The sequence below is a fragment of the Desulfobacterales bacterium genome (assembly GCA_034520365.1).
Classification (GTDB): Bacteria; Desulfobacterota; Desulfobacteria; order Desulfobacterales; family Desulfosalsimonadaceae; genus M55B175.
On sequence record JAXHNP010000002.1, the window covers coordinates 518,171 to 573,084 of the forward strand.

A 54,914-nucleotide genomic window follows, 5' to 3' on the forward strand; every position below is an offset into this window, starting at 1 on the left:
TTAAACCGGTCATCAAATACCAGGCGCTTGATCCAGACCTCTTTTAAGTAAATGTTATCATAACAGCCAAAAAGCACTTTTATGTCCGCCACATCCCCGTACTTGAGCACGGTTTCCACAAGAATCTCCGAATCGATATCGTCCGGAGAAATGTCTCTGGAATAACTCCAGAAAAAATTCTTTGCTTTCATTTTTTCGAAAAGGTCGATAATTCTTAAATCCATTGGATGCCATCCCACCGGTCAACATAACTGATCAGAAACATTTTCAATATTATTATAATAACACAGAAATCCATGATTATCCAGCCCTTACAACCGCCCTCCGCGGTAAATTTGTTATGTCTTTTTTTAGGCAGGCACGGTGGCCTGCCCTTCTACGGCGACATGCGTCGTAGAGTCGGCCACCGTGCCGACTCTATGTCCGTTAACAGGACCGCGGATGGAGGAACAATTGTAGGGCGGATAAGCGACAGCGCATCCGCCACTTGGTATTAATCAGAAACATGTTCAATATTATCATAATAACACAGAAATCCAAGCTTATCGAGCCCTTGCAACAGCCCTTGCAACCGCCCTTACAACCGCCCTCGGATTTTTTCATTGACCCGTGTGATTGCAATGCATATTATGCAAGCATATCTTATGTGCATATTTTTAATCAGGAGGACTAGGTTATGGCAAGTATAACCCTGCGCAATATCGATGAGTCCTTAAAGGTCAGCCTGCGCATCAGCGCTGCTGAAAACGGCAGATCCATGGAAGAAGAAGCCAGGCAGATTCTTAAACATTTTCTTCTCCGAAAAAAAAGTGATACCGGCATCGGCACGCTCATATCCAATCGATTTTCAATTGCCGGAGGCGTGGAGCTGCCGGAAATGCCGCGTCATACCCCCCGAAACCTGCCGGGCAGCAACCGCGATGACGTAAATGATACTGCTTGATACCAATGTCGTGTCAGAAGCCATGAGACCCGCGCCCGAGCCGCGTGTCATTGCCTGGCTCGATTCCCTGCCCGCCTCGGATGTATGGATAAGCGCGATAACAGTGGCTGAAATCCAGCTGGGACTTGCTCTTTTGCCCAACGGAAAACGAAGGCGACAGCTGTTTGAAATCGCGGAGCAGATGTTTCAGGAAGATTTTTCCGGCAGGTGCCTGCCGTTTGATTGTGAAGCTGCCAAAGACTATGCCCTGATCGTGGCCGAACGAAACCGCCTGGGCAGCCCGATAAGCGTGGAGGATGCGCAGATCGCCGCAATTGCCCGGACCGGCGGCTTGACACTTGCCACGCGCAACATCAAGGACTTTGCCGGCATCCCGGGGCTGGAGACTGTTAATCCCTGGTCCTTTTCAAAATGATCTGCTGTTTTGTACTGCGGCACCCCGTGGCAATGTTACAAACAAAAAAACCGGCACAAAAACCAAAAGCGAAAGAGATAAAAATAATTAATATCATAAATGTCCCCGGAATTCCCGCCTTGACATTTATACCAAATGATATATATTAATATAAACCTTGAAAACACTTAAATGCTGCCCGAACAAAAATATTAACCGCCACTAACAATTCCGGCAGGAGGCAATATGGATACCGCCAAAATTTTTGTAAATGGCCGGAGTCAGGCTGTCCGGCTGCCTAAAGCCTACAGGTTTGAAGGTACTGAGGTTTATATAAAAAAAGTGCCTGAAGGGGTTCTCCTAATTCCCCAAACAAAAGGCTCCATATGGGACAGATGGGAAAAAAACCTAATGAAATATGAAGAACCTTTCATGACCTGTCGCAATCAGCCGGAACAGGAACAAAGCCGGGAACAACTGGATGAATTATTTGATTGATACCAATATCTGTATTTACATAATGAATCAGCGTCCGCGCGAAATTATCGATAAATGCAAACAGTTTCACCCTGGTGATATTGCAGTTTCCGCGATTACGGCCTCCGAACTTCAGTATGGAGTGGCAAAAAGCAGCAGCCCCGCCAAAAATCAAGCCCGTTTGGATGAATTTTTGCTGCCGTTTGAAATCCTGCCTTATAATGGAGATGTTGCAAAAGCATACGGCACCATCCGTGCCTGCCCGGAAAAACAGGGAAAACCCATCGGTCCGCTTGATTTTCTTATCGCCGCCCACGCCCTCTCCCGGGACCTAACCCTTGTTACCAACAATGAAAAGGAATTTGCCAGAACTCAAAATCTAAGGGTAGAAAACTGGTTACGTCCGTAACTCTTCGTAAAACATCCCGCACTCACCGCACATAAAACCCTCATCCAGCCGTCCCCCGCACTCGCACACCCACCCGATCCGCCGGCATGGATTGCCCGCCACCAGTCAATATTTTCCCTTGCATATTTTCTCCAGCAAGTATACATTAAGTGTATTTGTTGGAGGAAATATGCAAAAACACCTGGTTGACATTCCAGATTCCCTGTGGCTTCAGAGCTATTTTTCAGAGTATGCCAATCCCAGGGCAAGGATAGCCCGCCTTGTTCGCCAGGGCGGACTTTACCGTCTTAAAAGGGGCTTATATATTCGCGCACAAAGCGCACGCGATGTTTTTGTTAAGGGCAAGGCGGCCAACCGCATTTACGGCCCTTCTTATGTATCTTTTGCTTATGCCCTCAGATGGTACGGTCTGATACCGGAGCACGCAACCCACCTCACTTCTGCCACCTTTAACAAGGGCCGCAAAAAAAGATATGATACGCCTGTGGGATCATTTTTTTACCAGGATGTTCCGGCCGCTGCATACCCTATCGGAATACGGCTTATGGGAGAACCACACAATCGTTTCCTCATGGCCGGCCCGGAAAAAGCGCTTTGCGATGAATTGTATCGAATATCGGCAATACGCTCCATACAGGGGATAAAGGACGTTCTTTTCGAAGATCTGCGCCTGGACCCGGATGAGTTCGCCAGGTTGGACAAAAATGTATTAAGCAATTTTTCCGCATGCTACCATGCGGTGACCTTATACACCTTTGCAAAATTTCTGGAAAGGAACCGTGATGCGTGAAGTCTGCGTCCAGTTGTTTGAAGTTCCAAACCCCGGATTCACGCCATCAGGGCGGGAGCACCTGAAGCCCTTGCTCAAAAAATTCATAAAAACGCTATTTGCAAGGTTAAGCTAGAAATTGATATTGATCCTCCGCCCGATGCAGAGTTTGAGGTCAGATATATTGACGACCCTGTGCCCTTTTCCCTGCGGGCATATTCCGGCCCTGCCCTGCTGGCCGGAAAGATAGACGCGATTTTGCACCGCGGATGGCAAAGCCGGGTCAAAGGCAGGGACTGGTATGACTTTGCCTTTCTCGTGCGCAGAAAAGTTCCGCTCCTGCTTCCCCACCTTGAGGCCAGGCTTCGGCAGCGCGGGGTTTATACTGATTCAGCCTCGCTTTCTTCTGAAGAATGTGCGGGCATGATCTTACGCCGCATTGAATCTGTAGATTTTGAAGCCGCCAGAGCCGATGTTGCCGCCTTTATACCCGATCCCCGGGATCTGGATGTCTGGTCCAGGGATTATTTCCACCATGTACTGAGCAAACTGGAGTTTCAGCATGGAGCAAACAAAAAATAAAGATCAATATTCATAAAGCCAAAACCCAGCTCTCCCGCCTGATTGCAGAGGGAAAAGAAGTCGTTATTGCGCGCTATGGCCGACCCGTTGCAAAACTGATTCCCATAAACCACATGGACCAGGATCGCCAACCAGGCACCGGAAAGGGCAAAATCAGGATGCATGAGACATTTTTTGATCCGCTGCCGGACGATCAAGGCAGCACCCCGAAGGCTTGAGCTTGAAGATCCCCTGGAAATTTTACTGCCTGCGGAACTTGAAAAAAATCAAAAATTCCCCCTGAACTTTTTCTTTGCCTGCTTTGACCAAAGGCTCAATCAAGCCGCCAGGCTGGAAGGACTTGAATCGTTTTGAAGAAAAAGTAAAAAAATGGGACGATTTTTCAGACCAGATTCGGAACCACGCCGGCAAATCTTCATAAGCGCATTATTGCCCCAGACCCGGTCTTTTACTCTGCAAAATTCCTTTTTATTCATTGACACCTTTCATAAAATACATTAAATTAACAAAAAAATTAATTTACTGTATTTTATGAAACTGAAAGAACTTTGCAATATCCAAAAACTATATTTCGGCTACGAGGAACTGGCCGGGGCGCTGGGTATTTCGTCTGCTTCTGCCAGGGTGGCCGCAAGCCGGTATGTCAGGCAGGGGCTTTTGATCCGGATAAAAAGAAACCTCTATGTCCTTCGGGAAACCTGGGAAAAAGCCGGAAGCAAGGAAAGGTTTTTAATCGCTAACATGGGGCAGGTCCCGTCATATATATCTTTACTGACAGCACTGGATTACTATGAAATAACCACCCAGGTGCAGAGAGACTTTGTTGAATCCATAGCCGTGACCCGAACAAAGGAAATCAGAATTGATCAGATGATCTTTACCTATACCCGGATAAATGAAGAATTGTATTTCGGGTTTGACAGAGAAAACGGCTTTTTCATCGCCTCTCCGGAAAAGGCGGTTCTGGACGCTTTCTACCTGATGTCTTACGGCCGCTATTCCCTGGACCTTTCCGCTGTCAACCCTGACAGGCTTGACCCCGATCAAATCGCCGCCATGAGCAAACGGTTTCCATCAAAAACCAGAAGGTTGCTAAAAAAGCATGGATATCCTGCAGCAGCATGAAATTTTTGAAATCGAGGTTTTAGACAAACTCCGCCGCCGCCGGCTCCTTGAGCCGCTGGTTTTTGGCGGCGGCACCATGCTCAGGCTCTGCCATGAACTCGGGCGCTACTCAGTAGACCTGGATTTCTGGTTCATTAAACCCGTTTCTGAAGACCGCTTTTTTTCCGAAGTACGAAAAGCGCTTGAAGAAAATTATGAAATAACCGATTCACAGGTAAAGCATTATACCCTGATATTTGAACTCAGAACCCCTTCTTATCCCCGGCGCCTGAAAATCGAAATCCGGAGGGGAGAAAGAACCTTTGATGTTCAGGAAAAAATCGCCTTCTCCAGGTTCAGCACCCGCCAGGTTGCGGTAAGGGCGCATACCCTTGAGCAAAGCATGAAAAACAAGGTCGAGGCCTTTTTGGACCGCGGAGAAATCCGGGACTGCTTTGACATTGAATTTATTCTGCGCCGCGGTGTCAATTTACCCTCCCTGGACGCCGCTTCATTGCGCAGGTTCAGGTCCCGGCTGAACCGATTCAGGGACAAGGACTTTAAAGTCACTCTCGGCTCCATCCTGGAGCCCGACATGCGTAACTATTATATTTCCCAAAGGTTTTCCTATTTAAAAGAAAAACTCAATTCCGAAAATCAAGACTCTTTGATATGAAACCTGGCAGCCGCACCGCAGATGTCACCATCATCGGCGGCGGCTACACCGGCCTGTCCACCGCCTATCACTTAAAGACGCTGCGCCCGGAACTTAATGTCTGCCTGCTGGAATCCGACAACAGATGCCCAGATGCAAAGCATCGGCTGGCAGTGTCGGGCTGGCATTGAAGATGCCCGGGAGCTGATCCACTGCTACCGGACTGCCTATCCCCTCTTCTAAAACCCCGCCGGTCACACAAGCTTAAGCAGTTTTTGCACATGGTCGGTTGACTTAAGAATTTACATGCTTTAATCTAAATATAATCTGAACTTATAACTCAAGAACGACTCATGACAAAAAATACCATTAAACACACCCCAATAGATGCCTTAATCACAGTAACAAAGCGACTTATGCGCTATGAAGACCGGTATAATATGACTTCTGAGGAGTTTTATAATCAGTATTGCAAGGGGCGGACTGATGATTCCGAGGATGTTATTGAATGGGCCAATGCTTACCAGCATTTTATCGCCTTGAGACGCGACCTGGAAGCGAAAGTAAACAAAGTTGCATGATCGTCTTTCGATTTATCTTGAAGAAATCGAAAAAGCCCTCCGGAATTTAAAAGGTGTATATATTGAGCGGTATGAGGAGGAAATCCTTACTTCGATCCGCATCAATCTTAGGATCCGGATTCGGTTTCAAAACAATGAGCTGTTGGAGTTTAACGAAGCAGTTGTTGCCGATAATGAAAACAGAGTTACACATTTGGGCTATCGCTATCACTTCCAGGATGAAAACAATCAAATGATTTTTCGGTATGATAATACACCCCATCATCCAGGCATTGAAAGTTTCCCGCATCATAAACATACACCGGATAATGTCGCGACTGTTAACCAAAAACCAACCATTCCAGAGGCAATCAAAGAGGCTTTGCAACTGGTCAATGGTTTTTAATAATCCCCCGCATTCACACACCCACCCCATCCGCCGGCATGGATTGCCCGCCACCAGCTCATGATCCGCCACATCCAGGTTGACCACGGCACCCGCCCTCACCATGGCAAACCGGCCGATGGTAACCCCGCAGACAACGATGCAGTTGGCCCACAAAGTGGCCCCTTTGCACACCCGGGTCGGCCGCACCTGGCCCGTCCGGCTGACATGCTGCTTTTTTTTGCCCGATGGTGCAGCCCTGCCCTCTTCCTACAGCCCGTTGGCTGCTATCTTCTTGACTTAACAATTATTATATTCTAATTTTAAAGAAAAATATTAAGTAAACCACACCAGGATTGAAGAGAGCTTTACGGCGCAGGAAAGCTTTTTCGACTTTCCATCTGATGCTGGTTACATAAATGATCAAGTAGGAGTATGTCATGAATAACTGGATTATTTCAGATTCCAAAATAATGATGGGCAAACCTGTTGTCAGAGGAACTCGCATTACTGTTGAATTAATTTTGGAAAAAATCGCTGCAGGAGAATCAATTGATCAGATTCTGAAGGAACATCCCAGGTTAACAAAAGAAGCGATTCAGGCAGCCTGCGCTTTTGCAGCTGATGCTTTAAGGGCCGATGTGATATATCCTGTTGAAGAGGCTACTGCGTGAATCTTTTTCTGGATGAGAATATTGACAGGCAGATTGTTGATCGCCTGAGGGGTGACGGACATACTGTGTGGTATGTGGCTGAAACGTCTCCCTCCATATCGGATGATGAGGTACTAAGTTCTGCTAACAGCAAAAAAGCTGCTTTAATCACTTCAGATAAAGATTTTGGAGAATTAATTTTTCGTCAGCGACTGGTTTCACACGGGGTTATTCTAATCAGATTATCCGGCTTGAGTTTGGAATCCAAAGCCAATATCGTTTCCCATGCTGTTGCTATGTATGCGGCCGAAATGCTTGGGTGTTTTACGGTAATTTCGAAAAGGCAAATTCGGATCAGGAAAATTTTTCCCAGTGGATTAGATTCTGATGAAGTTGTCTTTGCGGACTGATGATTCCGAGGATGTTATTGAATGGGTCAATGCTTGCCAGCATTTTATCTCCTTGGCACTTAATCTGAAAGGGCTTTTCTGCCAGGCGGATAAAAAATTAAGTTGATAAATTGATAAGCAGCCATTTTTTAAAAGGAGCGTATAATTTTAAACCCCAAGGAGAAATTCCAATGCAAATAAATGACTCTGATTCCGGGAAAATCGGTTTTCCGTATGATGCTGAGTATATAACAGACCAGAAAGGTCATATAAAGAGCGTTATTCTCGATTATACCACTTATAAAAAAATTGAAGAAGTTTTGCTCGACTATGGCCTGGCAAAAGAAATGGATGAAGCCGCAATTGATCAGGTTGCTCGACAGCATCGTCACACGGCTTAAAATAAAAAGACGAAGCAGACCGCTCCGGGATTGGCGAGAACTTTACGGTGCAGGAAAGGGGTTGTGGGAAATGGACGCCTAGGATTATGTCAATTCGCTGCGCAAGGATCGATAGTGGATTATAATAGCATCATAACCCGCAGTGGAAAATGTATTTATCGATACGGCTCCTATAATATACTTTATTGAGGCCCATGAAACATACGGCCCCCTCGTAAAACAGCTAATGGAAATAATCTCAAAAGGCACAGCTTCTGCCTACACTTCTGTAATCACTTTAGCAGAAGTTTTACCTGTCCCGTTACGTCCAGCCCTTGCAACAGCCCTCCACGGCAAATTTGTTCTGTCTTTTTTTAGGCAGGCACGGTGGCCTGCCCTACGGCCACATGCGTCGTAGAGTCGGCCACCGTGCCGACTCTATGTCCGTTAACAGGGCCGCGGGTGGAGGAACAGTTGTAGAAGGGTGGATAAGCGCCAGACCCATTCCTTGCCGTAGGGCTTATCGTAGGGCGGATAAGCGAGAGCGCATCCGCCACTTGTTACCAACAATTGCAAAATCAAACTGCAAAATCGAGCTTGAATAAGATATAAATGCCTGATAAAAAATTGACATAATACAAATACAAATTTAACATCCACCGGATAAAAATGACCTCAAAAACCAAAAATGCAGCCAACGAAACAGACAACAGCTTGGTAGAAGCCGTCGAGCGCTGCCTAAACCACTATATATCCAATTCCGATAATGCGCAGAACTGCATTTTGGCGGTATATCTCTTTGGCTCGGCATTACAGCCGGAAAAGTTCAAGCCCAATTCCGATATCGACCTGGCCTTTTTTCTGGAACATTCACTTTACAAACAAGATCCCGTTATAAACTCCGCACCGGCTTATATGGCGGCAGCAGATTTAGGCACCCTGATGGGTCGACAAACCGATGTTATAATTCTGAATTCCGCTTCCATAGAAACCGCCTACCAAGCTGTATCAACAGGTATTCTCCTCTATGAAGGAGATCCTGAAAGCCGGCTTGAATATGAAGCCGCCTTAAGGGGATTATATTTTGATTTCCGGCCGTTTTTGGAAGAATTACGCGCAAAAACTATGTCCTGCACCGCGCAATAGAGAATCTACGACATGAAAACCATTGAAAAAAAGATAGACACCGCTGAACAGCGAATCTCAAAACTCAAAGACCTGTCACGAAAGATTAGCTCTTTTGAAGAATATGCAACATCCCGGGATTATAAGGATATTGCGGAAAGAAATATCCAGGTAGCCATTGAGGCCTGTATGGATATCGGAAAAATCATTATAGCAAATCAGGGCCTTTCAGAACCTTCCGACAACAAGAGTATTTTTTCTGTGGTTGCAGAAGCCGGCATTATTACCAAAGAGAGTCTAAGCTTTTTGATGCCCATGGCAGGTACTAGAAACATCCTTGTTCACGGGTATGATCGAATAGACGATGCACTTATTTATGGCATAATAAAAAAACACCTTAACAATTTCGAAGACTTTTTAAATCAAATCAGGGCGTACGCCCGCAACTCTACATAAATCTTTCCGCGCTCCCGCATTTAAAGAGGTTTTGGTTATGGCAAGCCTGACCCTGCGCAATATCGATGAGTCCTTAAAAGCCAGCCTGCTGTCATCAGCGCTGCTGAAAACGGCAGATCCATGGAAGAAGAAGCCAGGCAGATTCTCAAACATTTTCTCCTCCGAAAAAAAAGTGATGCCGGAACCTGGAAATCGGCCAGCCAGATCAACCTACAGGGTAACCGCATTTGGAAATTAGCCTTCGAGAATCTTCATCAGATTTTAATACATTTTCACCCCGCCGCTGGCAGCTTTTGCCCGGCGCCAGTCGGGATGGTTGGTGGGATGGTTGAAGGCTTCCGGGTGGGGCATCAGGCCGAAGACCCGGCCGGTGGGATCGCAAAAAACTCTCGAAGCCATAGGGAGGGGGTCGCTGATTAACGAATGGGTTTTATCCGGAAGCGATCATTTTGAAACAAGAAACTTGAGTTTTATAGCATTCATGCGGATCCTCGGACGGGAAAAACCTGCTCCTCTTCCACCAGACCCGTTACATAAACAAAAACCGCCTGAATATCCGCTTTTTCAAGTTCCGGATACTCTTCAAGCAATTCCTGTTCGGAAATGCCCTGGGAAAGCGCTCTCAACAACTGTTCAACGGTGATTCTCATCCCTCGAATTGTTGGTTTTCCAAGCATTATTTCCGAATGAATCGTTATTCGGTCAAGCAGTTTTTCTTTTTTCGTCGTAGAAAACCTCCGCGCTTTCATCATTTTTGCTTTTTTAAATGTATCAGGGCAGGTGAAGAGATGCAAATAAAAGAATAAAAGAATCCGGTTATCCGGAAGACTCCAGTTATTGTTCATTTAAAACAAGAAAACGTTCCGGGAGGCCGATACATATTCAAAAAAAGACATCACCCCGTCTGTCATGCCTGCGGAGGCAGGCATCCAGAGGGTCTTTCTATCTGGAGAACATGATGATAATGATACTTGAACATCTCCGCCACCACCATATTTTCAAAAAGGGGCAAAATCCCGATTCTCCCGGCCAGGGACTGGTTTAATGCATCTCTGACATTGAATTGCTGGCTGCCGGTGATGATGTTTTTTCCCTGTATCGGATTTTTTGCAAGTTGCAACAAAAACTTTCAATTTGCAAAAAATCAAATTCTGGAAAATTCCGCTGAACAGTCCGGGCTTTCCATCTGCTTTGTGCATGCCTTTCATGCCCTGTTTTGGCGTTTATTGACAAAAAAGAACGCCTAGCATACAATAATTACTAAACAAATAAAAAGTCGATAAACGAGGTGCAAACGTTGGAGCCGACTCCTGCTTGCACACCTTGAGGCCAGGCTTCGGCCGCGGGGCGCTTGTACCTGCTATTGAATATTTTTGACAGATATAGCTTGGGAGATATATAATCATCCAAATGATATCGTTTTGTAATCGCTGAAAATATAAAATCCCGGAGTGGCGAAACTATACGGTGCGGGCAATGAATACATTCACAAACGATGAAATAATGGCTTATTTAAAAACAAACAAAAAATCGCTCTATGAACAGTTCGGCGTGATACGGATCGGCCTCTTTGGCAGTTATGCCCATGGCCGCCCTGTTTCTTCAAGCGATATTGATATGGTTGTTGAGCTTGAAGGTACAAGCAAAAATATCCATAATTTTTTCAGGCTGAAACGGTTCCTTGAAAATGAATTCGGGAAAAAAGTCGATCTCGGTTTTGAACAATCTTTAAAACCGCTGGTGAGAGAAAGCATCAGGGAGCAAATCATCTATGCCTGAAAGGGACTATCGCCTCTATTTTTCAGATATCTCAGAATCCTGCCAAGCCATTTTCGAATATATTGAAGAGATGTCCTTTGAAGCGTTCTGCCGGGACCGAAAAACCTATTCCGCGGTGATCAGAGAATTTGAAATTATAGGCGAAGCCGTGGGCAAGTTGCCGGATTCCATGAAAAGCGAATATAAAAACATTGATTGGCAAGACATAAAAGACTTCAGAAACCTTTTAATCCATGAATACTTTGGTGTTGATCTGGAAATTGTATGGAAAATCATCCAGGATGACCTCCCGAATTTATCAGAAGCGGTAAATGAATTGTTGAAAAAATGAGGGATTCTGACCGCAGTTTTATAAGCATTTTCATTACCTTTCATGTACCAAATCAGGACATCTGTATCGATGAGCACTTAAAACCGCCCCTTCCTTAATTCCCTGATATAAGCCTCAACATCGTCTACCTGCTGATTATCTTTCCATATGCCGTACAAAACATTTTTTTTCCGGTTTTTCCCTTCATTTTCCGGATAAGGAATCAATTTTGCGCAAGGCTTTCCCCGGTAAGTAATAACAACCTCTTCGCCTCTTCTAACCGTATTTATAAGCTCCTTAGAGTAAAACCTGAGCTCTTTTGCCGTTGCTTTCATTCAATGCCGCCTCCTGTTTTATAAGTTTATATTTTAAAATATAAACTTTTGTACACTAAGTCAAGATATCTCCTTATTTCAAAAAGACATAAATGATACTCAAATTTGGAGCTTAACCAATGAAAGAAACCGTTGATATAAAAAAAATTGAAAAAGAAATCGATCTATTGGACGATGAAGAATTGATCAGGTTGCTCGACAGCATCGTCACACGGCTTAAAATAAAAAGACGAAGCAGACCGCTCCTGGATTGGCGAGAACTTTACGGTACAGGAAAGGGCTTGTGGGAAATGGACGCCCAGGATTATGTCAATTCGCTGCGCAAGGATCGATAGTGGATTATAATAGCATCATAATCCGCAGCAGATACTCGGGATCCACGCTTAAAAACCATCTAACCCTGACGAGGACGCGTGTCCAAATTTTATAGTCAGAGAGGGTTTAACAGACCCTCGAAATAAGCAATGGTTTTTTCCAGTCCCTGCTCGAGATCTACTGCTGGTTTCCAGCCAAACTTTTCGCCTGCCAGGGTTATATCAGGCCTTCGCCTTCTTGGATCGTCCGAAGGGAGAAGGCTGAATTCAATCTTTGATTTTGAAGACGTAAGCTCTATTATTTTCTGAGCGAGTTCCAATATTGGAATTTCAACAGGATTGCCAAGGTTTAGCGGGCCGGTAAAGTCGTCTTCCGTGCTCATCATTGCGATCAGGCCGTCGACGAGGTCATCCACATAACAAAAGGAACGGGTCTGCGAGCCATCGCCAAAGAGGGAAATCGGTTCTCCGCGCAAGGCTTGAAGAATAAAATTGGAAACCACACGCCCGTCATCAACATGCATTCGGGGGCCATATGTATTAAAAATGCGAACCACTTTTACCGGCAGTTGGTGCTGGCGGTAATAATCAAAAAACAGCGTTTCCGCACAGCGCTTGCCTTCGTCATAGCAGGAACGCCGGCCCACGGGATTGACATTTCCCCAATAACTTTCCGGCTGGGGATGGATTTCCGGATCGCCGTATACCTCTGAAGTGGAAGCCTGAAGAATTCGCGCTTTGACGCGTTTTGCAAGCCCGAGCATATTTATGGCACCGTGCACGGATGTTTTGGTGGTTTGGACCGGATCGAATTGGTAGTGAATCGGCGATGCCGGGCAGGCCAGATTATAAATCTCATCGACTTCCACATACAGCGGAAAGGTGATGTCATGGCGCATGAATTCAAACTTCGGGTTTTCCATCAAGTGATAAATGTTGCCCTTGTTTCCGGTATAACAGTTATCCACACAAAGAACTTCATGCCCTTTATCAAGCAACCGTTCGCACAAATGGGAACCGATAAATCCCGCGCCGCCGGTCACCAGAACCTGCTTGCTCACCAAATTATTCATTTATCTTTCCTGTTTTGAATACATCAAAGACGGCACAGTTATCTCCCAAACAGATTGTACCGTAATATACACCAAAGCGCCCACAACCCGTCGCGCCAATTAATTTTTTTCCCCTCTTCGTATGTCCGCCCGTAGTAAGAAATCGGCACTTCGTAAATTCTAAGTTTCTTTTTGGCTATTTTTGCCGTAATTTCGGGCTCAAAGCCAAACCGCTTCTCGTTTATCCGGATGCCGTCGAGAGCCTGCCGGGTAAAGGCTTTATAGCAGGTTTCCATATCTGTTAAATTCAAATCCGTTAACATGTTCGAAAGAAGCGTCAAAAACCGATTTCCCGCATAATGCCAAAAATACAGCACCCGATGTTCGCCATGCCCGCCAAACCGCGATCCGTAAACCACATCCGCATTACCTGATATGATCGGATTGAGCAGTACCGGATATTCCTCCGGATCGTATTCCAGATCCGCATCCTGGATCACAATAATGTCGCCGTTCGCTTTATCCAATCCGGTTTGAAGCGCCCTGCCCTTTCCCTGATTCCGTTCGTGTGAAATCAGTTTGACCGAAGGGTTGTCGTATTTCGATAAAACCTCCAGCGTCTTATCTGTTGAACCATCATCCACAACGATAATTTCTTTTCGAAAAGGAGCGTAGAAAACACGATTCAACAACTCAATAATTGTATTCTCTTCATTGTACACAGGCACAATCACGCTTAACAAAAAATCATTTAACTTTGAATCTTTCCTTTCCATATAAATGTTCTCTTTTCCTGCGCTTAACTGGTGGCGCCGTTGTTTTTAAAAATAAATGCCGGGATTGCGAAAGGGCTTTATGAATCTGTTTGGTCAGCCCTTTTGTATGTGATCAGCGAGTGTTCCGTATTTCTGACTTTATGTTCAAAATTATAATCGCAACCCAGCTCAGGCTGATATTCCGGATGATCCGGCGGCGGCTTGAATACAATTACGTCTATATCTGATTTTTCGGCTTTCCTGCAGATATCCGTTAGATCCGTATCATTTGAAACTAAATGAAATGGATGCCAATTGAATTTTAGCAGATAAAACTGCAACCCCCGATAGGGATATCCGTTATTGGCAAATAATACCCGGTTTTTGCCTGGGTTATAATTTTTTTTCAGCCACCGGATCATTTTTCTATAAGGGTAATAATGTTCGGATGTATCAAATATAGGATTGCCCCAGAAAGATTTTTTTGTTCCATCAAAATTTAACGGCGTCATATAGATGTTAACGGCTATGCAGCTAGATACAATGATAAGCACCGCCCTCTTATTTTTTTCAGCTATATAAGAAAACGTTATATTCGCAGCGGCAAGAAACACGGGAACCAGAAGCAGCATGAATCTGCTGTAACCCGTGTATTGAGCCTTAAGCGCCATATGAAATAATGGGATCAGAATAATATTTAACGATAAAAAAATCAGCATGCCATGCTTTTTACCCCTCCACAGGACTATGGCGGCAGGTATGAACAGGATGGCCACCACGCCGATCTGTCTTAAAAAAGAAAGCATGAACACATGATATAATTTAAAATCCAGCAGCCTTGTGATCTCCGTGTAATCATCATGCATATCCAAAAACTGCCATCGCAGAAAAACAAACAAAACCAAAGGAAAGAGCACACCATACCCGACAACCACTTCATCCCGAAACCGCCTTAAAACAGAACCCCCGGATTGACTGTAAAAAACCCTTATGACGAAGCGCAAGACCAGAAAACACAACAGAAAAGGCAGTGTGTTCTCCTTTATAAATCCGATTAATATCAAAGCATACCAGGCCGCATTCTTCCGTATCTCGTCAAAGTCATGGGTTAATAGATGCTCTGCATTTATACAGACGATTGTCATCAGGATGATTGCCGGGAGCTCGAGATAAAGAATCGAAGAATAGTAAACGATAATCGGGATGGTACTGATTGCCAGCCCCCAGAAGCAGGCTATATAGACATACTTTTCTTTAAAAGGCTTCAGGGCGGCATACCAAGTTAAAAGAACAGCGCATATCAACGGTACCAGTCGGTAGGTGAATTCATTGAATTCACCCCCAAACCACCGCGCGATATAAATTATCACCGTATGGGTGCGTATTCCGGCGAAGTCGGCCACTCATTCCGGGCGATTTCGGCCGCCTGTTCCGGACGAAGTCGGCCACCTGTTCCGATTGATTCCGGCCACTCGTTCCGGATGATGTCGGCCACTTTTTCGGAGCAAAGCGACGCTGTCTTTTCCTTCACAAATTACTCGCTTTAAGTCAACTTTCTTTTTTTCTTCCGCATAGAGTCTCCTTTCAGATTGATTTTGTATGCATTGTGAACCAGGCGGTCGAGGATGGCATCGGCCAGGGTCGGATCATCGATGACCTCGTGCCAATGCGATACCGGCAGCTGGCTGGTGATTACTGTTGAGTGGATCTCACAGCGATCCTCTATGATTTCAAGAAAATCCCGCTGCTGCTCCTTGGTAAGGTTTGATAAGCCCCAGTCATCGAGGATTAATAAGTGCGTTTTGGCAAAGCCGGCCAAAAGTTTGCCGTAACGGCCGTCGCCTTTGGCCAGACTCAGCTCGGAGAACAATTTCGGCACCCGCAGATACAACGCACTGTATCCTTCCAGACAGGCCTTGTGGGCAAGTGCGCAGGCCAAATACGATTTTCCGATCCCGGTCGGCCCGGTGATAAATACATTGTGACGGGCTTTTAACCATTCGCAGGCGGCAAGCGATAATATGAACTGCTTATCCAGCCCCCGGGGATAGGTATAATCTATGTCCTCCATACTGGTCTGATGCCGCAGCTTGGCTTTTTTCAGCCGGGTCTTTAGCTGTCTATCCTGCCTTTCTGTATGTTCTCGATCCACAAGCAGACCCAAGCGTTCTTCAAAGGAGAACTTTTCGATATCAGCCGTCTGCAGTTGCTCTTCAAATGCCTTTCGCATGCCGTAGAACTTCATTGCCTGTAATTTGTCCATAATCGGATGGGTCAACATGATATATTTTCCTTTTTTATCTTTTCAAAGTTTAATGAATAGGCTATATTGATATCCGCCTTTGCCGGAGGATAGGGCAACGCTGGGGAGCGACCCGAGCGCCGGCCAGGGTGACCGAAGTATGAGGGCCGTACCCTGCGTGCGGCCCATCTCTCATACTTTGGTCCATAATGCGTTAACCCCGGGGGTTTGGGGGCAGCGCCCCCAATTAAGATCAGATCCATACCTTTTACTCGTAATATTTCCCGCCCCTGATGTTGGCGTGGTCAATCGGCTTCCCCGAAGACTCTTCCTCGGCCAGGGGCTTGCGATCCAGCCCGTTCTTCAGGATGGACTCCACGCTTTTATAGCTTTTGCCGCCGATTTGATTGGCCCGACAGGCAGCGGCTTCAAGCCGCTCCTCCCCATAGCTTTTGCCCAGCCGAAGAATGCCCAGACAGCTGCGAAAGCCCTGCTGAGGATGGATACGAACAGCCATCACTTTTTCGATCAACTCAGCCGTATGGGGGCCGATTTTACCAGCCCAGCGCACCAGGCGCTCAGGCGTCCATTCCGCATATTGCTGGTGCTTTTTGGGCATATGTTCCTTGAGCGTGGTATGCCGGCCCATCCGGTCGCTTGAGGCATGACTGGCCACCCTTTTGCCCTTATAAAAGCATTCCACGGTATTGGCGGTTATCCTGACGTCGAGCTGCTTTTTCATAAGCTGGTAAGGCACACTGTAATAATGGCCGTCGACTTCCACATGATAATCAACATGCACCCGGGCTTTTTTCCATTGGGCAAACTGATACCGTGCCATGGGCAGCGGTTTTAAAGCCGGCTTGTCCATGGACTCAAACACGCTTTTTCGGGTTCCCGGCAATTTCTGGAAGGACTTGTTGTTTAGCTCAACCAAAAGCTCATCGATCGCCCGGTTTAACTCGGTGACACTGAAGAACGTCCGGTTGCGAAGCCTAGCCAAAATCCAGCGTTCCACAATCTGGACGCTGACCTCAGCCTTGGCTTTATCCTTGGGTGCCCGGACCCGGGCCGGGATAACAGCGGTGTCATAATGATTGGCCATATCCAGATACGTGGGGTTTAGATCCGGCTCATATCGACAGGCCTTGTTCACACCGCTTTTGAGATTATCGGGGATGACCAGCTCCGGCACACCGCCTAAAAATTCAAATACCCGGACATGGGAATCAATCCAGTCCGACAGGTTTTGACTCAAGCTTGCTTCGGCGTAGGTGTAATTGGAAGCGCCCATACAGGCGATAAAGATCTGGGCCTCGGAGGTGGTGCCGCTTCCGGAATCGGTAATCGGCACGGTCATGCCGCTGTAGTCGACAAAGAGCTTTTCTCCTGCCCGGTGGTCCTGGCGCATGACCGGGTCCAGTTTATCGCGCCATTGGCGATAGAGATGACAGAACTGGCTGTATTGATAGCCTTGGGGGTTTTGGGCTTTATATTCATGCCATAACAGCATGAGGGTCACGCCCTTGCGTTTGAGCTCCTGGTGGACATAGGAGAAATTTAAAGGCGGCCGGTGATCCTTGGACGTGCAGGGCACCTGGTCAAACAGGATCTTTTCTAATTGCGCATCATCCATATCCTCCGGAAGCGGCCAGCCAAGGCCCGCAGCCTTGACCCGCTGGATATAATCGCCTACCGTGCTACGGGCGATGGAAGTACTGTTGGCAATCTTTCGGTTACTGAGTTTGCATTCGAACTTGAGACGTAAAACTTCTTTGATTTTTCGCATGGTGATTCGCTCCGCTGGCATTTGCACCTCCTTTGAATGATTAAAAGAGGCACAACTTACCGCTAATAATTTTTGTTCACCAGCGAAGCTTTGCTCAAAAAATTACTTGTGATGGGTGGCCGAAATGGATCGGAATCACCGGCCGACTTCCGTCGGAATCGGTGGCCGAAATCAATCGGAATCACTGGCCGGAATCATCCGGAATTGGTGGCCGAGATGAATCGGAATTGGTGGCCGAAATCATCCGGAATATGCAGTATGGGCCCATCTTGATAAAAATGGATACCTCAAGGCAAGCTGTCTGTTTCCATAAGCAAGAAATTGGTTTTCATTAATTTGCTCAACCGAAAAAATGATAAAAATGAGTAAAATAATACCAACTGGGATAAACAGCGTCGATTTACGAAATGCTAATACAAGGAAGAAAACAGACAAGAAGGCAAATGGGAGCATTGCCGGTTTCTGGATTTTAAAGAGAAAAAAAAGCGCTTTTAACGTATAAACGATATGATAGGCCTCATCCCCCCGCCAGGGGATGACTGATTGCAGGGCTTTATAATTATAAAGCAGAACAAAGAAAAAAAAGATAATAAAGAGCGTTTTTTTATTTGGGATTGCACTTTTTTTTATCCGGAGAAACGAAAGTTCCCCCGCCGCTGCATAGGACCAAAGCGCACCCAGTAATAATGAAATGCATAACAGTCCATATTGGCGCTGAAAAGTGCCCGTCATTTTCCAGGTAGGCATAAAAATGAACGACATTAAAAAAAGCAGGAAAAGCAGAGAACCGACAAAACTGCGGGGAACCGAAAAACCCGTTGTATTGGAAGTCCCCTTTGTTGATAAGTCGCCAAGCATAGACAAAATCAGTTAAAGCCCATTTTTCAATGTATGAACTTCAGGATAAATAGTATTTTGAAGACAATTAAGCGCCTTGTCATTGAGCCGGTCTCAGAGCTACTCTATTATTTTTTATGATATAATGGGGTCTGTTTTGGGTCTCCTTGAATATGCGATAGATGTATTCTCCCATAATACCAAGGAAGATCAATTCAATAAATCCAATAAAAAAAATACTGATGGTTGTTGAGGACCAGCCGAATGGAGCAATCCCTAATAGTTTACTCAAAATGATATAAAAAAATGCGCCAAAACAGATCAGCATTCCGATAATCCCCACAAAGAGGCACAATCGTATGGGAATATCGGAAAAAGAAAAGATGGCATCCATCGCTAGGTTAATTAGTTTTCCATAGGTCATTCCGGGCTTGCTGCCGGGTCTTTCCTCCCTGTTGCAGGTAATCCAACCCTGGCGGAAGCCGACTAAAGCCCGCAGTCCTGGAAGGTATCTGTTCTTTTCCCGAAATTCGAGAAGCGCATCGACCGCCTTTCGATTCATTATGCAGAAATTTCCGACATTTTGAATGTCATCCAAGCCGGAAAGATTGCGAAAAATGAAATGGAAGCCCGTAATATAATTTCGTAATGTTAAAATTATTTGATAAACGTTTTTTTTTAACTTTTTTAGGGTTTATTTGTACCCGTGATAATCCCTGTTAAAAGAAATTTTTCAGGATCCGGATTCTCTTTTTTCATTCAGGACTCGCCTTTTTTTTGCGGTTAACATGTTAGATGTTTCCGATATGTCCGGCACTTTCCAGGCGGCTTTTGCAGAAAAAGAATAATCGGGTCAGGGCCAGGACGGCAATAATAAAAAATACGGGCCGAAGCGGCAGCGCGTACCTGGGCCATGACGCAAAAACCATGTAGAGCAGGGTATAATAAACAGGAATCCAGCCCAAAGAAGCAAAAACAATCTTCTGCTGCATCCCTGACTTACCGGACGCAAAAACTTTGCCCAAAAGATATATCAGCCCGCCGAGAAAAAAAATCATAAGCACGGGATGTATGAACCTGAAAAAACCACGAGCTGCATCAGCCAGCCTGTTTTGCGTATAAAGTGATGTTTTTACGGGATAGACATATATGTCGCCCTGCCCCTGCAAAATATCCCAACTCCAGAAATAATAGGGTTTCTTTACCAGGTACCAGGCTATATATTCACCCGGTCTTTCCTTGAAGCGCAGCCAGAAAACCTCCAGGAATTTTGAATAAGAGTTGCTGATATCCGGCTGCATCGGATCTTCGTAATATGGAAAATACTTATACTCTTCTGACTCATAGATAAAGTCAATATAACTGCCGTGGGTAATTGTATTAAGCGCCCTTGAAGAACCCTGAGGGGCATTATCAGGCACAATCATATGGTTTCTGGCCGTCCAGGATATGGGAAATACAGCAAAAAAAACAACAAACACAGCCACCCAGCGATAATCAATATTTGCAGAAAACTTTTCCCGCCGGATCAGAAAACAGGAGATCAGCGCCAGGCAAAATGGAATAAAAAGTGCGGTTTCATTTGTAAGATATGCGAAACCCCAGAAAACCGAAGAAATAATAAACAGATAAAATTTCTTCTGCACGTGCGCTTCTGTATAAAGAAGCAGCGCTGAAACAATAAGAAAGGAAAAAAGGGTTTCAGTCAGCATGTAACCGCACATGACAACCAGATGCGGGCTAAGTGCGACCAAAACAGCAGAGACAACCGCCCACGTTGGAGCTAACACCCTCCATGCAAGCCACAGGGTAAGAACAGCCGTAATGCTGCTTAAAAATACCTGGATAAATAAAAGCACAGGATAAAAATGTTTTTCCCCTCCCAGGGAAAAACTGGCGGCAATTAGAAGCGGATACCCCGGAGAACGGAAAGAATCCGGGGTTAACGCTGAAGCGTCTTCTGCGCGCTGCTTGGAATAAACCCCGTGTTGAAAAAGGTTGTATCCATAGGAGAAATACTGTTTAGCGTCTGCTTGAACCGGATTGACCACCTCTGTTTCCATTACATATACGTAGCGAATAAGGAAGGCGCCCAGAAAAATCAATAAACAAATAAGAACAAGAGGTCTTGGTTTCATATGGTTTGACCTACAACTAATTGAAAACGGACTGTGATTAATAAGCAATAATGCATAACCTTACTTTTTACACCATAACTTCCCGCATTCCTGGTACATAAAATCCGCATCCAGCAGCTTCCCGTACTCGCACACCCACCCGATCCGCCGAAATGGTGGGATTATAAATATTGGTAAACACAATGGATGGCCCGCAAAAAAGGTCGTCTTCAAGGGTCAAGCCCTGATAAACAGACACGTTGTTTTGGATTTTGCATCCACTGCCGATATCCACCTCCAAGCCGATCATCACCTTTTGCCCGATGGTGCAGCCCTGTCCTATCCTCGCACTTGAAAACACATGACAGAAATGCCAGAATTAACTGTATACCTAAACAGAATCTTTATCCTGTAAGCTTCCTGTTTTATGTTTTCGATTTGCATTTTTCGCCCCCCCCCTGAAAAATAAAAAATTCTTTGACTTCACTTTTTCGAAAACTTCGACAATTCTTGAATCCATTGGATGCCATTCCACCGGTCAGCATAACTGATCAGAAACATTTTAATACTCTTCATAATAACACAAAAATCCATGCTTATCCAGCCCTTACAACAGCCCTTACAACTGCTCTCAATTTTTTTCACTCATGCCGCATTTTACTGCCAAACAGTCCTGCTTTGCCATATTCCCTGAGGGCCTATGCCGGGTCGGCCCTGTTGGCCAAAAAATAGCCGCGATTTTGTACCGCTGATGAAAGAACCGGGTCAAAGGCCGGGCCTGGTATGACTTTGCCTTTCTGGTGCGCAAAAAAGTGCCGCTCCTGCTTGCGCACCTTGAGGCCAGGCTGGCTTCGGCAGCGGGGCGCTTATACCGATAAGCCCCCGCTTACTCCCGTAGAATGGCCGGTATAATATACCGCCGCATCGAATCCATTGATTTTGAAGCAGCCAGGGCGGATGTTGCCGTCTTTATACCCGATCTCCGGGACCTGGATGTCTGGGTCAGGGACTACTTTCACCATGTCCTGAGTAATCTGCAATACATTTAAGATCACCGCCGAGCCCCCAAACTCAAAGCCGATTGCGACCCTTCTGCATGGATTGACCCCCACGATCAGGCCCCCTGTCAGGATAGTTGTCGCTTCCAATGAGGGTTTTGTTTGAACCACGTGGGGGCGATGAGATATGTTTGAAGTTATGAAGAAACACTCCAATGAATTCAAGAACCGGAGCAAAAAATAAGGGCGAAAAATAATTGATATAATATCCCGGAACATAAACCGCTTTCCCATGTCCATTTTGACAGCCGGCTGGACCTACTGTATATGTTGCATGCAAACAATCAATCCTAATGCTGGCCTTGAGACTTCACATATGATAAAAGAATCTTCATGAGTACTACATTTACTGTAACCCACTGGAATCGTGCTACTACTGTATGAAGGACTTTACGCTGAATGCTTACAGGCAATATCTGCGCGCCATAAAAGCATCATATCCCAATATACTTTGTTTCTCAGATTTTTTCTCTCTTGACGAGCTGCCATATTCTTTTATCTTAATCCGCCATGATGTGGACAGAAAACCCGGCAATGCGCTTAAAATGGCCCTCCTGGAAAGTGAAATGGGCATTTGCAGCACTTATTATTTCCGCACCCGGAAGCATGTATTCAAGCCGGGAATCATCTCCGAAATTGCCGGCGCCGGTCATGAAATCGGGTACCATTATGAATCCCTCTCTGATGCCAAAGGCAAACACCAAGTTGCATTAAAAGACTTTGAGCAGAACCTGAAAAAACTTCGCAACATCGTCCCGGTTCGAACCATTGCCATGCACGGCAGTCCATTGAGTCCGTATGACAACCGGGATATATGGCGGGATTCGCTAAATCATGAATATTTAAAAAACATCCTTGAAATATCCGGGGAAGTCTATCTGGATATTGACTATTCTGGCATTGCCTATATTACCGACACAGGCAGGAACTGGTATTCCGGCAGAGCCAACCGTCGCGACATGGTAAACTCAGCTGTAACACGGGATTTCAAAAACGGCGAGACACTGCTTGATTGTTTCAACAAGGCCTGTTATCCAAAGGCTGTGTTCCAGATTCACCCGGAGCGATGGGCGGATTCTATTACTGAATATTACATTCAAAGCGCACTGGATCTGTTTGCCAATATTATCAAGACAATCGTTCGATAATAATCCATTGATATTCCCATCCAAGTAAAATCCGGAACGAAGAGGTCGGCCTACGTCAAATGAATCCATTTAAAAATAAATTTTTCGTTTTTTTTGTCTCCGGCGGCCGAACCGGAACCAAGTTTTTCGGGGATGTACTATCCAACCACATTACAAGTTCATTTTCCATTCACGAACCGGACGTCGTTCATTTAAAAAAGGGAGAAACCCCTCTTTTATCCGGCATCAAAAATTTCGGCCTGTATTGGATGATATTTGGCAGGCTGCTTGGAAAAACCGGCATTCGAAATCTATCGGATTTATATTTATCCGGCCGTTACTCCTTGGATGACGCCAGGGATTGTCTGGTAAAATATCGAACGCGCTATTATCAGAAAATAGACAAAGAGCTGATCATTGAATCTTATTCCGGGTGGTATGGACTGATTCCAGTAATCCGGGAAACCTGTGCAAATTATAAAGTCGTCATCCTCATAAGAGACCCCCGTGACTGGGTCCGCTCCAACATGGACTGGGGTAAGATGTACGGCCGCAGGGACTGGGTCAGCAAATTCGGCTTCAGGCGGTTGTCGCCGTTTATGATTCATGATACGGTATATCAGAATGATTGGCGGCATTTTGATCAATTTCAAAAATTATGCTGGGCCTGGAAAACAATTTATGAAATACTTTCGGATGACAGCGCAGAGGATTCGAACATCAAAATTTTTAAATTTGAAGACTTATTTTGCGCAGACCAAAAAACCTCATATTTTAAGCTACTTATTGAATTTATAGCAAACTTTGGGGATAAGCAGTTTGATTATAATTCAGAAGTCAATTTAGAAAACATTCTGAATCAAAAAATTCACAAAAATATTGCATATGATTTCCCGTCGTGGCCAGAGTGGTCGAATCAAAGAGCCCGGACGCTTGATCAAATCTGTGGCACGTTGATGGAAAAATTCGGCTATGGCAATGAAAAACTCTGGAATGATAAATTAACCGCCCTTTCATAACATGGATTTCTTATGTTTCTCGTTATTTTAATCCCCTGCTTTAATGAAGAAAACACGATCAGGGAACTCATATTATCAATTCCAAAGTCAATTAAAGGAATTACGAAAATAGAAATAATCGTCATCGATGACGGTTCAAGCGATCATACCGCTTCCCGGGCTGAAGAGGCTGGCGCATTCGTGATTTCACATTTCAGGAACATGGGGGTTGGTGCTGCATTTAACACCGGGGTTGAAAAAGCAATTGAGCGCGGTGCGGATATCGTGGTCAATATTGACGGAGACGGGCAGTTTGATCCCGGAGATATTTCCTGTTTAATCCAGCCCATTATAGACGGTGAAGCTGAATTCGTCACCGCTTCCAGGTTCATGGACAAAAATCTTGAGCCGGAAATGCCTGTTTTAAAAAAATGGGGGAACAAACGCATCTCTTCACTGATAAGTTTTCTGACAAAACAGCAGTTCCATGATGTCTCCTGCGGCTTTAGGGCTTATTCCAAGGAAGTTTTGCTTAAATTAAACCTGATGGGAAAATTTACCTACACCCAGGAAACATTTTTAGACCTTGCCTTTAAGGAAGTCAAAATTCTGGAAGTTCCCATAAAAGTAAAAGGCGAAAGGGAATACGGTCAATCCCGGGTGGCCGGCAATTTATGGAAATATGCGATTAATGCGTCCAAAATTATTTTCAGATCTTTTCGGGATTATCAGCCGTTTAAATTTTTCTTTGGCATCTCCATCGGCTTTTTTGTGCTATCCTTTTTTCTGGGGACCTTTTTTGTCGGATTTTATCTGGTTACGGGCCATTTTCATCCGCATAAATGGGCGGGTTTTACCTCGGGTTTTCTGCTGCTTTTCAGCCTGCTCTTTCTGCTGACGGCGCTTCAGGCGGACATGTTTGTAAGGATAAGGCAGAACCAGGAAAAGCTGTTATACTTGGAAAGAAAAAAAATATTCAACAATATGCACGCAAAAAACAGCAGCAACCCGGATGAACAAACATAGCGGACATTCCTTAAATCACATTTTACTCATCACTTGGAACTTTCCCCCCAAAAAAGGCGGCATGGAAAATTTAAACTGGAATTTTTACAAATATCTTTCCGGCCATGTGAAGGTTTCCGTTATCGCCCCCTGCAGCCCTGAAAAGGACAACGCTCCAAATATCTATAGGGCCCCGGTAAAGGGATTCCCATTTTTCTTGATGTATGCGCTTTTGCGGGGACTATACCTGGTATACACCCAAAGGCCAAAAATTGTTTTCGGCGGCAGCCTGGTGGTCGCACCGTTACTGATTTTTTTTAAATTATTCTGTCCGGTGGCGGCATATGCCCATGGCCTGGATGTTATATATAACAACAAAATTTACCAGATACTGCTTGATTTCAGCCTCCGCTTCCTGGACGGCATTGTTTGCAACAGCCGTAACACCCGACGCCTGATCCAGCAGAACAATTATCACGTCAAGAATCTGGCAATCATTCCGCCCTGCATTGAGGTTGATTATTATATAACACCGCCCTCTTCCAGGTTTTTAAAAAGCAAATATATCCTGAGCCTGGGCAGATTAACGGAACGAAAAGGATTGATTGAATTTATTGAGAATTGTTATGGTGCTATCCTTGCCCGACATCCGGACATCGAATTTGTAATTGCCGGCGGAGAGCCCAAGGAAGCCGTATATCATAGAGAAGGATACAAAAAAAAACTGATAGAATGTATTGCATCCAATAATCTTCAAGATAAGGTGCATTTGGTGGGATGGGTAAACAATGATACCAAAAAGCAGTTGATAATTCATTGTGAATGCATGGTCTTTCCGGTAATCCCCCGAAAAAATGATGTTGAAGGCTTTGGCATCGTCGCCATTGAAGCTGCGGCATGCGGAAGGCCAACCGTTGCGTTTGATGTAGACGGCGTTGGAGACGCTGTTATCAACGGCGTTACAGGCCAACTGATCCCCTTTGCCGAATATTTAAAAATGGCAGAGGCAATTAAGCTGATCATAGATGGAACTGCGGACTATCAATTCAAAATGGAGGCGGTTAAAAATAAATATGGTTGCAGCCATACAGCTTTTCGGTATCTTGATTTTTTTGAAAAACTTTATTCCCATGATACTTAAGAACCGGTGGATGCTGATGCAGGGTTTATGATAGAAAAACCTTCAATCATTGTTACCTCGCTTGGAAGAACCGGGACACTTTTCTTCCAAAACCTTTTTGACGCATCCCTTTTGTATGGCACTTGCCTGCATGAACCTGACCGCTTGAATTTTGGGCAGTATGAAGGCATGGGCGATAAAGCCGCACAGGTTTACCGGCAGATCAGGGAGTCCGGGGTTTTCGAGCTCCTGATTCGAAAATTTATATTTTCAGACTGGAGCATAGAGGCTGTTTCCAAAGATCGCGAAACCGGGAAACTGAGCGACCCTGAAGCCATAAAACGGATTATTTCACAACGGAAAAAATTTATTCAACGCCAGCCCGGTTCCATATACCTTGAATCGAGTTCAGCCTTTTACGGCATCATTGATTTATTGGATAAGGTCTTTTATCAGCACCGCGTTATTTATATTATCCGCGACGGCAGGGACTGGGTCCGCTCAAAAATGAATTTTGGGACCATGTATGCAAAAAACCCTTTGCAAAAATTGATCTCCGGAAGCTGGCCCACGGCGGTTGAACTCAATGACAGCGTATATGGAGAAAAATGGCATGAAATGACACGCTTTGAAAAAATCTGCTGGGCCTGGGCTGAATTAAATCAATATGCGTTAAAATGTGCGGCGAAGAATCCATATGCCAGGGTTGTCCGGTTTGAAGATGTGCTATCCTCCCCTGATGCGGCAAAAAACCTTTCGGATCTGATCGATTTTGCAGTAAGTATAAGCCCTGCTGCCGCTGTAAAGAAAAAAACCTTGAAAAATTGGCTGCCCGGACAAACGCATGCCAGCCAGAAGCTGTTTCCGGACTGGTGCCAATGGAACAATAAGCAAACCGATTGGTTTATCCAGGTCTGCGGGCCACTTATGAAGAAGTTAGGATATGAGCTCAAAAGCTGATCAACCATTTTCAAAAATCAGGAAATATCTCTCGTATATAATTTCCATTCTGGTTATATGCCTGATCGGCCTCTATGTTTATAACAACGCCGAAAAATTAAACCATCTGTTTAACCTGTCTATCCATATCCTTTTTTTACTTATCTTTTTTATTCTATTAAATTTTTTATTAAGGGGGCTAACAAATTTTTATCTGTATCGCCTGTTTTCGATAAACCTATTATTGCCGGAAAGCGTTGCACTGGCCGTGCTGAATATCATCGGCAACCAGCTGCCGCTTGCCGGCGGCATGGTGGCCAAGGGCGTGTACCTCAAGCACAAATATCAACTTTCATTCAGCTATTATCTGCCGGTGACAGCCGCCCTGTATGTCTGTTTCATCGGGGTCAGCGGATTAATCGGCCTGACAACCCTCTTCTATCTTTATATAGCTTCAAATACGCCTTTTTACTGGCCCCTGTGGGTTGGCTTTTCAGGATTTATCGGAGGCATGGCATGCCTTTGGCTGCCGATAAAATCCGGAATTTTTCCGGATCGATTTAGAAACCGGCTTTCAGAGTTAAACTCTGGATGGCGGGCCTTGGGCAGAAATCCGACCCTGCTTTTAAGACTTTGTTTTTTCCAGATACTCATTTTAACAGTCATCGGAACAAGATATTTTCATGAATTTCAAATTGTCTCCCAGGATGTTGCGTTCTCCCATTGCCTCTTGTTCAGTGCATCCACTATCCTGAGCCGTTTGCTGAGCTTCGCACCTGGCGCCATAGGATTCAGGGAAGGCATTGTCGGGCTTGTCAGTGAAATGCTGGGATTTGACTTTGCCCTGGGAGCCATTGTTGTTATAATCGACCGGCTGCTTACTATTATTGCCGCAGGTTTTTTAAGTCTGTTATATTTTAATTTAATGCCCGACAAAAGATAGCGTAACATTATGCCCACTTTTATTTTATCCACAGGCCGGACCGGAACCGTGTTTATCAATAATGTTTTAAATAGCTTGAGGGGCATCAGTGCAGTTCATGAGAGAAATGCAAGGATTCTGCGCTTTTTTCAAGTCATGCAGCTAAAAAATTACAATTCCGCCATTATTAATAACATTTATGACTACATGTTGTTTCACCCTTTAAAACGCGATATGATAAATAATGAGTCTCATTTTGAAATCAATTTTTCACTGAAAGCCAATATTGATAAGGCATCAGAAATTTTTCCGGATGCCGTATTCATCTATATAATAAGAGATCCCCGAACTGCAGTGGCAAGCGGTATAAACTGTACTTAGGACAAAATTTTCAACACCCTATTTAAACTCTATTTTCCTTTTTGGCGGCTCAGGCCATGCGAATATGAGCTTGGCTGCAAAAAAACAGATAAATTATTTGAAATAGCTGTTTTAAACTGGACTGTGACAAATAAAGAATACGCAAAATTAAAAAATTGGACAAACCGATATCACTTGTTAAAATTCGAAGATTTGTCAAATAATCCGAAGGAGTTTATCCAGACGATTTTAAAAATTGCCGGTTTCAGAGGAAATCATCGAAAAACAGTTGATGATTTGATCAAGACCGCATTTAAAAATCCCTCGGTCAAAAACTATGATCAGTGGCAGAATTGGGAAAGCAGGTATGCTTTATATCTTCACCGGCAATGCGGAAAACTGATGCAACAGTATGGGTATGGTCGTGAAGAGGAATGGTTAAACAGAATTTATTAATGCCTGAACTAAAACAGTCAGTGACCACCGGCAGGCCAAAGTCGGGGGAAAGTTGGCAGATTTTACGATCGTTTTTCTTGCATTTTACTAATGGGTGCAAAAGTCGGTATACATTAAGATAAAATATATGCACACTCCGGATGCCGGAAAAATGAACGGATAATCCGGGGCAACTTTTGAAGTTTCCGCAGGCGGCCAAATATTATGGCTTTGAATCTGTCCGGACCGGAAATCGCCATTCGCCCTGATCCGTGCGACTTTACGTTATTGAAAACCTGCTCGGCAGGATTCAATGCCGGGGAATAAGGAGGCAGGAAATAGACTTCCAGCCTGCCATTGAATGATTCAATGCATTCCTTGACTTTTTTGGACTTGTGAGTTGGATGACCATCCCAAATCAAAAATACAGGGCCTTCGTTGTCGTGCATGAGCTTACGCAGAAACTCGCACACGCGTTCACTGTGGACGGTCTTTTTTGTGGTCATAAAACTCATGCGGCCCCGGGTATCTATGGCTGCAATCATATTGACACTGAACCTGGCTCCCGTGCTTTCAACTACCGGTGTCTGTCCTTTCAAGGCCCAGGTCCGGCCGGAGTGGTAATCCGATCTGACACCGGATTCATCGGCAAAGTATATGGTTGCTCCCAGTTTTTTTGCCCGCTTTTTGATTTCTGGAAAAGTCGTGTTTTTCCACTCAGCAACCGCCTCCGGGTTCTGTTGATAGGCGCGGTGCAATGGCTTCTGCGGAGAAAATCCCAACTGGCGCAAAAGACGGCCCACAGAAGTAAGACTCAGCTTGATGCCGAATTTCTTTTTAATCACATCGGCAACCATTTTGCGCGTCCACAAAGCAAAAGGCAGTTTCAACTGCTGAGGATTATTGTCTCTAATGGTGTTGTATATCCAGGCAATTTCCCTGCCGGCGAGCTTCTTTGGGCGTCCGCTTTGTTTGCCGGAGCGCAGCGCATGCCAACCCCCGCCGCGGTATCTGGCAAGCCATTTGTAAATGCAGGCCCGGGAAAACCCCAAAGTCTTGATTGCTTCTTCCGGGCTCTCTCCGTCCTGAACGCGCTGTACCGCACGGATGCGGATTTCCTCCATCGCCTTCGGTCCGACTTTTCTTCCGTCTTGAGTATTCATGCGGTGGAGCATAACAGATTAAACTACAAAGGTCTAAATATTTTTGCACCCCTTAGTAAAGTAAATGCGGACGACCGTTTCGTCTTTGCTGGCGGTTGATACAAAGCAACCTCTAGCCTGAGTTTACGAATTATAAATAATTTATTCGAAAAGCCGTTTATTTTCAATGCGTTAATAAAATATTTTGTGCCCCCTAACTATTTATGCACAATATATTCACATTCTACTTGACAATTGACACAATATATTGCTATTGTACCCTCTAACTTAAAGGGGGCGCTATGGCATATATTACCAGGAAGAAGATTAAAGGCATCACCTATTATTATGCGGAAGAAAGCGAGAGGCGAGACGGCAAGTCTCGAAGAAAATGGCAAAAATATTTAGGACCTTTGCACAAAATCATTGAAGCGGTAGAGGGAGAACCATTAAAGCCGGATTATGCAGAGATTTTCCAGCTCGGCGGCCCGGCAGCCTATTTAAATACGTCCGAACAGATAAAGATGATACAAACCCTCGACAGTGTCCTCCCTAAACGGAACCAAGGACCATCAATTGGATTCTATTTGACGCTGGCCGCGATAAATCGGGGAATTGACGCAGTGAGTAAACGATCGATGTGGCCCTGGTTCCAGGATACAATTCTGTTTCGTGCGTTTCCTGAAGTCAACAAGGCCTCTCTGAGTTCGCAGCGGTTTTGGGACAACATGTCTGCGATTACAGAAGATAAAATAAAATGCGCTTGGATGAAACTTGTCAATTCCGTGTTGGACCGGGAAAAATTAGATTTGTCATGCACTTCATACGATGGCACCAATTTTTATACATTCATCGGTTCTTTTAACACGCGTTGCGCAATTGCCAAAAGAGGGAAAAACAAACAGGGGCGCGGTGATCTCAGGCAAATTAATTATGCCTTGTTCTGTACACGCAAAGACCACTTCCCACTATATTTCGATGTGTTCGAAGGCAATCGTCATGATTCAAAGGAGTTTGAGGTCTTGATTGACCTTTTTTTTCAAGCCTTTAAAAACAGGGCCCCAAAAGGCGATGGCATGACGATTGTATTTGATAAGGGCAATAACTCCAGCGAAAATTTAAACAGATTTATCAGGGATTCCGGTTTTCATTTTGTGGGTTCGGTAAAACCGGATGATCATAAAGAACTGGGCACAATCTCCAATAACGATAAACGTTTTGAGCCCTTATCACATCCGCGGCTTGATCAGGTGAAGGCCTTTCGTACACATAAAAGAATATACGGAAAGGATCTTACCGTTGTGGTTACATTCAACGACAACCTTTATGTTTCACAGGTGAAGTCCATTAATAATGAAATCAACAAAAGCATGGGCAAACTCGACGCTATCGCCGCCAAATTAGACGACCGAGCAGCGGGTATAATAACCAGAGGCAAAAAACCGACGAAAGAGTCTATTCATAACCAAATGTCAAGAGCACTTTCCGGGCAACATATGAAAAACCTGATAGAAACAGTGATCGGTGAACGCGATGGCATTCCGACACTATCCTATAAAATAAATACGGATGAATATGCCAGGCTTGCCGATACATATCTGGGCAAAAACATTATTATCACAGACAACCATAACTGGACGACAGAAGATATCGTTGTGACGTACCGGAGCCAGTACGTTATAGAGGATGTTTTCAAACAGATGAAAGACAGGAACACGGGTACTTGGTGGCCCATGTATCATTGGACCGATAATATGATAAGAGTTCATGGGTTTTATTGCTCATTATCGCTGCTGCTTCGTGCCTTGATTATGAAAAAAGCCAAAGAATCCGGGCTCCCCATGTCGATAAACAAATTGCATGATAAGCTTTTCGGAATCCGTGAAGTGTTGAATATATTTTCGAAAAAGAAGAATAAACAGAAGGCCCAATCCGTTGTTTCCAAACTGGATGAGGTGCAAGAAGAGCTTTTCAATTTATTTGAAATGAAAAAGTATTTGGCAAGTTAGGGAGGACACTTGATATAATATATTATATATTATATCAAAATGTTATGTATTTGATTTTTGATAAATCGTAAACTCAAGCTAGCCCCAAATTTTGACCAGCAAAATTTCAACTCGGCTGCGTCCTGTTTCTTTCTTGGCTATATGGTCGGAAAATCACCTCGGCATAACCGGGGATTCCCAATAAAATTAATTGGAAAAGCAAACAATTCTTTTCCTAAAAATTTTTTGAGGCTGCTAAATAAAAATGGATGTAAAATATGTCAGTGAAATGGATTGGAGACATTTAAATAATTATATTAGCTCAAAAAAAATTGCAAATATTTATCATTCATGGGAATGGAAAAATACACTTACTTCTACCTACAATTTCACTCCTCTATATTTGTTCGCGGTTGAAAACAATTTTATTAAGGGTTTTCTTCCTCTTTTCAAATTAAAAAATATTTTTGGTCGAAAAAGTCTTATCAGTCTTCCATACAGCCATATGGTGCCAGTTTTATATGATTCGCCGGAAGCGTGCGACGCTCTTTTGCATTCAGCGCAATCCATAGCTCAGAACATTAATGCTAAAGTATTGATGCTTAAATGTGATCAAAGATTTAGCAAACCCCAATGGAATGAATTTTCGAATAATTTTATTTCAACTCTCGATCTCCAGAGCGACATCAATTTAATTAAAAAAAATATTAAAAATAGCACACTTCGCAATATTAAAAAGGCAAAAAAAGAAAATGTAAAAATCGAAATTGGAAAAAAAATGATAGATTATAAAAATTTTTATGATCTTATGGTTGATACTCGTCGTAGACAAGGGGCTCCTCCTTACCCGCTCAACTTTTTTAAATCATTATATAATAATTTTGAGGAAGGCAATCGATGCCTTTTTCAAGCATTTAGGAATGGACAATTATTGGCGGGAATTATAATGCTTTATTTTGGCGATACTGCAATTTATGCTTATGGGGCATCTGTTAGCAACAAATCTCTTATGCGCTTCAGACCGAACGAATTGTTATTTTGGACTGCAATTAAAGATGCTTGCGAAAAAAATTATTCTGTTTTTGATTTTGGAATAACTCCATTTTATAATAAAGATTTGTTACATTTTAAGTCTAGGTGGGGTGTCAAGACATATAAAATTATGTATGTATATCTTTCCGATTTGTCTAAACGGCAGAATCCATTAATTGACAGAAGCTCAACTTCTTATCGGCTTGCATCAAAATTTTTAACACGACTGCCCCGGCCAATAATAAAGGTCCTCGGTCCTCAACTACTTAAATTCATAGGATATTAATATACATTCGTTTACTTTATGGAAATTACTTCTTTTAAAAAGATTTTACTTGGAGTGCAGCGGACGTTTAATTTTTACGATCCCTTAACTCGCGGAGTTGATCTTAACTTTTCATCCGTCCTTCATTATCCTGTATTTATAGTTGGCACTCCACGTTCTGGTTCAACCCTGCTTTACCAACTATTGATTCAACAAGGTAATTTCGCCTATATTTCGAATTTAATGGCATTAATGCCTTCCTTTATGGTTTTATCTGCACGGCTCTTTAAAAAATTTCAAGAAGTTGAAAAGGTTAAATCAAGTAAATATGGATATATACCAGGTGCATTCTCTCCAAGCGAAGCGGGAGTGCTCTTTCAAAAGTGGTTTGATTCAAAACCGTCCTTAGAGTCTAAAAGACTAATTCGAAATACGTTTATATTAATCTCGAGATATCATGAGGCACCGTTACTCACTAAAAATTTAAAGAACAGCCTTAGGCTTGCCAATATTTATACTATTTTCCCCGAAGCACGATTTATTCATATAACAAGAAAACCTCTTTTTAATGCACAATCAATATTATTGACACGAAGACAGCTAATGAAAGATGAATCCTTATGGTGGAGTGTTGCTCCGGAGAATCATGAAAAAATTCTTAAAGAAGACCCATTATATCAAGTTTTATGGCAAGTGATGGAAATCAATAAACAGATAAAAAAATTTCAAGTCACCTATGAACCTAGCTATATTGAAATTTCGTATGAAAATCTGTGCGCCAACCCGAAAAAAGAAATAAATAATATATACAAAGAATTAGGACTACTAACGCCAATGAATAACCTTGATAAAGAGGTTGTCGTCAACAATAACCAAATAGTCTTAAATCCTGAGGAGTGGGAAAAATTAAGCTGTTTTTACAAAAAATTAAATGCTTCAGATTTCGAAGGAAAATCCATATCTTCTGATCCTTTGGCTGGTTAAATATAGCCGTTTAGAAAAAAAGAACGTTGCCGATTCGCTCATAAGGAAAATAAGGGAAACGCAAACTCCGATTTTTAAACATTTTAAAAATAATATGCACAATAAATACAATACATTAAATATAGTGGATAAAAATTATTTGAACAATAATTTAATAATAAAATTTTTATTGAAAAATTTTTTAAATAAAAACAGTAAAAGTTTAAAAAAAATAAATGCTTATAAGTTAAAAGGATTAGATGTAGGGTGTGGTGAAGCCCACCTTTTATCATTTTTATTTAAAAATAACGTTTTAAATAAAATTACAGCACTCGATATAAATTATGAAAAATTGATCTATGCGAAAAATAATTATTCCTATTTTGATTATATACAATCAGACATTCATAATCTGCCATTTAATGAAAATTCCTTTGACTATGTAATAGCCAATGAAGTATTAGAGCACATCCGAGCCCCCTATAAGGCAATGCTCGAATTTAAACGAATATCAAAAAAAGACGGCTGGATCTTAATATCTGTGCCACATGAACCCTTCTTTTGCTTAGGAAATATATTAAGAGGGAAATATCTAAAAAATGGTGGTAAAACGCCATCTCATATGAATTTTTGGAGGAAAAAAGAATTCGAAGAATTTATTGATGAGTTTGTAATTATAAAGAATAAATATTGGATTTCAGTTTTTCCTTGGCTGCTATATTTAGGAAAGGTAAAAAAATAAATTCAATTTTCAGAATAACTTTTTTTATTTTTTTTACTAAAACCTTGAACATTTGAAATTATTAAACCGCATATAAAAACAAATATCTCTCCTAGTAAAAACCACAATCTACTTCCAACCGCTATTGTAGTTGCTATCTCCAATGAATACCCACATTTTATGAGAAAAAAAGAAAGAAAGCCTTCACGAACCCCTATTCCGCCTGGAACAAAAAATGCCAAAATGCCCAATGTGCTCGAAAGGATAAATATCGGTGCCACAATCCATGTGTTAGTTATGGATAAAGCTCCGACGAACCCATAAAATCCAATCCCCCAAGATATCCAGAAAAGCAGGAACCAAGGGATAGCTCTAAATAGGTGCGGCCCTAGTAAAAGGATAATCGATCCCCCCTTTTTATAAAAATAGCTTTTTTCAGGCAGCAATTTTGAAAATGGGCATAAAATAAATATTAAAAACAGTATTTCAATAAAAAATAGAACCCAAAACCAACTGATCATGTAATACCATAAAACAATATTACCCAGTATAATTCCAGTAGTAATGGCAATCCCCTGCCCTAAAAAAGAAATTGTCGTTATTCTAAAAATTGAATCTCCCTTTTTTTCTGCCACATATGCTGCCCGCCCGACAATAACCCAGAACTTCCCGGGCATATACTTTCCAAATATTGAAAGTCCAATTGAAGAAATTGATTCAGAATAAGTAACTTCCTTATTGCTTGCTTTGAGTAGACATTGCCATGCTTTAGCATTTAATAAAAAACCGATTAACATGAAAAATATGGAAAAAACTAATAGTACAAAGGATTGGACTTCAGGGATAATCAGATAATTATTTTGATAAAGATGAAAAATCAGATATACAAGAGATATATAAATAAATAACTTAAAAAAAAATTTCATCTTAATATCTAAAATTTATGCTTCCCGGATTTTTAAAGATAGTCATTTCAACTCCTTGTTTGCTTCCATATCGAACCACATGGCAAAAAGGGTAAACAGGCTGCCGCTCATAAAGGCAAAAAAAGCTGCCAATGCGTTAATGTCAGGGATGTCACCATCTGAAAACCATACATAGAAGACCCGTACAAATAATAAAATCATTGTAATATAAAAAAATGCGCCCAAACCATAGAAGAAAATCAGTGGATGGAAATCCCGGATAATATACTTTTCTTTCATTCGCCATAAAAAGAGCTTGATTAACAGCCAGCTTATCGTAAAAAGAACTTTTCTTATCTTGATACCTGATTTCTCGCCAATGTTGTAAACAGGCTCAACCGGCACATCGCGGACCTTAAAATTATAGATATTTAATTTGACGAGGATATCATTAGGCTGGCCATACCACTGATACATCTGATCCCAGTTTATTGTTTCAAGCGCTTTCCGGTTAATTGCTGCATAGCCGGACTGGGAATCTGCGATATGCCAATATCCGGAGGCAATTTTGGTTAACAGGGAAAGAAAAGCATTGCCAAAATACCGCACCTTAGGGATTTTCTGATACGCCTCACCTGTAAAAAGCCGGTTTCCTTTACTGTAATCGACTTCCCCGTCAACCACCGGATCAAGAATGGCCGGCAGATCCGACGGCGCCATCTGCCCGTCTCCGGCCATAACTACCGCCGCATCAAAATTATTATCCCGGGCATATTTGTAGCCCGTGGCAATTGCCCCCCCCACCCCCTTGTTTGTATCATGACGGATCAGTTCAATATTATTATACTTCTCTTGGTATTGGCGGATTATATCCAAAGTTTTATCGTTACTTTTATCATCAATAATGACCATCTGATCGATGAATTCCGGCATTGTCTCTATCACCCGACCAATCTGGGTTTCTTCGTTATGTGCGGGAATTACTGCCGCAATGCGGTTATTTTTATACATGCGAAACCTGCCTTCTCAAAAAATGAAACAAAATCAATATTCAGGGTGACGTCACCATTCGCAGCAAGCCAAAGCCGTCTTTTGAGAATTCCGTGACGGTATAATTTTCAAAAAACTCTTTTAGCACGATTTTATCGTGAATTGGGTATTTTTCCACCAAATAATTAAACACTGAAAAATTTATCAATAAATGGGTAAATCCCAGCCCCTGAAGATGTTCAGCAAGATCGACGCCTGAATCAGCTTCAGATGCAATTTTTTGAAGCATTGTTGTACTGAATTCAATTTGTATATCAGAGTAATATCCCCGCCTGCTGAAATGCGGGGCAAATATTTTGGCGTCTTTGCCAAGATTTCTGTTGGCGTATTGAAACGCTGCATATTCCGGCCGGTATGTCTGGATATAGTCATCACGGGCAACTTTTTCTGTAATATACGCCAGCGGCTGAACATATCTGAATCGGTTGGCCATGTAAATGGCATTAAAGCCCAGCAGGATACAAACGATTCCAAAAATAGCAGCCTTTTTTACGGGCTCGGCAGGTGGATGGGGCAGCCTGTTTACAATAAAAGCTTGAATATTATATAGCCCATACATGGCAAGAATTACAAGCGGCGGCAGAATGGGGCCAAAATATCTGATGCGGATGCCGCGCTGTACACAGACAAATAATAGAAAAAAAACCGAGAAAAAAAGAAGCATCCACTTTTCCGTATTTTCCTGCCGGCTGCTATACCGGAGTCCGAAAAACGCAAATATCGGCAAAATCAAGAGAAACGGGTTGGTTCTGCCGTCAAAAAATTGAGGGTCATAGTCTTTACCCTGGAAAAACACCCTTGCCGGGATCAGGGCGATTTCCAGCCAGGATTCCTTATAAATTTGGCAGCGGACATTGATATGGGACATCTGTGCCCGCGCCTGTATTGCATTGTCCGGAGCGATTTTCGCCGAAACTTTCTCCCCGGCATTAAAAATACCTTTGTAAAGTGGATAAACCGGATTGCCGGTCCATGCATAATTGCGAATCATCCATGGAGAAAATACGGTTAAAGCCACTATCACAAATAAAGCGCACCAGCCAATCGATTTTACGTGGTAAAATTTATGGCTGGCATTATACCGTGCGTATACAAAAGCCGTAAAAAGAGATAGTAAAAACAGACCGATCAAACCATTGTATTTTGTGCCAAGTGCCAGTCCGCAAAATGCTGCGCTGAAAATCAAATATTTGGATTTAAAACCTGACTCGATCCATTTAAACAAAATTAAAATTGAGACAAATAAAAAGCAGATTAACCCAAGGTCAACGTAAACAATACTAGAAAGCCGGATGATAATTGGAATGGTAAGAAAAAAAAGGACGCCAAGCAACGCATAGGCTTTGTTAATATGCTGTTTTAAATACCAATAGAGCATTGCGGCGGTGATCAGGCCAAAAGCGAAATGAATGAATTTTGGTATAATATCATTCTTGAAATACATGGGGATCAAATACAGCAGCTCAAGATTCATTGGGTAATAAGAAGCTTCCAGGTGGGGGATTTCGTAAATGCCGCCATGCTTGAGGTACAGTTTGGGCACCGCGAGATGATGGGTCAAGGCATCTGTGCTGACCGGGGGGACGCTTGCCAGAAGAGAAATAAAGACGATCACCGCGGCAAAAAGCAGGAGGAGGAAAATATGAACCAGTCTGTCACTGGCATTTGTCTCGGATTTGGGGGGCATTCTGATTAAATAAAATTTTTTTGCGGATTTAAAACATCCCGTAGTCTTTGAGTGCTTCTGCCGGTATTGAGCCCTGATAGACCCGATCATTGATAACAAAACCCGGCGTACCGGTCAGGCCGTATTTAATGCCGGCCTGAATGTCTTTTTTCAAATATTTCCACAATTGTTGATCCCTCCAGATATCCCGGATTTCTTCAGATGGTATTCCCGCCTGCTCCGCGAGTTTACGGATATTGACGGCCGCCACGTGTCGACTTAAGTCAAACAGGATGTCATTCATAACCCAGAACTTATCTTTTTTAGCAGCGTAAAGCGAGACAATTGCAAGTTTGGCCGCACCTTCATGATAGGGCCGGTCAACGATTGGATTGACTTTATGATCCATTGGAAAATGGCGGTGTACAAGCCGGATTTTGTCCGGATAGGCCTGTATGAGACGCCTTAGAAAATAATGCATCTTTTTACACGGAAAGCACCTGTAGTCGGTAAATTCCACAATCACTAGTTTGGGGTTTTCAGCGCCGATCCAGGGATGGCCGTCGCTTGTCATGCCGGTTGGCAAATTAGTTGATGGCGAAGGTGGCGTCAATTGCCAGTAAGGCGGAAAAAACATCAGCAGCAGTAAAAGCCCCAGTCCGACTGCTGCGCCCCCACCAATGGAAAGCTTTGGGTACGCAAGCAAGTGCTTTATGTCCAGGGCCAATGCCTTGAAAATGCTTTCACAATGAAAGCGTTTACGGACAATCCATGTAAAATACAGCAGCAAAAGGTTTACCGCATAACTCAGGATGCACATAATGCAGTAACTGCCAATGATATAACTGGATATCACGGCAAGAACAATACTATAGACTGTAAACCCCAGAGAAAGAAGAAATAAAATTGACCAGATGCGTTTTTTTTGCGCTTTTTGCGGCCAGGCAAACACGAGCAGAATCAGGAAAAAGGCATATCCGATAATGCCCCATACCGGCACTGGCACGCCGAATAGGATGGAATATGGGCTCTGGGAAACCGTGTCACAGTTAAAACTCCGGGATATGGCACAAAAGCTTTTGTAAGCCATATCGGTATATATTCGATAATGGGAAAATGCTAGGTAAAAGGAGTCGAAAAGACCAACAAGCACAACAAGTAAAACGGGAATAAAATAGTAGTTATAATGCAGAGGGATGATTTGTTTTTTGGATTTAAAAAATTTCATTTTTCAAACCTGATTAACGTTGTAGCTTCAGAAAAATAAAAACCAGCTAATTGTTTAAAAGAAATTTTCTTTCCAATCGATCAGCAATCGCTAGATAGCTTTTCGATCGATCACGGATTCTATCAGATATCACGGGAGTTATGTCTTCAAAAATTATAGGCAGGCCAAGCGGGTCATCAAAAATTTTTATTATAAATTTCTCAAATTTCGGAACTCCGATTAACTCAATCAATTGGTCAACCGTTTCGTTAACTGCTTCTATCTTGCCAGCGAGCAACTGGTTTTCGGCTACACACAGTAATACCCCTGGAGATTTTGGGCGAATATTTTGCGCGCGTCGAAGAAACCAATATCCCCTTTCATATTTATTCAACCGACTAAGGCAAAACCCGATGTCTCTTAGATATTTATAGTTTTCAGGAGACTTTTGAAGGCAAGCTTGTAGAAAGTTCAATGCCTCATTCGGCTTTCCTGTTTTTAACCTTAAAAAACCGTTTCGATAAAGAAAAGAAGTGTCGTGAGGATGTTCTTTAAGCAGTTCATCTAAATATGCCATGGCTTGATCGTAACGTCCGAGCAAACTTAAGGAATCACACAAAATGAGAGTGCTTGTATGATGAGGGTATATTTCGATAGCTTTTTTTGCATACTCAATTGCTTTCTCATAATCTTTTAAATCCGAAAAATAAATAGATGCCATATTGTTATAAGTGTCTGCCCTGATCAGAGTAAGATTGGGGGTTAAATTAAGAGCTTTATGATATAACTCCAGAGCTTTGCCAGTCTGCCCTGTGGGTTCGTAGTATCCGTATGCCAAATTATGTAATGGTCTAGCTGAGCCCGGTGCCTTTTTCCTTGCGTCCGCCCAAATACTTTGAACGGATCGCCAATCATAATTCCGAACATATGTGCTTATTCCCAACCCAATTAAAGCGGTACAAATGGAAAATATTAAAAAAGCAAACATTGGTTTTTTGACCACGAAATAATGATCAAGCCCTTTTTTTATCCCGATTGAAATTGGGACAAACAGAAAGAGCGTGGGAAGATAATTCCTATGTTCAAAAACCATTTCAAGCGGTAGGATTGATGATTCGATGACATGATTGCAATAATAAAAAAGAATCGCAAAGGACAATACTGGATTCTTTCTAATTCGCCATACTGCAACCCCGATAAGGGACGCGTTGATCAATATGGCAGGAAGCGTCGTCCACGGATTTAATAAAGAAACAGAAATGGGAAAATCATGGGTGATGCTGTAGTGTTCTACAGTGGGGTAAAAAATTTGGAAAAGATAAAATAACAACACGCTCGGCTGTGTCATCAAGCGCTGTTGCCATGAAAAAGGCCTGACCTCGTATATCCTCTCTAGGTATCGATTAAAATTGCCGTCCATGAAAATAAAAACACCAGCTGCGGCCACAAGAAACGCTCCAATAATAAACATTGAAGCGGCCAACTTTTGTGTTTTCCGGTCTTTTAAATCCCTGAAAAAAATAAACTCCATAAGCAAAAGGACAACTGGTAGCATCATGGCATTATTTTTAGAACCGATTGCAAACAGAAAAGACAGTGCACAAAAACCCCACCAAAAAAGACGATGAACTGCAATTTTGGTCATGCGAGCCTTCAGGTAACAGAATATCCCAATAATGTAAAAAAGTGCAGCCATAGATGCCATACGCTGAACAATGTAGGTTACAGCCTGGATTTGGATGGGATGAATGCACCATATTGTGGCTGAAAGAAGTGCCACAAAATAAATGGTATTATGATCCAATCCTTTCACATTGGGCGTGCGAAGCAATAGCCTAACGGTTAGAAAAAGAAAAAACGCTGTGAGCAAATGAATGGTGGTGTTGACAATATGATAGCCGGTGACATCATCTCCACCCCAGAGCCAATTTAAAGATAGCGAAAAATATGAGAGTGGCCGATATAAACTATCTTGGGTTGGGGTTGCATAAAAACTGTCGACAACAGCATCCAGACTAAAGGACTGCATATGAATTTTCGCATTGCGGGTAATGTTCTGGTAATCATCCAATTGAAATGGACTATTGAAAGTATTGGAATAAATCAGGCAGATAAGAATGGAAAAAAAAATGAACGGCTTAAAATTATTACTCAGATTCTTTTGAGGTTTATTCATTTTGATCTTTTGTCCGCACAAAGTTTATTTATGGAAAAATTGTTCAGCTTGCGGGTTTATGATGTTTCTTGAGCACTTGCAAAATGACCGGCTCAATAATCTTTTTAGAGATGGGGGCATACTCCGGGTTATCCGCATAGGTTTCGAGTCCTTTTTTTATTTTTTGCGCGTTGAATTGATTTGCCACCCTTTCTGAATATTTACATGCATGTTTATTTTCTCCCGCTCTTATACTGTTTTCGATGATGGCAAAATAAAAAGTTAGAGTGTCTGAATCGTGTTCAATCGCATGAAGCAATAATTTCTCAGCTTCGTCATGCTGACCGGATCGACTCAATGCAACTGAAGTATTTAAGATTACGCTCGCTTTATCCCATACCAAATCATAGGCTTTTTTAAAAGAGGATAACGCCTCTGAATATTTCCCCTGCCACAATTGAATATGTCCTTTAAGATTATGATAAATGCCATTGTTCGGACTTTTTGATAAAAGCATGGAAACATGCGTTAAGGCATCGTCGAATTTTTTTTGAAGGATGAGGGCATTTGCAAAATCTCTTCTGATTTTAAGATTTCCAGGATTTATTTCCAGTGCTTTGGCAAACAATTCATTTGCCTTTGCAGGATTTTGTTTTTTGTAATAATAAAGAAGTGCCATATTACCATAGATATCCGCTTCAACATAATTAGATGGTAAATTTTTGTTCAGAGACTCTTTTAAAAGCTTGAGCGCCATGTCATAGCGGTGAGGATGCCTACTGTTATCCCCCCATGCAAGTTTTATGGCAAGAATATTTAAAGCTCTGGCATCATTGGGCGCCTTGTTAACCGCATCCCTCCACAAAGTAATATCATTCTTCCATGCCTGGTTTCTGATATAGGTATCGGCTGAAAAAAAAATAACTAACATAAAAATTAGCAGACTGGTAGAAATGGAAATGATGATGTTCTTTTTATAGGTTACCAATAAATAATTGAAGAGATAGGCAATTGGCAGGAATAGAAAAAGCGAGGGCAGGTAATTCCTATGCTCAAAAATCATCTCAAGGCCAATGATGCTTGATTCGATGATATGGTTCAGAAAAAAAAAGAGAATCGAAAAGGAAAGTATCGGCCTTTTCTTTAACTGGAATACGGATATTAAAATAAGAAAAGAAATAAATAAGATGCTCGGCAAAGTCGTCCAAGGTGCGAACAATGACTCAGACACAACAACATCATGAGCGACGGATAGACGATCCGGCTTGGGATAAAATATTTGGGAAAGATAAAGCGAAATCACCCGCGGTTGTGTAAGCAATCTTTCCGAGAGGGTAAACGGTCTTATCCGGTAAAGATAATCTGTAAAGGAAAGCGGGCCACCTTTTATAAATGCCGCCGAGCCGGCTAAAAAAATAATTGCGGCAATAACTGCAGTTGTGAGGTAAACTTTTTTTCTTGTGATGTGCTCGGCTATATCTTGAAAAAAAGCAATTTCTAACAATATAAGTGCCATCGGCATCATAACGGCATTCTGTTTTGAGCTAATCCCGAGCAAATAAAAAATTAGGCAAAAAGAAAGCCAGATCAATCGCCGTGAGAACTTTAGACTCAATCTTGCATTTATATAAGATAACATGCCAAGAAGATAAAACATCGCTGCCAACTGTGCCATTCTTTGAACAATATAAGTAACTGCCTGGGTTTGAATGGGATTGACCGACCAAAAAATACTTGCCAGCAGTGCAATGAAAAATGGAGTCCCTATATGGTTGTCTCTAAGATTGGGGGTACTGAATAATTTTAAAATCAGTAAATAAAGAAAAAACGCTGTTAATACATGGATAATTGTATTGACAATGTGATAGCCAAATACATTGTCCTGACCAAAATACCAATTTAAGGCAAATGTCAGACACGCAAATGGTCGATAAGGTCTGTCCCCTAATGTTTCAGGATTATGTGTGTCTGTGAAAAATGTTTTGACGAGGCTGTTCGGATGCAGGGAGTCTATATGAAGGTAATAATTGTTTACAATATTAGGACGGTCATCAAGGTGCCATGAGGCGGTGAATGTATTTGAATAGATGGAAAAGAGAATAGTAAGTAGGAAGGTAAAAAAAATAAAATTTCTAACCAAGGGTATACGCAATTCAGATTGGGGGGTTCAATTTAAAAAGTCTGGGTGACTAGTCACCCAGACTCTTTATTTAAATAATTTAGATTATGCTGTCAGAAATTTAGGGTTCGATGATCTTATAGTAAACGTTAGTGGTTCCATCCCAATATCCCGTCGGATCTCTTGATATATCCATGGCTAACTGATAGTCATCTGGGCATCGACCGCTTCCGTCAGTAACACTGATAGTAATTCCGTTATTGGGATCCGTGTCAGCGCCGATGGTCCCGGTGTTCTCACCACTGAGGGCAATACCCGCGCCGGTGTTCCCCTCACGGGATAAGTCTATTCTATCTGCAGCGGCATTTGCAGCAGTCGGAACTTCGGTAATTGTGGGAATTGCGAAGTAATCAGAAAGCCCGCCAGCAATTGAGTTTGCATCACTTTCCGTAGCACTGCAGAAAGACTTGTTTCTGTAGGCAATAAAGTTCGGAATAGCGATGGCCGCCAAGATGCCGATGATGGCAATAACGATCATCAGCTCGATGAGTGTAAAACCTTTACTGTTGTTTCCTCTTAGTTTTCTTAGCATGGTTCCTCCTTTTTCATTTTTTGTTTAAGTTCCGTGGTGTAATTTTTGGTCTGCTTAGCTTGATCACAAAAATTATTTGTTTAATATTGATGCAATTGAAATGCCACAATTTAAAAATTTATCCATTTATATTTTTTTCTATTTATTTGGTTTTTTTCCTGGATGTTATATAGCATCTGATTCGTTTATGTAAAGACAAATTTGATCTATATTCATTTAATTTAACAAATATTGTTAATTCACTGACAAATTTTGTCAGCGCGTTATATTTATATCAGAGAAGCTGCAAATCACTTTTCACTCAATGCCATTAACTTAAGCCATTTTACCCTCATCCCGGCCTTTTTTAGAGGGAGAAGGGGTGAAGCGGAATCGCTGAAATTTAAAATTTACCGTATTTTTTCTTGACCTATGCTTAAAAATATAGGAATATTATAAATTTTAGTAACAATTTAGAGGGTTAGCAAGAGCTTCAATACCATCAGGCAAATCTGAATAAGGGTTCATCCGATTAAAATCATAAAAAGAAAGGATTTAAAGGGTTATGACAAAATACGTTTATAAATTCGGAGACGGAACCGCTGAAGGATCTGGTGCGCAGAAGAACCTGCTGGGCGGCAAGGGCGCCAACCTGGCTGAAATGGCAAGGCTGGGCCTGCCGGTGCCGGCCGGATTTACCATTTCAACCGATGCTTGCATTGACTACATGAAATCAGGTGATTATCCTGACACCCTTGAAGCAGAGGTTGAAAAAGCGCTCAAGCAGACCGAGGACATCATGGGTATGAAATTCGGGGACCCGGATGACCCGCTTCTGGTTTCCTGCCGGTCAGGGGCCAGAAAATCCATGCCCGGCATGATGGAGACCGTGTTAAACGTGGGGCTTACCACAAAGACCATTCCCGGCCTGATCAAAAAAACCGGTAAGGAACGGTTTGTGTGGGACTCCTACCGCCGCCTGATCCAGATGTTTGCGGATGTGGTCATGGAAAAGGCGGAAGGTTTAGAACCGGAGGAAGGCCAGGAAATCCGGATGCAGCTTGATGCCATCATGGATCAGATGAAAGAGGAGAAAGGCTATAAAGAGGACACGGATTTCACCGCCGAAGACCTGAAAATTATATCTGAGAAGTTCAAGGACAAGGTCAAGGAAGTGATCGGCACGGACTTTCCGGATGACCCCAAAACCCAGCTCTGGCAGGCGATCGGCGCGGTGTTTAAATCCTGGAATGGAAAGCGCGCCGTATCCTACCGCCGGATTGAAGGCATTCCGGATGAATGGGGCACCGCCTGCAACGTGCAGAGCATGGTGTTCGGTAATATGGGCGACACGTCGGCGACCGGTGTGGCCTTTACCCGTAACCCGGCCACCGGTGAAAACAATTTCTACGGCGAATGGCTGCCCAATGCCCAGGGCGAGGACGTGGTGGCCGGGATCCGAACCCCCAACCCTTTAAATGATGATACCAAAAACGATCAGAATGAGCACTTGCAGTCTTTGGAGCAGTTCATGCCGGAGGTTTACAAGGAACTCGTCGAGGTTCGCAACACCCTTGAAAAAAATTACCAGGATATGCAGGATCTGGAATTTACCATCCAGGAAAACCGGCTGTTCATGCTCCAGACCCGGGTGGGCAAACGTACCGGTCTGGCGGCGCTTAATATGGCCATGGATATGCGGGAAGAAGGCCTGATTGATGATAAAACCGTTGTCACCCGCGTCACCCCGGCGCAGCTCGATGAAATGCTGCATCCGCTGGTTGACCCGGATGCCGAGAAAAAGGCCAATGTGATTGCCAAGGGACTGCCCGCCGGGCCGGGCGGCGCCTTCGGGCAGATTGTGTTCAGTTCCGCAGATGCGGTGAAATGGTATCAGGACGGAAAAGGCGTCATCCTGGTGCGCGAGGAGACCAACCCGGAGGATGTCGAGGGGATGCGCGCGGCCAACGCCATTTTAACCGCCCGGGGCGGCATGACCAGCCATGCGGCGCTTGTGGCCCGGGGCTGGGGCAAATGCTGCATTGTGGGCGCAGGCGACCTTAAAATCGATGCGCTGGGCAAGAAACTGACCGTTGACGGCAAGACCTATAAAGAAGGCGACGTGTTCACCCTAAACGGCACCAAGGGGTTTGTTTACGAAGATAGGCTGCCCATGATGGATGCCACGGAAAACCCGCGGCTTCAGGGTTTTATGTCTATTGTGGATGAGTACCGCACCATGAAGGTGAGAACCAACGCGGAAACCCCCAAGGATGTGCAGATTGCCAAAGATTTCGGCGCCCAGGGCATCGGCCTGTTCCGAACCGAGCATATGTTTTACGGCGAAGGCGCGGAGAAGCCGCTGTTTCTGCTTCGAAAGATGATTCTATGCGACACTGAGGAGGAACGGCGGGCCGCACTTGATGAGCTTTTTCCGTTTGTCAAAGAGGATATTAAAAAGACGCTTGTCATTATGGACAACCTGCCGGTCACCTTCCGGCTGCTGGACCCGCCGCTTCATGAGTTCGTGCCCCACAGCGAGGAAAACCAGAAGTTGCTTGCCGAGGCATTAAATATTGATGTGGAGACAGTTAAAAGAAGGAGCAATGTATTAAAGGAAAGCAACCCCATGATGGGCCATCGCGGGGTACGGCTGGGCGTTACCTATCCGGAAATCTCGGAAATGCAGGTCCGGGCCATTCTTGAGGCCTCGGCGGAAATGATCAAAGACGGCAAGAAGGCGCTGCCTGAGATCATGATCCCGGTGACCGCTGATGAAAAGGAACTGATCAATGCCCGGGAGATCGTGGACCGGGTTTACAAAGAGGTGCTGGAAAAACATCAGATCAAAGAGATTGAATTTCAGTACGGCACCATGATCGAGATTCCGCGGGCCTGCCTGATTGCGGATAAAATGGCGGAAAATTCGCAATTCTTTTCATTCGGCACCAATGACTTAACCCAGATGACGTTCGGGTTCAGCCGCGACGATATCGGCGGATTCATGAGCGCCTATTTAAACCTGGGGATTTTGAAGCATGATCCGTTCCAGACCATTGATATGGAAGGCATCGGCCATCTTATAACGGAGGCGGTCGAGAAAGGCCGGGCCGCGCGGCCGGATCTTAAAATCGGGATCTGCGGCGAGCACGGCGGGGATGCGGAATCGGTTAAATTCTGCTTTGAATGCGGGTTTGATTATGTGAGCTGCTCGCCGTATCGGCTGCCCATTGCGCGGCTGGCCGGGGCACAGGCGGCGATTGAGGCGGAGTAAAGAAGGTACTGAGGGACTTAGGTCCTGAGGGACTGAGGGGATTAGGGATTGGGTCTGTTGTTGGGTTTCGCAGACTCAACCCAACCTACGTACCTATTGTTTTGACTATTGCACATTGGCTGCAAGCGCCCTTTGAGGTGCTTGCAGCATTATGGCTTGTTGGTAAAAACGCCTTGCTACATCCTATCGAAAATTCATTTTCATTCGTAATGCGTCCACATGCGAAGAACCTTTATAATTTTCTGATCATTCAGAACCTGATAAACTAAACGATGCTGAATGTTTATGCGTCGGGAAAAAGCACCGGCCAAATCGCCTAACAACTTTTCAAACGGTGGAGGGGTTTGGTAAGGATCTTCGCGCAGAATTTCAATCAGTTTTTCCGCTTTTGGGCGCAAACCGGCAGCAGATAGTTTTTTGGCGTCTTTTTGAGCCTGTTTGGTAAAAACAACCCGCCACATTACCAATCAAGGTCTTGGCTGCATTCTTCTACCGGCGTGGCAAGGCCGTCCCGGATGGACTCCCTCATACCTGGAATACCAAGCAAGTAAAGCGTCTCCTGTATAGAACGCCAATCATCCTCTGAGATAAGCACGGCATTGGCGCGCTTGCCTTTTATGATAATGGGTTCATGTGAAGAAGCTGCTTCATCAATCAAGCCAAAGAGTTTGGCCCTGGCCTCAGTAATGGTAATTGTCGGCATATTCCACCCCTTCGATTAATACAGATTGTATTTATAATGTACGCAATTACGTACACTATGTCAACCTAAATAGAGGGCTAAAGGCTTCCGCTACCCAGTTTTACTGAGCCTTTGTTTTTTGTTGCAAAAAATGATCAGCCAGCACAAGCCAGACCATGGCCTCGCAGACCACGTTGATCCGGGGAATGGCCGAGATATCATGGCGGCCCTTGACGGATATTTTCTGCGGCCGGCTGTGGACATCCACGGTATCCTGTTCAATCCCGATGGAGGGAATCGGTTTGACGGCTGCCCGGACAATGATCTCATCCCCGCTTGAAATTCCTGCCAGGATCCCGCCCGCATGATTGGAAGCAAATCCATTGGGCGTAAGGGGGTCATTGTGACGCGAGCCGCGCATTTTGGCAGCCTCAAACCCGGCGCCGATTTCAACCCCTTTTACCGCGCCGATACTCATCAAAGCCTTTGCAAGTTCGGCATCGAGTTTGTCAAAAACCGGCTCGCCCAGGCCGGCGGGTACGCCTTTGGCCCGGACTTCAACAATGCCGCCCAATGAATCCCCGGCCGCCTTGACCTCTGCCACGTGCCCGGCCATTTTTTCTGCCGCATCTGCATCCGGGCACAGGAAGGGATTCTGATCAATTATTTCCCGATCAACTGATTGAATCTCGATATCGCCCAACCGACGGGTAAAAGCAAACACATCGATGTTCTGCCGCTTCAGCAGTTCCCCGGCCACCGCACCGGCCGCCACCCGGCCAACGGTTTCCCGGGCGGATGACCGTCCCCCGCCCCGCCAGTCGCGCGTGCCGTATTTTGCCTGATAGGTGTAATCCCCGTGGCCCGGCCGATACAAATCTTTGTATGGTTCATAGGCTGAGGAGTCGGCATTTTTGTTTTCGACCATAATCATGATCGGCGTGCCGGTGGTCATGCCATCAAATACGCCGGACAGGATTTTTGCCTGATCCGCCTCTTTCCGGCTGGTGCTGGCGATTGAATGGCCGGGTTTCCGGCGGTCCAGCATTTTCTGAATCACCGATTCATCAAGGGGCAGGCCGGGCGGACACCCGTCAATCACCACGCCTATGGCCGGTCCGTGTGACTCTCCCCAGGTGGTTATTTGAAACAATTTACCGAATGTATTTCCGGACATGGGTTTCCTCAATTTTTTTAATTATTTGACGGGAAATTACTTCAATTGATTGATTTTCCGTATTTACGATCAGGTCTGCGGCAGATTCATAATAAGGAATTCTTCCCGTAAGGGTGTCCTTGATTTCTTCCAGCAAAGAGGAATCAGTCAGTGAAGGCCGGGAGGCGGTCGTTTGCGCGTCATTTGTCATACGGTTAAATATGGTCTGAAACGATGCCTGAAGCCAAATCACGAAATTCTTATCATCTTTTAAGATGGCAAGATTTGCCGGATCAAGGATAATGCCGCCGCCGGTAGCTAAGACCAATTGGTCATGTGCATTTAATTCGGTCAGCGCCTGCTTTTCCTTTTGCCTGAAAAACTCCCAGCCATGTGCAGCCACCAATTCTGAAATGCTCCTGCCGGCCTTTTCCACAATATGCTGATCCGTATCAATAAACCGCCAGCCGAGCTGTTCAGCCAGCATCCGGCCCACAGACGTTTTGCCGGTACAGCGATATCCGATAAGACAAATATTCATCAGGCATACATCCGGTCAAACATTTCCCAAAACCCGGGAAAGGACTTGGCCACGCACCCCTCATTTTTTATGAAAATCCCGGGGGTGCAAAGGCCGGCCACGGCAAAGCTCATGGCCATGCGGTGATCATCATAGGTGTCGATTTCCCCGCCTTTGGGGGCGCCGCCGGTTATAATCAAATCATCGCCCTGGGTGTCGGCGGAAATATCGATTTTATTGAGTTCATTCTGCACCGCGCTCAGGCGATCGCTTTCCTTATCCCGCAGGTGGCCGACATTTCGGATGACGGTTTGGCCCTTGGCAAATGCGGCCACCACCGCCAGTGTGGGCACCAGATCCGGCATGTCGGACATGTCCGTATCAATTCCGTCAAGCGGCCCCCCGGCAACCGAGATCCCGTCCGGCGCCTCCTTGACCTGGCAGCCCATCTGTTCAAGCACCCGGACAAAGCGGACATCTCCCTGAAGAGATCTTGAAGTGATATTTTTAACCTTGATAACGGCGCCGGTCACCGCGGCGGCCGCCCAAAAGTAGGAGGCCTGGGAGGCATCCGGTTCAACCGTGTATTCGCCGGCCTGATAAGTCTGGCCGCCTTTTACATCAAATCCTGTATATCCCTGTCTTTCCAGTTGAAGGCCGAACTGATTCAAAACATCCACGGTCATATCGATATAAGGCTTGGAAACCGGGCCTTTTACCACCTGAATGGAAAGTCCGTTGGCGGTTAACGGAGCCATTAAAAGAAGCGAGGACAGGAACTGGCTGCTGACGCTGCAGTCAATTTCAACCGATCCGCCTGAAATTTGCCCCCCGCTGATCCGTACCGGCGGGCAGCCATTGCCGTTAATTGAAAAGGCTTGCACGCCGATCTGGCGCAGCGCGTCAAGCAGATGCTCAATCGGCCGCTGTTTCATCCGTTCTGTGCCGGTTAATTCGTAGCTGCCCTGCCCTAAGGCCACAACCCCGGTTAAAAGCCGCATGGAGGTGCCGGAATTGCCCAGGTCAATCGGTTCATCAACCGGCTGAAAACGGCCGCCTGTGCCTTTAATATCGACATATGCGTCGGCTCTTTCAGCCTTTGCGCCAAGGCCCGTTAATGCCTGGCGCGTATAATTGGTATCCTCGCTTTCCAAGGGGTTGTGGATGCGGCACCAGTTTTCTGAAAGCGCTGCGGCAATCAGCATCCGATGCGTATAGCTCTTGGAGCCGGGCAATGATATGTCTGTATTTTTAATCGGTCCGGTTTTAATTTTTCGCATAGATGGAGTTACCTCAGCGCCTCATAAACCACTTCCTTCATCAAATCCACCGGCGCATTCAATCCGGTCCATAGCTCAAACTGCCTGGCGCCCTGGTAGACGAACATCGGAACGCCGCTGATCACCTGAGCGCCGATGGACTCCGCAGCCTCAAGGAGCCGCGTTTTAACCGGATTGTAAATGATATCCATTACCATCATGTGATGATGCAGCCAGTCCCGGGCAACCGGCATGGCATCAACCTCCGGATGCATGCCCACCGGCGTGGTATTGATCAGGATATCGCAGGGCGCCTGCTGGAACTGCTCCATTGGATAAACTGCCGCGCCTAAAAACCCGGCAAGGCTCTCCCCTTTTTCCGCCGAGCGATTCACAATATGAAGCCTTCCGCCCTCTTTTAAAATACCGTCCCCGATGGCCCGGGCCGCCCCGCCGGCGCCGAGAATGACCACATCCTTATCCTTGATGTCAGTCTTTTCAGATAAGGCTGTTACCGCCCCATAGGCATCTGTATTATAGCCGATCAACCGGCCCTTATCATTAACAACCGTATTCACCGCGCCGATTTCTCTGGCTGTCTCATCAATCTGATCCAAATACGGCATTACGGTTTCCTTGTGCGGGATGGTCACGCTGATGCCCCGGACATTCAAAGCGCGTATCCCGTCCACCGCCGCGCCGATATCCTGAACCTGAAAAGGTACGTAAACCCCGGGATAGCCGGTATTTGAGAACGCCTGGTTGTGCATGACCGGGCTTAAGCTGTGGGCCACGGGGTTTCCGATTACCCCATAGACGATCGTTTCACCGGTGATTGCAGACATAGACCCTATTTCTCCGTGATCGTCTCGTCAATTTTCATCCCGAAATGCCGGCCCGCCGCTTCCACGGCCACCAGAATCTTATCCCCGGGCTTTAATGATACCACCGAGACCGCCCGGCCCGACGGATCCGTCAAGCGGATGGTCTCCGCGTTCTGCAGAATGGTGCTGGCCTCTGTGTCCCCGACTTTTGCCCTTAGCAGAACCAGAGGCCGGCGCTCGATTTTAAGCCGCCCCACCGTGCCCACGCTGATATTGCCTTCAAAATCGGTAATAAGAATCTGGTCGCCGGATGCCAGTTCTGAGAGATACCGGGTCCTGCCGTCCGCCGCCCGGGTGTAGGCATGCACCGCGCCGGCATTCACGCGAAAGGGCCTCGGCGATACATAGGGATTTTCTATGCTTTCCGCATGCACCAGGAATAAAACGCGGCTGCTGTTTCCAACGAGCATGCCCTCGCCCGGCTTCATTTCCGTGCAGGTATCCACGCACACCCGGTCGCCCATGCCGGCGGACCGGATATCTATCACTTCCGCAGTTTCAAGCGGCACCTGATCCGCGGTCGCCTTTACCAGGTTCAAAGTTTTTTTAAGCTCCACCGGGTCCTGGCCGGTAAACAGGATGTGGCTCACCCCTTTTTCAAGAATGCCGAACGCGGTTTCCGCCTCTTTCTGGTTTTCAACCGGGGCGATCACATCCGCGCCTTTGGCGATTAAATTCTCAAGCGGGATGATCGACCAGTCGCTGATTTCCAGAATCACCCGTTTATCCCGGGCAAGCCGCACGATCTCTTCTTCATCCGCCCCGCTTTGGATCTTATAGACGATGACATCCTCGCCCGGCTTTAAATCCCCGTCCTCGGAAATGGTCTCGATCCGGCCAAGGGCTTTGACCTGATCGGAATAGCCGGGCGGCACCATTATGCCGTCCGCCCCGCCTTCCAATGCGGTTTTAACGAGCTCCTTGTCCCAGGGATCGACTTTGACCCATATTTTTCGCATGATTGAATTTTCCTTTTGCTTTGCTTAATTCCAGAAATCCCCTAAATCCCACTAAATCCCCCTTTCTGCGGTTCATCCCTCAAGCATTTTCAATGCGTCCTCTACCGTCCCGTTTTCAAAAACGACATGCGCCATGGCGCGGACCATTTTGGTGGGATCATCATGCTGGAATACGTTTCTGCCGATGGAGACGCCGGCGCCACCGGCTTCAAGCGAGCCCTTCACCATCTCGAGGATATCCTTGTCAGAGTCCATTTTCGCGCCCCCGGCAATCACCACCGGAACGGTACAGCCGTCCACCACTTCCCGGAAGCTCTCCGGTGATCCGGTGTATGAGACCTTCACCAAATCCGCGCCCATTTCACAGCCAAGCCGTGCCGCATGTTTTACCACAGAAACATCATATTCATCCTTAATTTTTTCACCCCGCGGATAAACCATGGCCAGCAGCGGAAGCCCCCAGGTTCTGGCCTCATAGCTGACCCGGCCGAAATCTTTCAACATCTCGCTCTCCTGGCTGTCCCCGATGTTTACGTGGATGGATACTGCATCCGCGCCAAGCTTTAAGGCCTCCTCCACTGTACAGACAAGGGCCTTGGAGTGTGGCGTGGGGGACAGGCTGGTTGAAGCGGATAAATGGATGATCAGGCCGATGTCGCCCCCGCGTTTTCTGTGACCGGCCCCGACCAGTCCCTTATGTTCGACGATGGCTGTTGCTCCGCCTTCGGCAATACTGCCAACCGTGGTCTTAATGTCGCTGATTCCGTAAATCGGGCCCACAGTTACCCCGTGATCCAGGGGCACAATCAGGGTTCTGCCGGAATTGCGATCAACCACCCGTTCCATGCGGATTTGTTTGCCAAGAATCGTCATTGTCAGTCTCCTTTCGTTTTGTTTGGGTTAGAACTAAAAAGGCCGGGGAGCAGGTTCTGCCCTCCGGCCTTTTTAAAACAAAAAAGCCGCGGGCAGTTTGGGTCTGCCCGCGGCTTCTGTATTTTTGCTATGTTGATAAAATCCTAATGCCCAGGCAGACCCGTCCCGTAAAAATAATAGTAATAATAGCTAAAAAACCAGAACCGAATTTGTTTGGATCTACTGTGCATTATTTTGTCGTCTAAATAAAAGTATGGTTATTGTTTTTGAAAATTTCCCTCATCCCGCCCTTCTCCCAGGGGAAGAAGGGGAAGTGAATGTTTCGACCAACTTGACGAATCAATCCCTGCTTGTCAAGCATTTTTTTGGCATTTTTTTTGGCTTCTCAAAAGCGGCTTATGCCGTTCTTACGATATTTTTGCAGAAAGCAACGCAAAAAGGCACTCAAAATCCGTCAATACTGTCATTTCGAGCGTCAGCGAGAAATCTTTCCAGGCATTTGGCGGATGCGCTGTCGCTTATCCGCCCTACTGATTCGTCCCGCTCTCGCGGGGCTGAATACGATGAAGCTCCTTAGAAACCTGAAACCTGAACCCTGAAACCTTTAATTTTACCCCTAATACCTAATACCCAAAACCTAATACCCGTTAAGTTACATAGAAGCCCGTTAATTCTTATGCCTATACCTGGCGGCCGAAATGATCGGCCGGGAGAAAAGCAGCAGCGTTTTTCTGCATTTCCACGAAAT

At 44.6% G+C, this 54,914-nt stretch carries 67 protein-coding genes and 1 pseudogene (2 of these 68 running past the window's edge); 34 read left to right on the forward strand and 34 right to left on the reverse strand.

Going from position 1 to position 54,914, the window contains the following annotated elements:
• Positions 1-224: the 5' portion of a hypothetical protein gene (locus tag U5L07_02565; GenBank protein MDZ7830614.1), read on the reverse strand. It extends 130 nt beyond the left edge of the window; the window shows 224 of its 354 coding nt (coding positions 1-224); its start codon is at positions 222-224; its stop codon lies off the left edge, out of view.
• A gap of 452 nt (positions 225-676) precedes the next feature.
• Between U5L07_02565 and U5L07_02570 the strand changes: the two genes are divergently transcribed.
• The 11 genes from U5L07_02570 (at position 677) to U5L07_02620 (ending at position 5,914) form a co-directional block, all read left to right on the forward strand.
• The gene (locus tag U5L07_02570; protein ID MDZ7830615.1) at positions 677-943 is read left to right on the forward strand and encodes a plasmid stabilization protein; all 267 of its coding nucleotides are present in this window, start codon (positions 677-679) and stop codon (positions 941-943) included.
• Positions 930-1,358, forward strand: coding sequence for a type II toxin-antitoxin system VapC family toxin (locus U5L07_02575; GenBank protein ID MDZ7830616.1), 429 nt, complete (start codon positions 930-932; stop codon positions 1,356-1,358). Before U5L07_02570 ends, U5L07_02575 begins: the two co-directional genes overlap by 14 nt.
• A gap of 225 nt (positions 1,359-1,583) precedes the next feature.
• Positions 1,584-1,835, forward strand: coding sequence for a type II toxin-antitoxin system VapB family antitoxin (vapB, locus tag U5L07_02580; GenBank protein MDZ7830617.1), 252 nt, complete (start codon positions 1,584-1,586; stop codon positions 1,833-1,835).
• Complete coding sequence (locus tag U5L07_02585; GenBank protein MDZ7830618.1) at positions 1,819-2,223, forward strand: type II toxin-antitoxin system VapC family toxin; 405 nt, start codon at positions 1,819-1,821, stop codon at positions 2,221-2,223. Before vapB ends, U5L07_02585 begins: the two co-directional genes overlap by 17 nt.
• Before the next feature lie 91 nt (positions 2,224-2,314).
• The gene (locus U5L07_02590) at positions 2,315-3,013 is read left to right on the forward strand and encodes a hypothetical protein (GenBank protein ID MDZ7830619.1); all 699 of its coding nucleotides are present in this window, start codon (positions 2,315-2,317) and stop codon (positions 3,011-3,013) included.
• A 96-nt stretch (positions 3,014-3,109) separates the two neighbouring features.
• On the forward strand, positions 3,110-3,574 hold the full coding sequence (locus U5L07_02595) for a nucleotidyl transferase AbiEii/AbiGii toxin family protein (GenBank protein ID MDZ7830620.1): 465 nt from the start codon (positions 3,110-3,112) through the stop codon (positions 3,572-3,574).
• 162 nt (positions 3,575-3,736) lie between these two features.
• A complete protein-coding gene (locus tag U5L07_02600; protein MDZ7830621.1) occupies positions 3,737-3,928 on the forward strand; it encodes a hypothetical protein in 192 nt (63 codons plus the stop codon).
• Between the two features lie 177 nt (positions 3,929-4,105).
• The gene (locus tag U5L07_02605; protein ID MDZ7830622.1) at positions 4,106-4,699 is read left to right on the forward strand and encodes a hypothetical protein; all 594 of its coding nucleotides are present in this window, start codon (positions 4,106-4,108) and stop codon (positions 4,697-4,699) included.
• Positions 4,677-5,354 (forward strand): nucleotidyl transferase AbiEii/AbiGii toxin family protein, encoded by a 678-nt coding sequence (locus tag U5L07_02610; GenBank protein ID MDZ7830623.1) that lies wholly within the window; start codon positions 4,677-4,679, stop codon positions 5,352-5,354. The genes U5L07_02605 and U5L07_02610 overlap by 23 nt, the downstream gene beginning before the upstream one ends.
• Positions 5,351-5,524 (forward strand): FAD-dependent oxidoreductase, encoded by a 174-nt coding sequence (locus U5L07_02615; GenBank protein MDZ7830624.1) that lies wholly within the window; start codon positions 5,351-5,353, stop codon positions 5,522-5,524. The genes U5L07_02610 and U5L07_02615 overlap by 4 nt, the downstream gene beginning before the upstream one ends.
• Positions 5,525-5,686: 162 nt before the next feature.
• Positions 5,687-5,914: a hypothetical protein gene (locus U5L07_02620; GenBank protein MDZ7830625.1), complete on the forward strand. Its 228-nt coding sequence runs from the start codon at positions 5,687-5,689 to the stop codon at positions 5,912-5,914.
• Positions 5,915-5,960: 46 nt separating this feature from the next.
• Here the strand turns inward: U5L07_02620 and U5L07_02625 are convergent, their stop codons facing one another.
• Positions 5,961-6,488: a hypothetical protein gene (locus U5L07_02625; protein ID MDZ7830626.1), complete on the reverse strand. Its 528-nt coding sequence runs from the start codon at positions 6,486-6,488 to the stop codon at positions 5,961-5,963.
• 230 nt (positions 6,489-6,718) lie between these two features.
• Here U5L07_02625 and U5L07_02630 point away from each other — a divergent pair, with 230 nt between their 5' ends.
• From U5L07_02630 to U5L07_02655, 6 genes are all read left to right on the forward strand, one after another.
• Positions 6,719-6,952, forward strand: a complete 234-nt coding sequence (locus tag U5L07_02630) for a DUF433 domain-containing protein (GenBank protein MDZ7830627.1) — start codon at positions 6,719-6,721, stop codon at positions 6,950-6,952.
• A complete protein-coding gene (locus tag U5L07_02635) occupies positions 6,949-7,341 on the forward strand; it encodes a DUF5615 family PIN-like protein (GenBank protein MDZ7830628.1) in 393 nt (130 codons plus the stop codon). The genes U5L07_02630 and U5L07_02635 overlap by 4 nt, the downstream gene beginning before the upstream one ends.
• Before the next feature lie 170 nt (positions 7,342-7,511).
• Positions 7,512-7,721 (forward strand): hypothetical protein, encoded by a 210-nt coding sequence (locus U5L07_02640; protein MDZ7830629.1) that lies wholly within the window; start codon positions 7,512-7,514, stop codon positions 7,719-7,721.
• A 648-nt stretch (positions 7,722-8,369) separates the two neighbouring features.
• Positions 8,370-8,846 (forward strand): nucleotidyltransferase domain-containing protein, encoded by a 477-nt coding sequence (locus U5L07_02645; GenBank protein ID MDZ7830630.1) that lies wholly within the window; start codon positions 8,370-8,372, stop codon positions 8,844-8,846.
• Between the two features lie 12 nt (positions 8,847-8,858).
• Positions 8,859-9,281 (forward strand): DUF86 domain-containing protein, encoded by a 423-nt coding sequence (locus U5L07_02650; protein ID MDZ7830631.1) that lies wholly within the window; start codon positions 8,859-8,861, stop codon positions 9,279-9,281.
• Positions 9,282-9,318: 37 nt separating this feature from the next.
• On the forward strand, positions 9,319-9,519 hold the full coding sequence (locus U5L07_02655; GenBank protein MDZ7830632.1) for a hypothetical protein: 201 nt from the start codon (positions 9,319-9,321) through the stop codon (positions 9,517-9,519).
• A gap of 23 nt (positions 9,520-9,542) precedes the next feature.
• On the opposite strand, the pseudogene U5L07_02660 reads toward U5L07_02655, so the two are convergent.
• The 3 genes and pseudogenes from U5L07_02660 to U5L07_02670 all read right to left on the reverse strand — a co-directional run bounded on the left by U5L07_02660 (position 9,543) and on the right by U5L07_02670 (position 10,401).
• Positions 9,543-9,662 (reverse strand): annotated as a pseudogene (locus tag U5L07_02660) (phosphoribosylformylglycinamidine synthase subunit PurQ).
• 98 nt (positions 9,663-9,760) lie between these two features.
• Positions 9,761-10,126: a DUF433 domain-containing protein gene (locus U5L07_02665; GenBank protein MDZ7830633.1), complete on the reverse strand. Its 366-nt coding sequence runs from the start codon at positions 10,124-10,126 to the stop codon at positions 9,761-9,763.
• Positions 10,127-10,188: 62 nt separating this feature from the next.
• Positions 10,189-10,401 carry a hypothetical protein gene (locus U5L07_02670; protein MDZ7830634.1) on the reverse strand — a complete coding sequence of 71 codons (213 nt, stop codon included), beginning with the start codon at positions 10,399-10,401 and terminating at the stop codon, positions 10,189-10,191.
• 356 nt (positions 10,402-10,757) lie between these two features.
• On the opposite strand from U5L07_02670, the gene U5L07_02675 reads away from it, so the two are divergent.
• Positions 10,758-11,060 (forward strand): nucleotidyltransferase family protein, encoded by a 303-nt coding sequence (locus U5L07_02675; GenBank protein ID MDZ7830635.1) that lies wholly within the window; start codon positions 10,758-10,760, stop codon positions 11,058-11,060.
• Positions 11,053-11,391: a DUF86 domain-containing protein gene (locus U5L07_02680; protein MDZ7830636.1), complete on the forward strand. Its 339-nt coding sequence runs from the start codon at positions 11,053-11,055 to the stop codon at positions 11,389-11,391. Before U5L07_02675 ends, U5L07_02680 begins: the two co-directional genes overlap by 8 nt.
• A gap of 77 nt (positions 11,392-11,468) precedes the next feature.
• Here the strand turns inward: U5L07_02680 and U5L07_02685 are convergent, their stop codons facing one another.
• Complete coding sequence (locus tag U5L07_02685) at positions 11,469-11,705, reverse strand: type II toxin-antitoxin system prevent-host-death family antitoxin (protein ID MDZ7830637.1); 237 nt, start codon at positions 11,703-11,705, stop codon at positions 11,469-11,471.
• A 119-nt stretch (positions 11,706-11,824) separates the two neighbouring features.
• Between U5L07_02685 and U5L07_02690 the strand changes: the two genes are divergently transcribed.
• Positions 11,825-12,040, forward strand: a complete 216-nt coding sequence (locus tag U5L07_02690; GenBank protein ID MDZ7830638.1) for a hypothetical protein — start codon at positions 11,825-11,827, stop codon at positions 12,038-12,040.
• 95 nt (positions 12,041-12,135) lie between these two features.
• On the opposite strand, the gene U5L07_02695 is transcribed toward U5L07_02690, so the two are convergent.
• The 10 genes from U5L07_02695 to U5L07_02740 all read right to left on the reverse strand — a co-directional run bounded on the left by U5L07_02695 (position 12,136) and on the right by U5L07_02740 (position 21,121).
• Positions 12,136-13,092, reverse strand: coding sequence for a UDP-glucuronic acid decarboxylase family protein (locus U5L07_02695; protein MDZ7830639.1), 957 nt, complete (start codon positions 13,090-13,092; stop codon positions 12,136-12,138).
• 38 nt (positions 13,093-13,130) lie between these two features.
• Positions 13,131-13,847 (reverse strand): glycosyltransferase family 2 protein, encoded by a 717-nt coding sequence (locus U5L07_02700; protein ID MDZ7830640.1) that lies wholly within the window; start codon positions 13,845-13,847, stop codon positions 13,131-13,133.
• Between the two features lie 77 nt (positions 13,848-13,924).
• Positions 13,925-14,692, reverse strand: coding sequence for a hypothetical protein (locus U5L07_02705; GenBank protein ID MDZ7830641.1), 768 nt, complete (start codon positions 14,690-14,692; stop codon positions 13,925-13,927).
• Between the two features lie 500 nt (positions 14,693-15,192).
• Positions 15,193-15,357, reverse strand: coding sequence for a hypothetical protein (locus U5L07_02710; GenBank protein MDZ7830642.1), 165 nt, complete (start codon positions 15,355-15,357; stop codon positions 15,193-15,195).
• Positions 15,358-15,369: 12 nt separating this feature from the next.
• Positions 15,370-16,107: an IS21-like element helper ATPase IstB gene (gene istB, locus U5L07_02715; GenBank protein ID MDZ7830643.1), complete on the reverse strand. Its 738-nt coding sequence runs from the start codon at positions 16,105-16,107 to the stop codon at positions 15,370-15,372.
• A 229-nt stretch (positions 16,108-16,336) separates the two neighbouring features.
• Positions 16,337-17,857 carry an IS21 family transposase gene (gene istA, locus U5L07_02720; GenBank protein MDZ7830644.1) on the reverse strand — a complete coding sequence of 507 codons (1,521 nt, stop codon included), beginning with the start codon at positions 17,855-17,857 and terminating at the stop codon, positions 16,337-16,339.
• Between the two features lie 240 nt (positions 17,858-18,097).
• The gene (locus U5L07_02725) at positions 18,098-18,715 is read right to left on the reverse strand and encodes a hypothetical protein (GenBank protein ID MDZ7830645.1); all 618 of its coding nucleotides are present in this window, start codon (positions 18,713-18,715) and stop codon (positions 18,098-18,100) included.
• A 79-nt stretch (positions 18,716-18,794) separates the two neighbouring features.
• On the reverse strand, positions 18,795-19,256 hold the full coding sequence (locus U5L07_02730) for a hypothetical protein (protein MDZ7830646.1): 462 nt from the start codon (positions 19,254-19,256) through the stop codon (positions 18,795-18,797).
• A 229-nt stretch (positions 19,257-19,485) separates the two neighbouring features.
• The gene (locus U5L07_02735) at positions 19,486-20,832 is read right to left on the reverse strand and encodes a glycosyltransferase family 39 protein (protein ID MDZ7830647.1); all 1,347 of its coding nucleotides are present in this window, start codon (positions 20,830-20,832) and stop codon (positions 19,486-19,488) included.
• Positions 20,833-20,899: 67 nt separating this feature from the next.
• Positions 20,900-21,121, reverse strand: a complete 222-nt coding sequence (locus U5L07_02740; GenBank protein MDZ7830648.1) for a hypothetical protein — start codon at positions 21,119-21,121, stop codon at positions 20,900-20,902.
• A 1,128-nt stretch (positions 21,122-22,249) separates the two neighbouring features.
• On the opposite strand from U5L07_02740, the gene U5L07_02745 reads away from it, so the two are divergent.
• The 3 genes from U5L07_02745 (at position 22,250) to U5L07_02755 (ending at position 25,020) form a co-directional block, all read left to right on the forward strand.
• Positions 22,250-23,017 carry a hypothetical protein gene (locus U5L07_02745; protein ID MDZ7830649.1) on the forward strand — a complete coding sequence of 256 codons (768 nt, stop codon included), beginning with the start codon at positions 22,250-22,252 and terminating at the stop codon, positions 23,015-23,017.
• A gap of 323 nt (positions 23,018-23,340) precedes the next feature.
• Positions 23,341-24,015 carry a hypothetical protein gene (locus U5L07_02750; GenBank protein ID MDZ7830650.1) on the forward strand — a complete coding sequence of 225 codons (675 nt, stop codon included), beginning with the start codon at positions 23,341-23,343 and terminating at the stop codon, positions 24,013-24,015.
• A 12-nt stretch (positions 24,016-24,027) separates the two neighbouring features.
• Positions 24,028-25,020, forward strand: coding sequence for a glycosyltransferase family 2 protein (locus U5L07_02755; protein ID MDZ7830651.1), 993 nt, complete (start codon positions 24,028-24,030; stop codon positions 25,018-25,020).
• A 301-nt stretch (positions 25,021-25,321) separates the two neighbouring features.
• Here U5L07_02755 and U5L07_02760 read toward each other — a convergent pair whose 3' ends face one another.
• Positions 25,322-25,477: a hypothetical protein gene (locus tag U5L07_02760; GenBank protein ID MDZ7830652.1), complete on the reverse strand. Its 156-nt coding sequence runs from the start codon at positions 25,475-25,477 to the stop codon at positions 25,322-25,324.
• 48 nt (positions 25,478-25,525) lie between these two features.
• Here U5L07_02760 and U5L07_02765 point away from each other — a divergent pair, with 48 nt between their 5' ends.
• The 5 genes from U5L07_02765 to U5L07_02785 all read left to right on the forward strand — a co-directional run bounded on the left by U5L07_02765 (position 25,526) and on the right by U5L07_02785 (position 28,796).
• Positions 25,526-26,140, forward strand: a complete 615-nt coding sequence (locus tag U5L07_02765) for a glycosyltransferase family 4 protein (protein MDZ7830653.1) — start codon at positions 25,526-25,528, stop codon at positions 26,138-26,140.
• A gap of 27 nt (positions 26,141-26,167) precedes the next feature.
• The gene (locus U5L07_02770) at positions 26,168-27,079 is read left to right on the forward strand and encodes a sulfotransferase (GenBank protein ID MDZ7830654.1); all 912 of its coding nucleotides are present in this window, start codon (positions 26,168-26,170) and stop codon (positions 27,077-27,079) included.
• The gene (locus U5L07_02775) at positions 27,063-28,001 is read left to right on the forward strand and encodes a lysylphosphatidylglycerol synthase domain-containing protein (GenBank protein ID MDZ7830655.1); all 939 of its coding nucleotides are present in this window, start codon (positions 27,063-27,065) and stop codon (positions 27,999-28,001) included. Before U5L07_02770 ends, U5L07_02775 begins: the two co-directional genes overlap by 17 nt.
• Positions 28,002-28,010: 9 nt before the next feature.
• Positions 28,011-28,361: a sulfotransferase gene (locus U5L07_02780; GenBank protein ID MDZ7830656.1), complete on the forward strand. Its 351-nt coding sequence runs from the start codon at positions 28,011-28,013 to the stop codon at positions 28,359-28,361.
• Between the two features lie 123 nt (positions 28,362-28,484).
• Positions 28,485-28,796 (forward strand): hypothetical protein, encoded by a 312-nt coding sequence (locus tag U5L07_02785; protein ID MDZ7830657.1) that lies wholly within the window; start codon positions 28,485-28,487, stop codon positions 28,794-28,796.
• A 113-nt stretch (positions 28,797-28,909) separates the two neighbouring features.
• Here the strand turns inward: U5L07_02785 and U5L07_02790 are convergent, their stop codons facing one another.
• Entirely contained in the window at positions 28,910-29,938 is a 1,029-nt protein-coding gene (locus tag U5L07_02790) for an IS630 family transposase (protein MDZ7830658.1), read from the reverse strand.
• Positions 29,939-30,219: 281 nt separating this feature from the next.
• Here U5L07_02790 and U5L07_02795 point away from each other — a divergent pair, with 281 nt between their 5' ends.
• The 4 genes from U5L07_02795 to U5L07_02810 all read left to right on the forward strand — a co-directional run bounded on the left by U5L07_02795 (position 30,220) and on the right by U5L07_02810 (position 34,907).
• Complete coding sequence (locus tag U5L07_02795) at positions 30,220-31,926, forward strand: IS1634 family transposase (GenBank protein MDZ7830659.1); 1,707 nt, start codon at positions 30,220-30,222, stop codon at positions 31,924-31,926.
• Between the two features lie 244 nt (positions 31,927-32,170).
• Complete coding sequence (locus U5L07_02800) at positions 32,171-33,223, forward strand: GNAT family N-acetyltransferase (GenBank protein MDZ7830660.1); 1,053 nt, start codon at positions 32,171-32,173, stop codon at positions 33,221-33,223.
• An 18-nt stretch (positions 33,224-33,241) separates the two neighbouring features.
• Entirely contained in the window at positions 33,242-34,186 is a 945-nt protein-coding gene (locus U5L07_02805) for a sulfotransferase (protein MDZ7830661.1), read from the forward strand.
• The gene (locus U5L07_02810; GenBank protein ID MDZ7830662.1) at positions 34,134-34,907 is read left to right on the forward strand and encodes a class I SAM-dependent methyltransferase; all 774 of its coding nucleotides are present in this window, start codon (positions 34,134-34,136) and stop codon (positions 34,905-34,907) included. Before U5L07_02805 ends, U5L07_02810 begins: the two co-directional genes overlap by 53 nt.
• Before the next feature lie 2 nt (positions 34,908-34,909).
• Here the strand turns inward: U5L07_02810 and U5L07_02815 are convergent, their stop codons facing one another.
• From U5L07_02815 to U5L07_02845, 7 genes are all read right to left on the reverse strand, one after another.
• The gene (locus tag U5L07_02815) at positions 34,910-35,812 is read right to left on the reverse strand and encodes a lysylphosphatidylglycerol synthase domain-containing protein (protein ID MDZ7830663.1); all 903 of its coding nucleotides are present in this window, start codon (positions 35,810-35,812) and stop codon (positions 34,910-34,912) included.
• A 42-nt stretch (positions 35,813-35,854) separates the two neighbouring features.
• Positions 35,855-36,802, reverse strand: coding sequence for a glycosyltransferase family 2 protein (locus tag U5L07_02820; GenBank protein ID MDZ7830664.1), 948 nt, complete (start codon positions 36,800-36,802; stop codon positions 35,855-35,857).
• 40 nt (positions 36,803-36,842) lie between these two features.
• Complete coding sequence (locus U5L07_02825; GenBank protein MDZ7830665.1) at positions 36,843-38,315, reverse strand: glycosyltransferase family 39 protein; 1,473 nt, start codon at positions 38,313-38,315, stop codon at positions 36,843-36,845.
• 241 nt (positions 38,316-38,556) lie between these two features.
• Positions 38,557-39,735, reverse strand: a complete 1,179-nt coding sequence (locus U5L07_02830) for a vitamin K epoxide reductase family protein (protein MDZ7830666.1) — start codon at positions 39,733-39,735, stop codon at positions 38,557-38,559.
• 46 nt (positions 39,736-39,781) lie between these two features.
• Positions 39,782-41,890: a tetratricopeptide repeat protein gene (locus U5L07_02835; protein MDZ7830667.1), complete on the reverse strand. Its 2,109-nt coding sequence runs from the start codon at positions 41,888-41,890 to the stop codon at positions 39,782-39,784.
• A 43-nt stretch (positions 41,891-41,933) separates the two neighbouring features.
• On the reverse strand, positions 41,934-44,009 hold the full coding sequence (locus tag U5L07_02840; GenBank protein MDZ7830668.1) for a tetratricopeptide repeat protein: 2,076 nt from the start codon (positions 44,007-44,009) through the stop codon (positions 41,934-41,936).
• A gap of 100 nt (positions 44,010-44,109) precedes the next feature.
• Positions 44,110-44,580 (reverse strand): prepilin-type N-terminal cleavage/methylation domain-containing protein, encoded by a 471-nt coding sequence (locus tag U5L07_02845; protein ID MDZ7830669.1) that lies wholly within the window; start codon positions 44,578-44,580, stop codon positions 44,110-44,112.
• A gap of 544 nt (positions 44,581-45,124) precedes the next feature.
• Between U5L07_02845 and ppdK the strand changes: the two genes are divergently transcribed.
• The gene (gene ppdK, locus U5L07_02850) at positions 45,125-47,833 is read left to right on the forward strand and encodes a pyruvate, phosphate dikinase (protein MDZ7830670.1); all 2,709 of its coding nucleotides are present in this window, start codon (positions 45,125-45,127) and stop codon (positions 47,831-47,833) included.
• Positions 47,834-48,033: 200 nt separating this feature from the next.
• Here ppdK and U5L07_02855 read toward each other — a convergent pair whose 3' ends face one another.
• The 8 genes from U5L07_02855 to U5L07_02890 all read right to left on the reverse strand — a co-directional run bounded on the left by U5L07_02855 (position 48,034) and on the right by U5L07_02890 (position 54,166).
• Positions 48,034-48,294, reverse strand: a complete 261-nt coding sequence (locus tag U5L07_02855; GenBank protein MDZ7830671.1) for a Txe/YoeB family addiction module toxin — start codon at positions 48,292-48,294, stop codon at positions 48,034-48,036.
• Positions 48,294-48,536: a type II toxin-antitoxin system Phd/YefM family antitoxin gene (locus U5L07_02860; protein ID MDZ7830672.1), complete on the reverse strand. Its 243-nt coding sequence runs from the start codon at positions 48,534-48,536 to the stop codon at positions 48,294-48,296. Before U5L07_02860 ends, U5L07_02855 begins: the two co-directional genes overlap by 1 nt.
• A gap of 100 nt (positions 48,537-48,636) precedes the next feature.
• Entirely contained in the window at positions 48,637-49,692 is a 1,056-nt protein-coding gene (aroC, locus tag U5L07_02865; protein ID MDZ7830673.1) for a chorismate synthase, read from the reverse strand.
• Entirely contained in the window at positions 49,670-50,212 is a 543-nt protein-coding gene (locus tag U5L07_02870; GenBank protein ID MDZ7830674.1) for a shikimate kinase, read from the reverse strand. The genes aroC and U5L07_02870 overlap by 23 nt, the downstream gene beginning before the upstream one ends.
• A complete protein-coding gene (gene aroA / locus U5L07_02875; GenBank protein ID MDZ7830675.1) occupies positions 50,212-51,471 on the reverse strand; it encodes a 3-phosphoshikimate 1-carboxyvinyltransferase in 1,260 nt (419 codons plus the stop codon). Before aroA ends, U5L07_02870 begins: the two co-directional genes overlap by 1 nt.
• A gap of 8 nt (positions 51,472-51,479) precedes the next feature.
• The gene (locus U5L07_02880) at positions 51,480-52,295 is read right to left on the reverse strand and encodes a shikimate dehydrogenase (protein ID MDZ7830676.1); all 816 of its coding nucleotides are present in this window, start codon (positions 52,293-52,295) and stop codon (positions 51,480-51,482) included.
• Positions 52,296-52,300: 5 nt separating this feature from the next.
• Positions 52,301-53,293, reverse strand: a complete 993-nt coding sequence (locus U5L07_02885) for a 3-dehydroquinate synthase II (protein ID MDZ7830677.1) — start codon at positions 53,291-53,293, stop codon at positions 52,301-52,303.
• A gap of 72 nt (positions 53,294-53,365) precedes the next feature.
• Positions 53,366-54,166, reverse strand: a complete 801-nt coding sequence (locus U5L07_02890; GenBank protein MDZ7830678.1) for a 2-amino-3,7-dideoxy-D-threo-hept-6-ulosonate synthase — start codon at positions 54,164-54,166, stop codon at positions 53,366-53,368.
• 253 nt (positions 54,167-54,419) lie between these two features.
• Here U5L07_02890 and U5L07_02895 point away from each other — a divergent pair, with 253 nt between their 5' ends.
• Complete coding sequence (locus U5L07_02895; GenBank protein ID MDZ7830679.1) at positions 54,420-54,743, forward strand: hypothetical protein; 324 nt, start codon at positions 54,420-54,422, stop codon at positions 54,741-54,743.
• A gap of 103 nt (positions 54,744-54,846) precedes the next feature.
• Here the strand turns inward: U5L07_02895 and U5L07_02900 are convergent, their stop codons facing one another.
• A protein-coding gene (locus U5L07_02900; protein MDZ7830680.1) for a histidinol phosphate phosphatase domain-containing protein crosses the window boundary here: on the reverse strand, positions 54,847-54,914 show its end. Its footprint extends 595 nt past the window's final position; 68 of the gene's 663 nt are visible here — the last part of the coding sequence; the start codon falls outside the window, past its right edge — the gene reads right to left on this strand; it ends in the stop codon at positions 54,847-54,849.

What these genes read in the sequence shown, in the direction of transcription:
- U5L07_02570 (MDZ7830615.1), top strand. Translation starts at nt 677, where the DNA reads ATGGCAAGTATAACCCTGCGCAATATCGATGAGTCCTTAAAGGTCAGC.
- U5L07_02575 (MDZ7830616.1), top strand. Translation starts at nt 930, where the DNA reads ATGATACTGCTTGATACCAATGTCGTGTCAGAAGCCATGAGACCCGCG.
- vapB (MDZ7830617.1), top strand. Translation starts at nt 1,584, where the DNA reads ATGGATACCGCCAAAATTTTTGTAAATGGCCGGAGTCAGGCTGTCCGG.
- U5L07_02585 (MDZ7830618.1), top strand. Translation starts at nt 1,819, where the DNA reads ATGAATTATTTGATTGATACCAATATCTGTATTTACATAATGAATCAG.
- U5L07_02600 (MDZ7830621.1), top strand. Translation starts at nt 3,737, where the DNA reads ATGAGACATTTTTTGATCCGCTGCCGGACGATCAAGGCAGCACCCCGA.
- U5L07_02605 (MDZ7830622.1), top strand. Translation starts at nt 4,106, where the DNA reads ATGAAACTGAAAGAACTTTGCAATATCCAAAAACTATATTTCGGCTAC.
- U5L07_02610 (MDZ7830623.1), top strand. Translation starts at nt 4,677, where the DNA reads ATGGATATCCTGCAGCAGCATGAAATTTTTGAAATCGAGGTTTTAGAC.
- U5L07_02615 (MDZ7830624.1), top strand. Translation starts at nt 5,351, where the DNA reads ATGAAACCTGGCAGCCGCACCGCAGATGTCACCATCATCGGCGGCGGC.
- U5L07_02620 (MDZ7830625.1), top strand. Translation starts at nt 5,687, where the DNA reads ATGACAAAAAATACCATTAAACACACCCCAATAGATGCCTTAATCACA.
- U5L07_02630 (MDZ7830627.1), top strand. Translation starts at nt 6,719, where the DNA reads ATGAATAACTGGATTATTTCAGATTCCAAAATAATGATGGGCAAACCT.
- U5L07_02640 (MDZ7830629.1), top strand. Translation starts at nt 7,512, where the DNA reads ATGCAAATAAATGACTCTGATTCCGGGAAAATCGGTTTTCCGTATGAT.
- U5L07_02645 (MDZ7830630.1), top strand. Translation starts at nt 8,370, where the DNA reads ATGACCTCAAAAACCAAAAATGCAGCCAACGAAACAGACAACAGCTTG.
- U5L07_02650 (MDZ7830631.1), top strand. Translation starts at nt 8,859, where the DNA reads ATGAAAACCATTGAAAAAAAGATAGACACCGCTGAACAGCGAATCTCA.
- U5L07_02655 (MDZ7830632.1), top strand. Translation starts at nt 9,319, where the DNA reads ATGGCAAGCCTGACCCTGCGCAATATCGATGAGTCCTTAAAAGCCAGC.
- U5L07_02665 (MDZ7830633.1), bottom strand. Translation starts at nt 10,126, where the DNA reads ATGAACAATAACTGGAGTCTTCCGGATAACCGGATTCTTTTATTCTTT.
- U5L07_02675 (MDZ7830635.1), top strand. Translation starts at nt 10,758, where the DNA reads ATGAATACATTCACAAACGATGAAATAATGGCTTATTTAAAAACAAAC.
- U5L07_02680 (MDZ7830636.1), top strand. Translation starts at nt 11,053, where the DNA reads ATGCCTGAAAGGGACTATCGCCTCTATTTTTCAGATATCTCAGAATCC.
- U5L07_02685 (MDZ7830637.1), bottom strand. Translation starts at nt 11,705, where the DNA reads ATGAAAGCAACGGCAAAAGAGCTCAGGTTTTACTCTAAGGAGCTTATA.
- U5L07_02690 (MDZ7830638.1), top strand. Translation starts at nt 11,825, where the DNA reads ATGAAAGAAACCGTTGATATAAAAAAAATTGAAAAAGAAATCGATCTA.
- U5L07_02695 (MDZ7830639.1), bottom strand. Translation starts at nt 13,092, where the DNA reads ATGAATAATTTGGTGAGCAAGCAGGTTCTGGTGACCGGCGGCGCGGGA.
- U5L07_02700 (MDZ7830640.1), bottom strand. Translation starts at nt 13,847, where the DNA reads ATGGAAAGGAAAGATTCAAAGTTAAATGATTTTTTGTTAAGCGTGATT.
- U5L07_02705 (MDZ7830641.1), bottom strand. Translation starts at nt 14,692, where the DNA reads ATGCATGATGATTACACGGAGATCACAAGGCTGCTGGATTTTAAATTA.
- istB (MDZ7830643.1), bottom strand. Translation starts at nt 16,107, where the DNA reads ATGTTGACCCATCCGATTATGGACAAATTACAGGCAATGAAGTTCTAC.
- istA (MDZ7830644.1), bottom strand. Translation starts at nt 17,857, where the DNA reads ATGCGAAAAATCAAAGAAGTTTTACGTCTCAAGTTCGAATGCAAACTC.
- U5L07_02725 (MDZ7830645.1), bottom strand. Translation starts at nt 18,715, where the DNA reads ATGCTTGGCGACTTATCAACAAAGGGGACTTCCAATACAACGGGTTTT.
- U5L07_02730 (MDZ7830646.1), bottom strand. Translation starts at nt 19,256, where the DNA reads ATGAATCGAAAGGCGGTCGATGCGCTTCTCGAATTTCGGGAAAAGAAC.
- U5L07_02735 (MDZ7830647.1), bottom strand. Translation starts at nt 20,832, where the DNA reads ATGAAACCAAGACCTCTTGTTCTTATTTGTTTATTGATTTTTCTGGGC.
- U5L07_02740 (MDZ7830648.1), bottom strand. Translation starts at nt 21,121, where the DNA reads ATGATCGGCTTGGAGGTGGATATCGGCAGTGGATGCAAAATCCAAAAC.
- U5L07_02745 (MDZ7830649.1), top strand. Translation starts at nt 22,250, where the DNA reads ATGAAGGACTTTACGCTGAATGCTTACAGGCAATATCTGCGCGCCATA.
- U5L07_02755 (MDZ7830651.1), top strand. Translation starts at nt 24,028, where the DNA reads ATGTTTCTCGTTATTTTAATCCCCTGCTTTAATGAAGAAAACACGATC.
- U5L07_02770 (MDZ7830654.1), top strand. Translation starts at nt 26,168, where the DNA reads ATGATAGAAAAACCTTCAATCATTGTTACCTCGCTTGGAAGAACCGGG.
- U5L07_02775 (MDZ7830655.1), top strand. Translation starts at nt 27,063, where the DNA reads ATGAGCTCAAAAGCTGATCAACCATTTTCAAAAATCAGGAAATATCTC.
- U5L07_02780 (MDZ7830656.1), top strand. Translation starts at nt 28,011, where the DNA reads ATGCCCACTTTTATTTTATCCACAGGCCGGACCGGAACCGTGTTTATC.
- U5L07_02790 (MDZ7830658.1), bottom strand. Translation starts at nt 29,938, where the DNA reads ATGAATACTCAAGACGGAAGAAAAGTCGGACCGAAGGCGATGGAGGAA.
- U5L07_02795 (MDZ7830659.1), top strand. Translation starts at nt 30,220, where the DNA reads ATGGCATATATTACCAGGAAGAAGATTAAAGGCATCACCTATTATTAT.
- U5L07_02800 (MDZ7830660.1), top strand. Translation starts at nt 32,171, where the DNA reads ATGGATGTAAAATATGTCAGTGAAATGGATTGGAGACATTTAAATAAT.
- U5L07_02805 (MDZ7830661.1), top strand. Translation starts at nt 33,242, where the DNA reads ATGGAAATTACTTCTTTTAAAAAGATTTTACTTGGAGTGCAGCGGACG.
- U5L07_02810 (MDZ7830662.1), top strand. Translation starts at nt 34,134, where the DNA reads ATGCTTCAGATTTCGAAGGAAAATCCATATCTTCTGATCCTTTGGCTG.
- U5L07_02815 (MDZ7830663.1), bottom strand. Translation starts at nt 35,812, where the DNA reads ATGAAATTTTTTTTTAAGTTATTTATTTATATATCTCTTGTATATCTG.
- U5L07_02820 (MDZ7830664.1), bottom strand. Translation starts at nt 36,802, where the DNA reads ATGTATAAAAATAACCGCATTGCGGCAGTAATTCCCGCACATAACGAA.
- U5L07_02825 (MDZ7830665.1), bottom strand. Translation starts at nt 38,315, where the DNA reads ATGAATCTTGAGCTGCTGTATTTGATCCCCATGTATTTCAAGAATGAT.
- U5L07_02830 (MDZ7830666.1), bottom strand. Translation starts at nt 39,735, where the DNA reads ATGAAATTTTTTAAATCCAAAAAACAAATCATCCCTCTGCATTATAAC.
- U5L07_02835 (MDZ7830667.1), bottom strand. Translation starts at nt 41,890, where the DNA reads ATGAATAAACCTCAAAAGAATCTGAGTAATAATTTTAAGCCGTTCATT.
- U5L07_02845 (MDZ7830669.1), bottom strand. Translation starts at nt 44,580, where the DNA reads ATGCTAAGAAAACTAAGAGGAAACAACAGTAAAGGTTTTACACTCATC.
- ppdK (MDZ7830670.1), top strand. Translation starts at nt 45,125, where the DNA reads ATGACAAAATACGTTTATAAATTCGGAGACGGAACCGCTGAAGGATCT.
- U5L07_02855 (MDZ7830671.1), bottom strand. Translation starts at nt 48,294, where the DNA reads ATGTGGCGGGTTGTTTTTACCAAACAGGCTCAAAAAGACGCCAAAAAA.
- U5L07_02860 (MDZ7830672.1), bottom strand. Translation starts at nt 48,536, where the DNA reads ATGCCGACAATTACCATTACTGAGGCCAGGGCCAAACTCTTTGGCTTG.
- aroC (MDZ7830673.1), bottom strand. Translation starts at nt 49,692, where the DNA reads ATGTCCGGAAATACATTCGGTAAATTGTTTCAAATAACCACCTGGGGA.
- U5L07_02870 (MDZ7830674.1), bottom strand. Translation starts at nt 50,212, where the DNA reads ATGAATATTTGTCTTATCGGATATCGCTGTACCGGCAAAACGTCTGTG.
- aroA (MDZ7830675.1), bottom strand. Translation starts at nt 51,471, where the DNA reads ATGCGAAAAATTAAAACCGGACCGATTAAAAATACAGACATATCATTG.
- U5L07_02880 (MDZ7830676.1), bottom strand. Translation starts at nt 52,295, where the DNA reads ATGTCTGCAATCACCGGTGAAACGATCGTCTATGGGGTAATCGGAAAC.
- U5L07_02885 (MDZ7830677.1), bottom strand. Translation starts at nt 53,293, where the DNA reads ATGCGAAAAATATGGGTCAAAGTCGATCCCTGGGACAAGGAGCTCGTT.
- U5L07_02890 (MDZ7830678.1), bottom strand. Translation starts at nt 54,166, where the DNA reads ATGACGATTCTTGGCAAACAAATCCGCATGGAACGGGTGGTTGATCGC.
- U5L07_02895 (MDZ7830679.1), top strand. Translation starts at nt 54,420, where the DNA reads ATGGTTATTGTTTTTGAAAATTTCCCTCATCCCGCCCTTCTCCCAGGG.